Raw genomic sequence first — 56,702 nt, forward strand, 5'->3', positions numbered from 1 at the left:
GAACGCTACATGGGCGAACCGCGCGCGCTGATCATCGCCCCTACCCGCGAGCTGGTGGTGCAGATCGCCAAGGACGCCGCGGCCCTGACCAAGTACACCGGCCTGAACGTGATGAGCTTCGTCGGTGGCATGGACTTCGACAAGCAGCTCAAGGCCCTGGAAGCGCGCCACTGCGATATCCTGGTGGCCACCCCGGGCCGCCTGCTGGACTTCAATCAGCGCGGCGAGGTGCACCTGGACATGGTCGAGGTGATGGTGCTGGACGAAGCCGACCGCATGCTCGACATGGGCTTCATCCCCCAGGTTCGCCAGATCATTCGCCAGACGCCGCCGAAGAGCGAGCGCCAGACCCTGCTGTTCTCCGCCACCTTCACCGACGACGTGATGAACCTGGCCAAGCAGTGGACCACCAACCCGGCCATCGTCGAGATCGAACCGGAAAACGTCGCCAGCGAAACGGTCGAGCAGCATGTGTATGCCGTGGCCGGCAGCGACAAGTACAAGCTGCTGTACAACCTGGTGACCCAGAACAAGTGGGAACGGGTAATGGTGTTCGCCAACCGCAAGGACGAAGTGCGGCGTATCGAAGAAAAGCTGGTGCGTGACGGCATCAATGCCGCCCAGCTGTCGGGCGACGTGCCGCAACACAAGCGCATCCGTACCCTGGAGAGCTTCCGTGAAGGGCGCATCACCGTGCTGGTGGCGACCGACGTGGCGGGGCGTGGTATTCACATCGATGGTATCAGCCATGTGATCAACTTCACCCTGCCGGAAGACCCGGACGACTACGTGCACCGCATTGGCCGAACTGGCCGTGCGGGGAGCAGTGGTGTGTCGATCAGCTTTGCCGGTGAGGATGATTCCTACCAGTTGCCGGCGATCGAAGAACTGCTGGGGCGCAAGATCAAGTGTGAAATGCCGCCGGATGAGCTGTTGAAGCCGGTGCCGCGCAAGCACCACTGATTACCCGAAATGCTAACGCCGTCCCTGTAGGAGCGGCCTTGTGTCGCGAAAGGGCCGCGCAGCGGCCCCAAAGATTTCATCTTTAATGCAGCTATTGCCGGGGCCGCTTTGCGGCCCTTTCGCGACACAAGGCCGCTCCTACAGGGAATCGGTGCAACCTTGACTACCAGCGCCCCGCCGCATCCTGGTCACTCTGCTTCCCTTCCACCCACCGCGGCCCTTCCTCGGTATTCTCCTTCTTCCAGAACGGCGCCCGGGTCTTCAGGTAGTCCATGATGAAGTTGCAGGCGTCGAACGCTGCCTGCCGATGGGCACTGGCCACACCGACGAACACGATCGGCTCACCCGGCTCCAGCGCACCGATGCGGTGCAGCACTTCCACCTTCAGCAGTGGCCAGCGCTGCTCGGCCTCGACCACGATCTTGGCCAAGGCCTTCTCGGTCATGCCGGGATAGTGTTCAAGGAACATCCCCGCCACTTCACGGCCATCGTTGAAATCCCGCACATAGCCGACAAAACCGACCACCGCGCCCACGCCGACGTTGGCCGCATGCATGGCATTGACCTCGGCCCCCGGGTCGAACGCGCCTTGCTGCACTCGCACTGCCATGTTCAGCCTCCGGTCACCGGCGGGAAAAACGCCACTTCATCACCCTCTGCCAGCGGCTCGTCGAGTTTGCACAGTTCTTCGTTACGCGCGCACATCAGGTTCTGCTCGGCCAGCACCGCATATTGCCCGCCCTTGGCCACCAGGACCTGGCGGACATCGTCCAGCACCTTGAACGCGCCCTCTACATGCTCGGCATCCACGCCCAGCAGCTCGCGGTAACGGGCAAAATAACTCACCTTGACCTTCATCACGCTTGCACCTTGTAGTGGCCGCTCTTGCCGCCGAGCTTTTCCAGCAGGCGCACCTGCTCGATGACCATGCCCTTGTCCACGGCCTTGCACATGTCATAGATCGTCAGCGCAGCAACGCTGGCGGCGGTCAGCGCCTCCATCTCGACACCGGTCTGCCCGGCCAGCTTGCAGCGGGCAACGATACGCACGGCGTCCTGCCCTTCGGCACTGAGTTCGACCTTGACGCTGGTCAGCATCAGCGGGTGGCACAGCGGGATCAAATCGCTGGTCTTCTTCGCCGCCTGGATCCCGGCAATGCGCGCCACGGCGAACACGTCGCCTTTGGGGTGTTCACCGTCGACGATCATCTGCAACGTCTGCGGCAACATGCGCACCCGCGCCTCGGCGGTGGCCTCGCGCTCGGTCACGGCCTTTTCAGTGACGTCGACCATGTTGGCCCGCCCCTGGGAATCAAGATGTGTCAGCACTGCTCTGCTCCTGTGAAGGGAACAGCCAGTGTAAACCCGTGGGTCAGGTTTGAGCAGAGGGTTTGACCGCGAAGAGGCCGGGCGGCGAACCGCCCGGCGGCAAGGGTTACAGATGCGACTCGGCGTACTCGGCCAGCACCGAGCGTGGCACACCCTGCAGGGTGATGTGCACGCCGTGGGGGAAGTCCTTGAAACGCTCGGTCAGGTAGGTCAGGCCCGAGCTGGTCGCGGACAGGTAGGGGGTGTCGATCTGCGCCAGGTTGCCCAGGCAGACCACCTTGGAACCGGAGCCGGCACGGGTAATGATGGTTTTCATCTGGTGCGGCGTCAGGTTCTGGCACTCGTCGATCAGGATCAGGCTTTGCTGGAAGCTGCGGCCACGGATGTAGTTCAGCGACTTGAACTGCAACGGCACGCGTTCGAGGATGTACTCGACGCTGCCATGGGTACTTTCGTCATCCATGTGCAAGGCTTCGAGGTTGTCGGTGATGGCGCCCAGCCACGGCTCCATTTTCTCCGCTTCGGTACCCGGCAGGAAGCCGATCTCCTGGTCCAGCCCCTGCACGCTGCGGGTGGCGATGATGCGCCGGTAGCGCTTGCTGACCATGGTCTGCTCGATGGCCGCAGCCAGGGCCAGGATGGTCTTGCCAGAGCCTGCGGCGCCGGTCAGGTTGACCAGGTGGATGTCCGGGTCGAGCAAGGCGAACAGCGCCAGGCTTTGGTGGATGTCGCGTGGTTTCAGGCCCCAGGCTTCCTGGTGCAGCAGCGGTTCCTGGTGCAAGTCGAGCAGCAGCAGTTCGTCGTTGCGGATGCCCTTGATCCAGCCGACGAAGCCCTGCTCATCGATGATGAACTCGTTGATATGCACGGCTGGCAAGTTGTCGATCATCTGCACCCGATGCCAGGTACGGCCACGCTCCTGGCGGGTATCGACCTTGCTGACGCGGTCCCAGAACGAGCCGGTGACCGAGTGGTAACCCTTGGACAGCAAGGACACGTCATCGACCAACTGGTCGGTGCTGTAGTCCTCGGCCGCAATGCCACAGGCGCGCGCCTTCAGGCGCATGTTGATGTCTTTGGTGACCAGCACCACGTCCAAGTCGGTGCGCCGGCTGCGTACGTCGAGCAGGGTGTTGATGATGATGTTGTCGTTGAGGTTTTCCGGCAGCAACTTGCTGGGCTCGTTGCGCGGGCTCATCAGGATCGACAGGAAGCCCTTGGGCCCGCTTTTGTTGCGTTGGATCGGCACGCCCTGCTCGACATCGCTGGGCGAAGCGTCACCAAGGGTCTGGTCGATCAGGCGGATGGCCTGCCGGCATTCGGCGGCGATGGTCTGTTTACCGGTCTTGAGCTTGTCGAGTTCCTCCAGCACCGTCATCGGAATGGCGACATGGTGCTCCTCGAAGTTCAGTAACGCGTTGGGGTCGTGAATCAGGACGTTGGTATCGAGCACATAGAGGATTGGCTTGCTGGAGGAAGGGTTGCGTCCTTGGTCATCCATACTCGGTCACCTTATGTCGAAGCCATACGGCGCGGTCTGTTGCGCCGCAAAGTGACTGCCGCTGTTCCCGTATCCGCGTTGTTACGGGCGGGAAGCGAACCTGGCAAGGTGGGCCTGGATGACGCCACCTGTGCTGCAGGAATCGGCTGTCTGGTTTCTTCATACCGCAAAAACCATGACCAAAAAAAGCATTTTTACGTGTTTTTGAACTTTATTTTTCTGATTGACGAAGCCCTCTTGGCGGCAGGGCCAGAGGGGTCTACGCTCAGAAGTCATACCCTCTATTCGCTATATCCATATTCTCGGCAACTCTCCCAGCCAATCCCGCTCTGGGCGGTATTGCGCAGCACCCATTCCACCGCCGGCTGCGCCTTGGGCAGGCTGTCATGGAACTGGATCACGCCCTTGCGCCACAGCAGCATCAGGGTCAGTACACGCTGCGCCGACGCCTCTGCGCTCAGTGCGCCGTCATCCTGGGCATCGATATCCCATAACGATACCCGCAGCTGTTGGCTGGCCATGAACGCCTCGCCGTCGGCCCGGCGCTGGCCATAAGGCGGGCGGAACAGCGGCACATACTGTTCCGGCAAGTCGGCCTGCACCCGCGCCTGGCTGCGCCGCAGCGAATCCTGCCAGTCGGTCCACTGCGCATGGGAGCGGTACTCCCAACCCTGGATGCCCACGCACTGGCCGCCATAGAGCCGGCGCAAGGCGTTCGCAGCCCCGCCATCCCGGCGTTGCTGCAGACGGTTGCCGAGCACGAAGAACGTGCCTTCGAGCTTCTGCCGGCGCAAGTAATCGGTGAGTAAATCGGTACTGCCACTCTCAGGCCCGGGCCCGCCGACGAAGGTCAGCAGGAACATACGGTCGTTCAATTCGTCGCCATTGCGCTCGCGCGAAGACAACCGTTCGATTTCGCTACTGGTCTGCGGCAACAACGCCGCCTTGCGCAGCTGCTCGTCCAGATAGCGCACATGAAACTGATGGCTTGGCTCGACCCAGCCGGTATAGAACGTGCCGACATCAGCAGCGAACGTGGCTGCCTGCGTGCGCAACTCCGCCATCGACGTAACCGGGTAGCAGAACGACGCGTCCTGCTCGCAACTGCGCTGCGCCTGTTGATAACCAGCCCACAACCGCTGCCACATACGTGCCCGCACCTGGCGCACCTTCTGCAGGTTGATCTGCCGCAGCCCCAGCCTCGCCGCCAGCGCCGAGTCATCCAGCAACTCGCTTTCGTGCAGCACCTGGGCGAACGAAAGAATTTCCGCCCGCGAGGCCACGTCGAACAGCGCCGGGCTGTTCAGTTGCTCGGGCCACAGGCTGCGGTCCAGGCTGACCTGGGGTGAAGGGGCGGCTTGCACGGCCAGGCTCAGCAGAGCGGCCAGCAAGGCAAAGGCAGTGCGCACGGTCGAAGGCTCCGCAACGGCAAAACGCGAACTATAGCGCCTGCATCGGCCATGGTCTGTGACTATCGTCGCCATAGTTTGGACTTGCACCGCCCAGCCCGTAGAATCCTCGGCCAACGATGCCAGGAGCCGACCCGATGCTGACGGTGATTTCCCCCGCCAAGACCCTCGACTACGACACCCCGCCAGTAACCGAGCGTTTCACCCTGCCCCAGTACCTGGATGACTCCCAGGCGCTGATCCAGCAGCTGCGCGAACTGTCGCCAGCGCAGATCAGCGAACTGATGCACCTGTCCGACAAGCTCGCGGGCCTGAATGCCGCTCGTTTCGGCAGCTGGACCCCAGACTTCACCCCCGCCAATGCCAAACAGGCGCTGCTGGCGTTCAAGGGTGACGTGTACACCGGCCTCGACGCCGAAAGCCTGGCTGAAGACGACTTCAGTTACGCACAAGACCACCTGCGCATGCTTTCTGGCCTGTACGGCCTGCTGCGCCCGCTGGACCTGATGCAGCCCTACCGCCTGGAAATGGGCACCAAGCTGGCCAACGCACGCGGCAAGGACCTGTACGCCTTCTGGGGCACACGCATCAGCGAATGGCTGAACGAGGCCCTGGCCGAACAGGGTGATGACGTGCTGCTGAACCTGGCCAGCAATGAGTACTTCAGCGCGGTGAAACGCAGCGCGCTGAAGGCCCGGGTGATCAATGTCGATTTCAAGGACCTGAAGAACGGCCAGTACAAGATCATCAGCTTCTACGCCAAGAAAGCCCGCGGCATGATGAGCCGCTTCGTCATCCAGCAGCGCATCAGCGACCCAGAGCAGCTCAAGCAGTTCGATGTGCAGGGCTATTACTACAGTGCCGAGCAGTCCAAGCCGGACCATCTGGTGTTCCTGCGCGATCACCCTGCCGATTAAGCCTGCAAAGCCCTCTTCGCGGGCGTGTCCGCGAAGGGGCCATCAGCCAAGCCCCATCCCCTCCGCCCTGCAACAGGGCACGATGCAAATCGCCATCACGCCATAAATCAGGCGCCAACAAATCGACACGCCTACCTTTATCGCCAAACGCCATAAGACCGTTCATACCTTTTTTGACGAATTTTGAAAAATATTTTCCGATACTGGCATAAAAACATCTCGTAACAGTTACACCCTTGATACACGGGGGTGAAACACCCGCGTGCTATCAAATTGAAACTGCCTACAACTGAATAAATATTTAGAAATCTTTCATCCGAGCGAAACCGGCTCAGGAACTTCTGCTAGGAGCAATCGCTCATAGTGCCGTAACGATTTTCCTGCCTGTGGGCTGTGAGAGATGACTTACAGATGACAATGGCAGGTATCCACTACCGTGCCCTTACAACTTCGACAGGTACTACGGGAACACCCCAAGACCGTGTCCATGCTGGAGATACGCGCCCCTTAAAAATCGTCCTAGTGGTTGATTTCAAAGGATTTATCCACTTGAAAAAACAAGCACAGCAACGCGCCAAGTAGCGCATTGCAATAAAGACGGCTGCATTTCAGGGCACGTTTTTTAATTGATGGCTTTTTACTGCCAACTTTGAGCGCATAACTTTTTGCGCTCCGGATTTATTTTGCCTGCGCTCGGCGAAGTGTGCATTCGCCATGGATCCGTGCGCCCGAAAACTGTTGTTAATCAACCCAGCCCGGCACTCTGCGGAGGCGCCGGCGTGATAAACACATGAGGTGATAGCGATGCGTATCAGCATCTTTGGTTTGGGTTATGTGGGTGCAGTCTGTGCAGGCTGCCTGACGGCGCGTGGCCATGAAGTGATCGGTGTGGACGTGTCCAGCACCAAGATCGACCTGATCAACCAGGGCAAGTCGCCCATCGTCGAACCTGGCCTGGAAGCACTGCTGCAACAGGGCATCGCCAATGGCCGCCTGCGTGGCACCACCGACTTCGCCGAAGCCATCCGTGCCAGCGATGTGTCGATGATCTGCGTGGGTACGCCCAGCAAGAAAAACGGCGACCTGGGCCTTGAGTACATCGAATCGGTGTGCCGTGAAATCGGCTACGTGCTGCGTGACACCACCCGCCGTCACACCATCGTGGTGCGCAGCACCGTGCTGCCGGGCACCGTCAAGAATGTGGTCATCCCGATCCTCGAAGACTGCTCGGGCAAAAAGGCCGGCGTCGACTTCGGTGTCGCGGTCAACCCGGAATTCCTGCGTGAAAGCACCGCCATCAAGGACTACGACCAGCCACCGATGACGGTTATCGGCGAACTGGACAGCGCCAGCGGCGACATCCTCCAGGCCCTGTACGAAGAGCTTGACGCCCCGGTCATCCGCAAGCCGATCGAGGTGGCCGAGATGATCAAGTACACCTGCAACGTGTGGCACGCCACCAAGGTCACCTTCGCCAACGAAATCGGCAACATTGCCAAGGCGGTAGGCGTTGATGGCCGTGAAGTGATGGACGTGGTCTGCCAGGACACGGTGCTGAACCTGTCCCAGTACTACATGCGCCCAGGTTTCGCCTTCGGCGGCTCGTGCCTGCCCAAGGACGTGCGTGCCCTCACCTACCGTGCCGCCAGTCTCGATGTGCGCGCACCGCTGCTCGACTCGCTGATGCGCAGCAACGAATCGCAGGTGCAGAACGCTTTCGAGCTGATCGAAGCCCACGACAAGCGCAAGGTCGCCCTGCTGGGCCTGAGCTTCAAAGCCGGCACCGACGACCTGCGCGAAAGCCCACTGGTCGAGCTGGCCGAGCGCCTGATCGGCAAGGGCTACCAGTTGGACATCTACGACGAGAACGTCCAGTACGCCCGCGTCCACGGCGCCAACAAGGACTACATCGAATCGAAGATCCCGCATGTGTCGTCGCTGCTCAATGCCAACTTCCAGCAGGTGATCGACAACGCCGACATCATCGTCCTCGGCAACCGTGACGAGCAGTTCCGCGCGCTGGCCCAGCAAGCGCCAGCTGGCAAGCAAGTAATCGACTTGGTCGGTTTCATGAGCAAACCAACCTGCACCACCAGCCGTACCGAAGGCATCTGCTGGTAAGTGCCTGACCGGGCAGCGCAAGCCCTCCCCACTTGCGCTGCCCACCCTCCCCCGAATTTTCGACGGATGCTGAACATGCAAAGGCTCCAGACCGTGCTGTTGCAGTGCGCCGGGTGGCTGCTCTACATGAGCCTGCTCATGCTGATCGCCCTGGCCCTGCCAGCCGATATCTTCGACTCGCAATCGAAGCACTTCATCTTCCTGGTCGGCGCAGTCGGCATCTGGCGCTATTCCATGGGCGCCACCCATTTCATCCGCGGCATGATCTTCCTCTACGGCGTGTACCCGTACCTGCGCCGCAAGGTGCAGAAAATGGGCACTGCTGCCGACCCGTCGCACGTTTACCTGATGGTGACCAGCTTCCGCATCGAAGCGCTGACCACCGCCCAGGTGTACAGCTCGGTGATCCGCGAGGCGATCAACTGCGGCTTCCCCACCACCGTGGTCTGCTCACTGGTGGAAATGTCCGATGAGCTGCTGGTGAAAAGCCTGTGGGCCAAATACAACCCACCAGCCCATGTGAAGCTGGACATCGTGCGCATCGCCGGCACCGGCAAGCGCGATGGCCTGGCCTACGGCTTCCGCGCCATCTCACGCATGCTGCCGGACGAGAACGCCGTGGTGGCGGTGATCGACGGGGACACCGTGCTGGCCGATGGCGTGGTACGCAAGACCGTACCGTGGTTCAAGCTGTTCCCCAACGTCGGTGGCCTGACCACCAACGAATTCTGCGAGGTGCGCGGCGGCTACATCATGAGCGAGTGGCACAAGCTGCGCTTCGCCCAGCGCCACATCAACATGTGCTCGATGGCACTGAGCAAGCGCGTGCTGACCATGACCGGCCGCATGTCGATGTTCCGCGCCAGCGTGGTGACCAACCCCGAATTCATCGCCGATGTTGAAAGCGACTCGCTGATGCACTGGCGCCTGGGCCGCTTCAAGTTCCTCACCGGTGACGACAAGTCCAGCTGGTTCAGCCTGATGCGCCTGGGCTACGACACGTTCTACGTGCCGGACGCGGCCATCAACACGGTCGAGCACCCGCCGGAAAAAAGCTTCTTCAAAGCCAGCCGCAAGCTGATGTACCGCTGGTACGGCAACAACCTGCGGCAGAACTCCCGCGCACTGGGCCTGGGCCTGGGCCGCCTGGGGTTGTTCACCAGCATCGTGCTGTTCGACCAGCGCGTGTCGATGTGGACCAGCCTGCTGGGCCTGACCGTGGCGGTGATCGCCAGCCTCAAGTTCGGCCTGGCCTTCCTGCTGGTGTACCTGCTGTGGATCGGCATTACCCGCCTGATCCTCACCATCATGCTGCTGTGCTCCGGCCACAACGTAGGCCCGGCCTACCCGCTGATTCTCTATTACAACCAGATCATCGGCGCACTGATGAAGATCTACGTGTTCTTCCGCCTCGACAAACAGTCGTGGACGCGTCAGCCCACTGCCCTCAAGCGTGACCTCGCCAGCTTTCAACAATGGTTCAACACCTGGTCCTCGCGGACCATGACCTTCTCGGCTGCCAGCATCTTCGTTGCTGTGCTGTTCATGGTCGTGTGAGCCCAACCCGGATCGGATCTAACAGGAACAAACCACCATGAATACCGCCGTGAACGTCAATGTCGTGCATGAGTCCGAAGCCCAGCGCCAACACGCCCGGGTACGCATTCCCGCCAAGCTGCGCTTCCTGGACGCCCAGCGCCAGACCCACGAAGTGAAGGTCGACGACCTTTCCGCCGGTGGCCTGAGCTTCCACACCAAGCAGCAGCTGACGGTAGGCGATGTACTGCGCGGGCGCCTGCAGTTCGTGGTCGACAACCTGGGCCTGTCGATCGACATCGAGTTCCAGGTGCGCTCGTACAACCCGGACAATGGCCGTACCGGCGCGCAGTTCCAGAACCTTGAACCACGCGACATCGCCACGCTGCGGCACATCATCACCAGCCACCTGTCCGGTGAGCTGATCAGCATCGGCGACGTGCTCAGTACCCTGCAGCGCGACAACTTCACCAAGGCGCGCAAGCAGAAGGACGGTGGTTCTGGCCTGAGCGCCTTCGGCCGGCTCAAGGCCGTTACCGTCACCCTCGGCGTGTTCGTGGTCGGCGTTGCAGCTTTTGGCTTCGTCGCCAAGTCGCTGTACGGCATGTACTTCGTCAGCCATGCCGAAGCGGGTGTGGTCGCGGTACCGACCACCACCGTCACCATGCCGCGCGACGGCACTGTGAGCAGCCTGGTCGAAAGTGGCGGGCAGATCGCCAAGGGCGCGCCACTGGCCAGCTTCACCACCAGCATGCTGGACATGCTCAAGGGCAACCTTGAAGACGCACAGCTGGAGCCGGCGAAGATCGAGGAGCTGTTCGGCAAGCAGCTGTCCGGCACCCTCACCAGCCCCTGCGATTGTGTGGTCGCCCGCCAGTTGGTGGACGATGGCCAGTACGCAGCCAAAGGCCAGGCGATCTTCCAGCTGATCCCGCGCACCACCACGCCGATGGTCGAGGCCCGCTTCAGCTACCGCCAGTTCGACGAGGTCAAGCCGGGTACCCGGGTCAACTTCCAGGTCGCCGGCGAAGACGAAGTGCGCACCGGCCAGATCGTCAGCAGCACCAGCCTCAACAGCGAAGACCTGTCCTCCGACATCCGCGTGCAGATCAAGCCTGACACTGGAATGCCCGCCGAACTGGCCGGCCGCCCGGCTTCGGTCAACAGCGACCGTGGCCCGTCTATGAACTGGCTGATCGACAAAGCAGTGGCCCGTGGGCTGTAAGAGGAACTTGCGATGACTAGCATGCCGCCGTTGCGAGGGCTTTGCCCTCGATCGCGACACAAGGCCGCTCCTACAGGGTCCGAGTCGTTCTCCCATCTGTCGCCTGGCACTCAACCTGTAGGAGCGGCCTTGCGTCGCGATCGAGCGCGCAGCGCTCGCCCATTCGCATGGTGCACACTCGCCCTGGCCATTACCCTGGCCGGCTGTGCCGGCCTGCCCGACCAGCGCCTGGCCAACGAGGCCATGAAGCGCGGTGACACGGCATTGGCCGAGCGCAACTACAAGGCCCTGGCCGACCTGGGCTACAGCGAAGCACAAGTAGGCCTGGCAGACATCAAGGTGGCCACCCGCGACCCATCGCAAATCAAGGAAGCCGAGGCCACCTACCGCGCAGCGGCGGCCACTTCGCCCCGTGCCCAGGCGCGCCTTGGCCGCCTGCTGGTGGCCAAGCCCGACAGCACCCAGGCCGAACGCGAAGAAGCCGAAACCCTGCTCAAGCAGGCTGCGAAGCAGGGCGAAAGCAATACCCTGATTCCGCTGGCAATGCTCTACCTCAGCTACCCGCAGAGCTTCCCCAAGGTCAATGCGCAGCAGCAGATCGACCAATGGCGCGCCGCCGGCAACCCGGAAGCGGGCCTGGCCCAAGTGCTGCTGTACCGCACCCAGGGCACCTACGACCAGCACCTGGGCGACGTGGAGAAGATCTGCAAGGCCGCCCTGAACAGCACCGACATCTGCTACGTCGAACTGGCCACCGTGTACCAGAAGCGTGGCCAGGCCGACCAGCAAGCCGCCCTGCTCGCCCAGTTGAAGTCCGCCTACGCCCGTGGCGCGGTGCCGGCCACTCGGGTCGACAGCGTTGTCCGGGTGCTGGCCGACCGCAGCCTTGGCCAGACCGACGAGAAAACCGCCAAGGACCTGCTTGAGCAGGTGGCCCCCGCCAACCCGGCATCCTGGGTCAGCCTGGCGCAACTGCTGTACGACTTCCCCGAACTGGGCGATACCGACCAGCTAATGGCTTACATCGACAAGGGCCGCGAGGCCGAACAACCACGCGCCGAACTGTTGCTGGGCCGCCTGTACTACGAAGGCAAAACCCTGCCAGCCGACGCGAAAAAAGCCGAGCAGCACCTGCAAGCCGCCGCCGACGCTGGCGAAATCAGCGCCCATTACTACCTGGGCCAGCTGTACCGCCGTGGCTACCTGGGCAATGTCGAGCCGCAGAAAGCCGTCGATCACCTGCTGGCCGCCGCCCGTGGTGGGCAGAACAGCGCCGACTATGCCCTGGCCCAGCTGTTCAGCGAAGGCCACGGCATCCGCCCGCAACCGGGCAACGCCTGGGTGTTCGCCCAGCTGTCGCAGGCCAACCCGACGCCGCAATCGAGCGAACTGCTGCAGCAACTCGACCAGCAACTCACGCCTGACCAGCGCAGCCAGGCCCAGCAACTGTTGGGCCAGGAAAAGCGCGCACGCGGCAGCATGGCGCAGGGCGCGAACAGCACCCTGGCCCTCGAAGCCCTGCAAGACGACGAAAAAGAAGTAGACGGTGAGGACTCGCTATGACGCTCAATCCCTTCGTGAAAGCCGGCATCGGCCTGAGCTTCGCCCTGCTGTGGTCCTGCCCGACCCTGGCGGAAATGACCGCTGAAAAGAATTTTGGCCTGGACGTGAAAATCACCGGCCAGTCGGAAGACGACCGCGACCTGGGCACCCGCCCTGGTGGAGACGTCAACGGCCTGGGCCTGGACCTGCGCCCTTGGGTGTACGGCGAGCGCGGTAACTGGAGTGCCTATGCCATGGGCCAGGCCGTCGCCGCCACCGACACCATCGAAACCGACACCCTGCGCCAGAACGACGACGGCACCAGCACCGAAACCGGCGACGACAGCCGCCAACCGGACAAAAGCTACCTGGCCATGCGCGAGTTCTGGGTCGGCTACAGCGGCCTCACCGCCTACCCCGGCGAGCAACTGCGCTTCGGCCGCCAGCGCCTGCGCAGCGACGATGGCATGTGGCGCGACACCAACATCGAAGCATTGAACTGGACCTTCGACACCACCCTGCTCAAGGCCGACCTGGGCGTGGCCCAGCGCTTCAGCGAGTACCGCACCGACCTCACCGAACTGGCCCCGGAAGACAAGGACCGCACCCACATCTACGGCAACGTCGCCACGCAGTGGACGCCTGGCCATTGGGTTGGCGTGCGGGCACACCATACGCACGACAGCGGCAGCCTGAAAAACCCCGGCGAAACCGTCGACGCGCTGGACAAGACCCGCACTGGCGAGTTGACCTGGCTGGGCCTGGAAGCCAACAGCGACGCCTACAACTGGCGCAACGACCACACCGTCAACTACTGGGGTAGCGTCACCTGGCTGACCGGTGACCGCGACACCCTCAGCAGCCAGGCCGTCGGCAACGATCAGATTGCCACCGGCAAGCAGAGCGGCGACGTCAATGCATGGGCCACCGACCTTGGCATTCGCCTGCGCCTGGACCCGCAATGGCAAGTCGGTGCGGCCTACGCCCGTGGCAGCGGCGGTGGTGGCGACGACGGCTCGAACAACTTCGAGCAGACCGGCCTTGAGAGCAACCGCTCCAACTTCACCGGCACCCGCTCGCGCGTGCACCGCTTCGGCGAAGCTTTCCGTGGCGAGCTGGGCAACTTGCAGGCAGCCACCCTGTTCGCCTCCTGGCAGCTGCGCGACGACTACGACGCCAGCCTGATCTACCACAAATTCTGGCGGGTCGACGGTAACCAGAACATCGGCTCCAGCGGCATCAACGCGGTGGTCAACGACAACGGCGTGAACCGCCCGCTGGTCGACGGCGAAAAAGACCTTGGCCAGGAAATGGACGTGGTCGTGACCAAGTACTTCAAGCAAGGCCTGCTGCCGGCATCGATGAGCCAGGCCATCGACGAGCCGTCCGCCCTGGTGCGCCTGCGTGCCGGTGTATTCAAGCCGGGCGATGCCTACGGCAAGGAAGCGGACTCGTACATGCACCGCGCCTTCGTCGATGTGATCTGGCGCTTCTGAGGCCGGTAGGGGACTGACCGTTATGAACCTTCACCCGCACTTACGTCACAGCCTGTTGGCCAGCGCCTTGCTGCTGGCCAGCGGCCTGGCCGCTGCCGCAGAACCCCAGGTGATCGCCAAGGAGCTGCAGCAGGCCAAGACCTACACAGTGGCCAGCGCACCGATCGAACCGCTGCAGATGGACCCGCCAAAGCTGCCCGACTTGACCGGTTTCACCGCCGAGGCGGTGCAGAAAAAGATCGACCGTAGCCACAAAGGCAAGGTCAGCCTGCGCCGCATGTTCCAGGAGGACACCCTCAAGGAGTTCGTCGGCGGCGACAACAAGGCAGCCGAGTGGGTGCAGCGCCAGCACGGCATTCCGCAGGCGATCTTCGTCGATGACGGCCATGTCGACCTGGTCGAGCTGAGCAAGAAGGTGCCCAAACAGTACCTCAGCGAAGTCGAGCCCGGTGTGTACCTGGCGCGCCTGCCGATCGTGGTCGGGCAAAAGGGCATCCTCGAGATCGACGGCAAGGTCAAGCAGCTGCGCCTGTCCCAGGAGGGCGGTTCGTTCCTGGTCAACGACGGCAAGCTGTTCGTCACCGACACCCAGGTGACCGGCTGGCGGGAAAAGGACAATGGCCCGGCCACCTTCCGCTCGCCCAAGGAATTCCGCCCGTTCCTGCTGTCGTGGGGCGGCACCGAGACCTACATCGTCAACACCAGGATGGCCAGCTTCGGCTACGCCAAGTCCAAGTCGTATGGCGTGAGCATTTCGCAGTACACGCCGAACATGGCCAAGCGCATGGGCCGCCCGGAACCCACCGGCTGGATCATCGGCTCGGAATTCAGCGACATGTGGTACGGCTTCTATTGCTACGAAACCCAGGATTTCGTGGTCAAGGACAGCACCTACCGCGACAACATCGTCTACGGCATCGACCCGCACGACCGCTCGCACCGCCTGATCATCGCCGGCAACACGGTGTACGGCACCAAGAAGAAGCACGGCATCATCGTTTCGCGTGAGGTCAACGACAGCTGGATCATCAACAACAAGAGCTACGACAACAAGCTCTCGGGCGTAGTGATCGACCGTAACAGCGTCAACAACCTGGTGGCCTACAACGAGATTTACCGCAACCACACCGACGGCATCACCCTGTACGAAAGTGGCGACAACCTGATCTGGGGCAACAAGCTGATCAACAACCGCCGCCACGGCATCCGCGTGCGCAACAGCGTGAACATCCGTCTGTACGAAAACGTCGCCATGGCCAACGGCCTGGTCGGCGTGTACGGCCACATCAAGGACCTGTCCGACACCGACCGCGATATTGCCCTCGACCCGTTCGACACCAAGGTGTCGCTGATCGTGGTGGGTGGCGAGCTGGCGGCCAACGGCTCCGGCCCGCTGTCGATCGACTCGCCGCTGTCGGTCGAACTGTACAAGGTATCCATGCTCGCCCCACGCAAGGCCAGCGGCATCAGCCTCAATGGCGTGCTGGGCGAGCGCCAGGACGAAATCCTCGACCTGCTGGTACGCCAGCAGAAGGCTGTGCTGATCGACCCGGTCGAACGCCAGACCGAAATGATCGATTAAGGAAGCCCAGACCATGACTCCACACCTGATGAAATTGCTGGGCCTGTCCGCCGCCCTTCTGGCGATCAGCCAGGGCGTGCGCGCCGAAGACGTCAAGGCCCCGACCTTCAGCGCCGAGCCCTGCTGCCAGCTGTGCCCCGAAGCGCACGATGCCAGCCGCTACACCACCCGCTACCAGCAGAACTTCACCACGCTGGTGCAGGCCAAGGGTGACTGGCTGTTCCGTACCCGCGAAGACCTGCGCACCGAGTTCACCACCACCCCGGCCGGCTACAAGCGCCTGCAACAAGTGCACGACGCGTTCAAGAAGCGTGGCGTGGAACTGGTGGTGGTGTACCAGCCGACCCGTGGCCTGGTGAACCGCAACATGCTCAACCCGGCCGAGAAAGCCGCCTTCGACTACCCAAAGGCCCTGGGCAACTACCAGGCCATGCTCAAGCGCTTCGCCAGCATGGGCTACAACGTGCCCGACCTGTCGCCGCTGACCAACGAGCAACTGGCCGCCGCCGACCAGGGCAAGGACTTCTACTTCCGTGGCGACCAGCACTGGACGCCCTATGGCGCCGAGCGCGCGGCAAAAATCGTGGCCGACACCGTGCACAAGATGCCGGCCTTCGAAGGCATACCGCGCAAGGAATTCGAGACCAAGAAGTCCGGGCGCATGGGCAAGACCGGCACCCTGCATAACGTAGCCGGCCAGCTGTGCGGCACCAGCTACGCGGTGCAGTACATGGACCAGTTCGCCACCGAGCCGAAAGGTTCGAGCGGCGGCGACGACCTGTTCGGTGACGGCGGCAACGCGCAGATCACCCTGGTCGGCACCAGCCACAGTGGCAAGAACTACAACTTCTCGGGCTTCCTCGAGCAGTACATCGGCGCCGACGTGCTCAACGTTGCCTTCCCTGGCGGTGGCCTGGAGGGCTCGATGATCCAGTACCTGGGCAGCGAGGAATTCCAGAAGCACCCGCCGAAGATCCTGGTGTGGGAGTTCTCCCCGCTGTACCGCCTGGACCAGGAAACCATCTGGCGGCAAATCCTTGGCCTGCTCGATGACGGCTGCGACGACCGCCCTGCCCTGATGAGCGCCAGCACCACCCTCAAGCCCGGCAAGAACGAGCTGATGGTCAACGGCAAGGGCGGCGTGATCAAAGACTTGATCAACCGCAACCTGCAGATGGACGTGAAGTTCGAAGACCCGTCGGTGAAGGTGTTGCAAGCCACCCTCTGGTACCTCAACGGCCGCCACGAGGACATCAAGCTGGAAAAACCGGAAACCTCCGACACCGACGGCCGCTTCGTCTTCCAAATGCGTGAAGACGAAGACTGGGCCAGCCAGGGCCTGCTGGCGTTCGAGGTACAGGGGCCGGAAAGCGGCACCCAGAAGGTCGAGGCCAAGCTCTGCAAACGCAACAACTTCGCCGTGCCTGCGCAGACCGCGCAGGCCGGCCAGTGAGGCGATCCATGACCCTATTGAAGCGAATTTCCAGCCCCGCCCTGCTCGCTTTGGCCCTGTTTGGCGGTGCCGCGCACGCTGCGCTGGTACCCCCGCAGGGTTACTACGAGGGGATCGAAAAGCTCAAGACCGGCGACGGCAATTTCCACTGCGAAGCGGCGCCCAAGCCGTACACCGGCGCGTTGCAGTTTCGCAGCAAATACGAAGGCTCTGACAAGGCGCGGGCAACGCTCAATGTTGCCTCGGAAAAGGCCTTCCGCAAGTCGACCGAAGACATCACCACGCTTGAGAAAGGCGTGAGCAAGATGGTTGGCCAGTACATGCGCGATGGCCGCCCGGCGCAGCTCGATTGCACCTTGGCCTGGCTGGGCACTTGGGCGCGCGCCGACGCATTGCTGTCCACCGACTACAACCACACCGGCAAGTCGATGCGCAAATGGGCACTGGGCAGCATGAGCGGCTCGTGGCTGCGCCTGAAGTTCTCCCACTCGCAGCCGCTGGCCGCGCACCAGGCTGAAGCCGAAGTCATCGAAAAATGGTTCGCCCGCCTGGCTGAACAGACCGTGCGCGACTGGAGCGACCTGCCGCTGGAGAAGATCAACAACCACAGCTACTGGGCGGCCTGGTCGGTCATGGCGACCGCTGTCGCCACCGACCGTCGCGACCTGTTCGACTGGGCCGTGAAGGAATACAAGGTGGGCGCCAACCAGGTGGATGACCAGGGCTTTCTGCCCAACGAAATCAAGCGCAAGCAGCGCGCACTGGCCTACCACAACTATGCCCTGCCGCCCCTGGCGATGATTGCCAGCTTTGCCCAGGCCAATGGCGTGGACCTGCGCAAAGAGAACAACTTCGCCCTGCAGCGTCTGGGTGAAGGCGTACTGGCCGGTGCCCGCGACCCGAGCCAGTTCAAGGCCCGCACCGGCGAGAAGCAGGACATGAAGGACCTCAAGGTCGACAGCAAGTATGCCTGGCTCGAACCCTGGTGCGAACTGTACCACTGCGTCGGCGACACCCTGCAGCGCAAGCACGGCATGCAGCCGTTCAACAGCTTCCGGCTGGGCGGCGACCTGACCCGGGTCTACGACCCGAACGCAGAGAGCAAGAAATAGATGTCGCCTGGGTTAGGGCCGCTTTGCGGCCCATCAGGAATGAAGTGACAACGGTTTCCTCCAGCTTTTTGCTGGGGGGTTTGGGGGGCGCTTTGCCCTGGATGCTGTGAACAAATTAGGAGAACCGGGATGGTCTTCTCGTCCAACGTGTTCCTGTTCCTGTTCTTGCCGATCTTCCTCGGCCTGTACTACCTGAGCGGGCAACGTTATCGCAACCTGCTGCTGCTGATCGCCAGCTACATCTTCTATGCCTGGTGGCGGGTGGACTTCCTGGCCCTGTTCGCCGGGGTCACCCTGTGGAATTACTGGATCGGCCTCAAAGTGGGTGCCGCCGGTGTGCGCACCAAGCCCGCCCAGCGCTGGCTGCTGCTTGGCGTGGGTGTCGACCTGGCGATTCTCGGCTACTTCAAGTACGCCAACTTCGGCGTCGACAGCCTCAACGCGATCATGGCCTCGTTCGGCCTTGAGCCGTTCATCCTCACCCACGTGCTGCTGCCGATCGGTATCTCGTTCTACATCTTCGAGTCGATCAGTTACATCATCGACGTCTACCGTGGCGACACCCCGGCTACTCGCAACCTGATCGACTTCGCCGCGTTCGTGGCCATCTTCCCGCACCTGATCGCAGGCCCCGTGCTGCGCTTCAAGGACCTGGTCGAGCAATTCAACAACCGCACCCACACCCTGGACAAGTTTTCCGAAGGCTGCACCCGCTTCATGCAGGGCTTCATCAAGAAAGTGTTCATCGCCGACACCCTGGCCGTGGTCGCCGACCACTGCTTCGCCCTGCAAAACCCGACCACGGGCGATGCCTGGCTGGGCGCGCTGGCGTACACCGCACAGCTGTACTTCGACTTCAGCGGCTACAGCGACATGGCCATCGGCCTGGGCCTGATGATGGGCTTCCGCTTCATGGAGAACTTCAAGCAGCCATACATCAGCCAATCGATCACCGAGTTCTGGCGGCGCTGGCACATCAGCCTGTCGACCTGGCTGCGCGACTACCTGTACATCACCCTGGGCGGTAACCGCAAAGGCACCTTCAACACCTACCGCAACCTGTTCCTGACCATGCTGCTGGGCGGCCTGTGGCACGGTGCCAACTTCACTTACATCATCTGGGGCGCCTGGCACGGCATGTGGCTGGCCATCGAACGCGCGCTGGGCATCGACACCAACCCGCAGCGCTTCAACCCGGTCAAATGGGCCTTCACCTTCCTGCTGGTGGTGGTCGGCTGGGTGATCTTCCGCGCCGAGAACCTGCACGTGGCCGGCCGCATGTACGGCGCCATGTTCAGCTTCGGCGACTGGCAGCTGTCGGAACTCAACAGTGCCCAGCTGACCGGCCTGCAGGTGGCGACCCTGGTCATCGCCTACCTCACCCTGGCGTTCTTCGGCCTACGCGACTTCTACCGCAATGCCAAACCGACGCCCAAGGCAACCCCGGTGCAGGTGAACAGCGATGGCTCGATCGGCCTGGACTGGACCCGGGTGATGACCCGCGCCCTGATTCTGCTGCTGTTCGTCGCCTCGATCCTCAAGCTTTCGGCGCAGAGCTACTCGCCGTTCCTGTACTTCCAGTTCTGAGGCCGATGACATGAACCGCACATTACGCATCACTTATTCCCTGTCGTTTCTTGGCTTGCTGGTGGGCATGGGCGTGTGGTCCACCGGTGGTCTGCAAAGCTTTCAGCGCACCGAGCAGATGACACTGCTCAACGGCAAGCTGGCCAAGGCCGCCGAGACCCACTACGACGACGAGTTCCCGATCAAGCGCCTGGGCACGAACCTTTGGGCGGCCATGGACTTCAAGCTGTTCAACGAGGGCCGACCCGGTGTGGTACTGGGCCGCGACCAGTGGTTGTTCAGCGACGAAGAGTTCAAGCCCACCGCCGGTGCCGAACAACTGATGCAGGAAAACCTGGCGCTGATCCGTGGCGTGCGCGACACCTTGCAGCAGCACGGTAGCCAGCTGGTGCTGGCTATCATCCCGGCCAAGGCGCGCCTCTATTCGGAATACCTGGGCAAAGAGCAACCGGCCAGCCTGCACGATGACCTGTACAACCAGTTCCACGCCCAGGTACGCCAGGCCAACGTGTTCGCCCCAGACCTGCAAGCGGCCATGGAACAAGCCAAAGCCCGCGGCCAGGTATTCCTGCGCACCGACACCCACTGGACACCAATGGGCGCCGAAGTCGCCGCCCAGACGCTGGCCGAGGCGGTAAGCCGGCAGAACCTGCTCAACGGTGACCCGCAAACCTTCGTCACCGAAGCTGGCAGCACCGCGCCCTACAAAGGCGACCTGACCAACTTCCTGCCACTGGACCCTTTGTTCAGCAACCTGTTGCCGGCCCCGGACAACCTGCAGCAGCGCACCACCCGCCCGGTCGATGCCGAGGGTGACGCGGGGGACGCACTGTTCGCCGATAAGCAGATTCCGGTTGCGCTGGTGGGTACCAGCTACAGCGCCAACCCGCACTGGAACTTCCTTGGTGCCCTGCAGCAGGCCCTGAACAGCGACGTCGCCAACTACGCAGAAGACGGCCATGGCCCGCTGCTGCCAATGCTCAAGTACCTGCAAAGCGATGCCTTTAAAAACGCCGCACCGCAAGTGGTGGTGTGGGAATTCCCCGAGCGTTATCTGCCCATGAAAAACGACCTCAGCAGTTTCGATCCGCAGTGGATCGCGCAGCTGAAGAACACCCGTAAAACCGAAGAAAACCTGGCCTTGTCGTCCAACCAGACGCGCCACTGATCGATAGAGAGGAAACGCACATGACTACCAAGACTTCCATTGCCAAAGCCCTCACCCTCGCGGCCGGCCTGTCCCTTGCTTCCATGCAGGCCTTCGCCGGCGCGGATGCCGCGCTGTATGGCCCGAGCGCGCCGAAAGGCTCGACCTTCGTGCGCCTGTACAACGCGGCCAGCGCACCGGCCGCCGCCTCGGTCGGCAACACCCAGATCAAGCAGGTTGGCGCCCAGGCCAGCAGCGACTTCAGCTTCCTGCCAGGCGGCGACTACACAGCCCAGGTCGGCGGCAAGAGCGTGCCGGTCAAGCTGGCCTCGGACAAGTACTACACCCTGGTCAACAGCAGCAGCGGCAACCCGCAGTTGATCGAAGAACCACCGTTCAAGAACAAGCAGAAAGCCCTGGTGCGCGTGCAGAACCTGAGCGACCAGCAGCTGACCCTGAAAACCGCCGACGGCAAGACCGAAGTGGTCAAGCCGGTGGCCGCAAACGGCCGGGGCGAACGCGAAATCAACCCGGTCAAGGTCAACCTGGCGCTGTACCAAGGTGACAAGAAAGTGGGTGACGTGAAACCCGTCGCCCTGGAGCGCGGCGAAGCCGCCGTGCTGTATGTAACGGGTTCCGGCAACGCCTTGTCGCCGGTGTGGGTAACTCGCCCCGTGGCTAGCAACTGATCCCCCTGCCTTTAACGACTATTGGAGAAACATGATGATCCCGGTAATTCTTTCTGGTGGTAGCGGTTCGCGTCTGTGGCCTCTGTCGCGCAAGCAGTTCCCAAAACAGTTCCTGGCCCTGACCGGCGAACACACCCTGTTCCAGCAAACCATCGAGCGCCTGGCGTTCGAAGGCATGGACACACCGATCGTGGTCTGCAACAAGGACCACAAGTTCATCGTCCAGGAACAGCTGGCTGCGCTGAAGCTGGAAACCCAAGGCATCCTGATGGAGCCGTTCGGCCGTAACACCGCGCCGGCCGTGGCCATGGCCGCCATGAAACTGGTCAACGAAGGCCGCGACGAGCTGATGCTGGTGCTGCCAGCCGACCACGTGATCGACGACCAGAAGGCCCTGCAGCGCGCCCTGGCCCTGGCCACCATCGCCGCCGAGCGTGGCGAGATGGTGCTGTTCGGCGTGCCGGCGACCAAGCCGGAAACCGGCTACGGCTACATCCGCTCCAGCCAGGATGCCCTGCTGCCCGAAGGCGTGGCACGCGTGGCCCAGTTTGTCGAGAAACCCGATGAGAAACGCGCCGCCGAGTTCGTCCAGGCCGGTGGCTACTTCTGGAACAGCGGCATGTTCCTGTTCCGCGCCAGCCGCTTCCTCGAAGAGCTGAAAAAGCACGACGGCGACATCTACGACACCTGCGTGCTGGCGCTGGAGCGCAGCGAGGAAGACGGCGATGTGCTGAGCATCGACGAAGCCACCTTCGCCTGCTGCCCGGACAACTCCATCGACTACGCGGTGATGGAAAAAACCCAGCGCGCCTGCGTAGTGCCGATGTCGGCCGGCTGGAGCGACGTGGGCTGCTGGTCATCGCTGTGGGAAGTGCACGAGAAGGACGACAACGGCAACGTCACCAAGGGCGACGTGGTGGTGCAGGACAGCCGCAATTGCATGATCCACGGCAACGGCAAGCTGGTGTCGGTGATCGGCCTGGAAAACATCGTGGTGGTCGAAACCAAGGACGCCATGATGATTGCCCACAAGGACAAGGTCCAGGGCGTCAAGCAGATGGTCAAGACCCTCGACGAACAGGGTCGCACTGAAACCCAGAACCACCTGGAAGTGTATCGCCCGTGGGGCTCGTACGACTCGGTGGACATGGGTGGCCGCTTCCAGGTCAAGCACATCACTGTCAAGCCGGGTGCCAGCCTGTCGCTGCAGATGCACCACCACCGCGCCGAGCACTGGATCGTGGTGTCCGGCACCGCCGAGGTCACCTGCGACGAGAACGTGTTCCTGCTGACCGAAAACCAGTCGACCTACATCCCGATCGCATCGGTGCACCGCCTGCGCAACCCAGGCAAGATCCCGCTGGAGATCATCGAAGTGCAGTCCGGCAGTTATTTGGGCGAGGATGACATCGAGCGCTTCGAGGATGTGTATGGGCGGACATCGACGCCGGTGGAGCGAGGTGTTTCGGTCAAGACGATTGCGCAGTAAGTAAACCCCTGGGGCCGCTTTGCGGCCCTTTCTCGACACGAGGGCGAAGCCCTCGCGCTTTTGAGCCCTCCCCCATTTCAGGCTACGATGGTCAGACCCCGCGCAACCAAGGTCTTCAAGCCCAATGATCATCGGTGCCTTCCTCATCCTCACCTGGCTGGTGCTGCTGTTGCGCTACCCGGCCAAGGCCTTGCCGATTTCGCTGGCCGCCGTTTGCGGCCTGGGCCTGGTAGCCCTGTTCGTTGCCTGGCAGGAAAACCGCGAAGCCTCGCAATTGGCCCGCCTGGACCTGCGCCTGAGCTACGCTCCCGAGCAGTGCCCTGCCGACCGCGCCCTGCAGGTACGCATGAAAAACGGCAACAAGGCCCCGCTCACCGAGCTTCGTTGGCGGGTAGCGGCGTATGCGCCGGGCGATACCGTGAACCTGGCCGAGAATACCTACAACGCACCGCGTTACCGTGGACCGGGTGAGTTGCAGCCGGGAGCCGAGTGGAAAGATTGCCTGCCGGTGCCGCCGCTGCGCTCCGGGTACCGGCCACAGACCCTGGAATTTCGTGCCGAGCATCTGCAAGGTACATTCGCCAATTAATCGAAGGCCTCTCCCATGCCCACTGTCCTGATCACAGGTTGTTCCAGCGGCATCGGCCGCGCCTTGGCCGATGCTTTTCGCGATGCCGGCCACCACGTCTGGGCCACTGCCCGCAAGCCTGAAGATGTCGAGCAACTGAGCGCCGCCGGCTACACCGCCCGGCAGTTGGATGTGAACGACGGCGAGGCGCTGGCCCGCTTGGCCGACGAACTGGAAAGCCTCGACATCCTGATCAACAACGCCGGATACGGCGCCATGGGCCCGTTGCTCGATGGCGGCGTGGATGCCCTGCGCCAGCAGTTCGAAACCAACGTCTTCGCCGTAGTCGGCGTTACCCGTGCGCTGTTCCCGCTGCTACGCCGCTCACGGGGCCTGGTGGTGAACATCGGCAGCGTCTCCGGCGTGCTGGTCACGCCATTCGCCGGTGCCTACTGCGCCTCGAAAGCCGCCGTGCATGCGCTGAGCGATGCCTTGCGCCTGGAGCTGGCACCGTTCGGTGTGCAGGTGATGGAAGTGCAGCCGGGGGCGATTGCCACGCAGTTCGCCAGCCATGCCCAGCGCCAGGCCGAGCAGGTGCTGGCGGCGGATTCACCGTGGTGGCCGCTGCGCGAGCATGTGCAGGCACGGGCGCGGGCTTCGCAGGACAGGCCGACTTCGGCGGCAGTGTTTGCCAAGGGGGTGCTGGCGGCCGTCGGCAAGGCGCCGATACCAGGGGTGGTGCGGCTGGGCAACGGCAGTACGGCGTTGCCGTTAATGGCCCGGTTGCTGCCACGGCGGTTGCTGGACTGGGCGTTACGCAAGCGCTTTGGGCTGCTGCGGCCGCTCTGAGTTTTCGGATGCCCTGGGGCTGCTTTGCAGCCCATCGCGACACAAGGCCGCTCCTACAGGCAGTCGCGGTCTCCTGTAGGAGCGGCCTTGTGTCGCGATGGGCCGCACAGCGGCCCCGCTTTCTAGGCTTTGTTCGCTGGCTGCTCATCAAACGCCTGCCAGCCACCGCCCAAAGCCTTGTACAAACCCACCAAGGCCTGCGACACCGCTGCCGAGCTGTCGATCCACTGCTCCTCGCTGGCCAGCAATGCCCCTTGCACTGTCAGCACATTGAGAAAGTCCACTGCCCCTTCCACATACTGGCGCTGGGCGGTTTCCAGGGCGATGCGGTTCTGCCGCACGGCCTCGGCCAAATGGTCGCGGCGCAACTGGCTGGCGTTGTACAGGCGCAGCACATCGTCAATTTCATGCCAGGCCCCCAGCACCACCTTGCGGTAGTTCAGCGCGGCCTCTTGCTGCTGCGCCTCGCGCAGTTCCAGGGTGCCCTTGAGCCGGCCACCCTCGAAGATCGGCAGCGACAGCTGCGGCCCGAAAGCAAACCGACGCGAATCCCAGCCACCAAAATCAGACAGCTGCATGGCCTGGAAACCGACACTGCCCGACAGCCGGATGCTCGGGTAGAAATCTGCCTTGGCCACACCGATGCTGGCGGTGGCGGCATGCAGGCGGGCCTCGGCCTGGCGGATGTCCGGGCGGCGCTCGGCCAGTTCGGACGGCAAGCCAATGGCAAACTTCTGCTGCGGCGCGGGCAGCTCGCCGCCCTGCAGCAATTCGGCCTGCAAACTGCGTGGCGGTTCGGCAGCGAGCAGGCTGAGGGCGTTGATCAGGTCATCACGGCGGGCCTCCAGGCTGGGCAGTCGCGACTCGATCGACGCGACCTGAGCGCTGGCCTGGGCCACATCCAGGCGCGTGGCAACGCCTTCGGCCTGGCGGTCTTCGGACAGCTTCAGGCTGTGCCGGGCAACCTTGAGGTTGTCCTGCGTCACATCCAGGGTGTGCTGCACCGCGCGCAGCTGGATGTAGTTGCCGGCGGTTTCCGACAGCAGGGCAAGCAGCACCCCACGGCGGTCGTTCTCAGCCACTTCGACGCTGGCATCGGCAGCCTCGACCTGGCGCCGCACGCGGCCCCAAAGGTCCAACTCCCAACCTGCCACCAGGTCGCCTTGCCAGAGGTTGTACGCCGCTTTACCCGCTTTGCCGGACGGGTCGCTGAGGCCTTCGGCGCTGTTACGCGCGCGGCTGTAGCCGGCGTTGGCGTCCACCGACGGCATTTCGTCGGCGGCCACGGTGCTGCGCAGGGCACGGCTTTGCAGCAACCGTGCGCTGGCCATCTGCAGGTCGAGGTTGCGTTCGGCGACGCGCTGGATCAAGGCGCTGAGCTGGGCATCGTGAAAGGATTCCCACCAGCGCAACTCCAGCGGTTCGGCCTGCGGCTGGCTGGCCGCTGCCTCACCCTGCAGCGGCGCCCACTGTTGCGGTGCCTGGCTGTCGGGGCGCAGAAAGTCCGGGCCCATGGTGCAGCCGGCCATCAGTACGGCCAGCAATAAAGGACTCAAGCGAAATGCCGATTTCATCGTGCACTTACCTCTTTGCCGTCCAGCTTGTCACCACGGGTGTCGATGGTCGCTTCCACCGACATGCCCACACGTAGGCGGCTGAGCAGCGGCTGCCCGTCATCGAAGACGATTTTCACCGGGATGCGCTGCACCACCTTGGTGAAGTTGCCGGTGGCGTTGTCCGGTTTCACGGCAGCGAAGGTGACGCCGGTGGCGGGAGCGATACTTTCTACATGGCCGTGCAGCTTTTCGCCGGAGAAGGTATCGACGCTGATGCTCACCGGCTGGCCCGGTTGCACGTGGGTCAGCTGGGTTTCCTGGAAATTGCCGACCACATAGGCCTGTTGCAACGGCACCACCGACAGCAGGCGGGCGCCTGGGTTGACGTAGGCGCCGACGCGCAGGGCACGCTCGCCGACCATACCGTCCACCGGTGCAGTGATGCGGGTGTAGGACAGGTCGAGCTGAGCCTTTTCCAGCCCCGCTTCGGCACGTTTGAGCTGGCCATCGGCGCTGGCCACCTGAGCGGTGAGAATGTCCACTTGCTTGCGCGCCGCCACCAGCGCCGCCTGGGCATTGGCCAGGCGAGCACGGGCCTGGTCGACACCGCTGCGCGCCTGTTGGGCGTTCTGCACGGTACCGGCGCCCTGCTCGGCCAGGCGGCTGTAACGGTTGACTTCATGGTCGGCGAACGCCGCTTCGGCCTGGGCCGCTTTGACAGCAGCCTCGGCCTGGGCAATCAGCGCCGCCTGGCGCTCCAGGGTGGCACGGGCATCGGCGCTTTGCGCCTGGGCTACCAGCAACTGCGCCTGCGCGGCATCCAGCGCGGCCTGGTAGTCACGGGCATCGATGGTCGCCAGCAACTGGCCTGCGGTGACCTGCTGGTTGTCTTCCACCAGCACGTCCTTGATGAAACCGGCGACTTTGGGCGCGACCACGGTGTAGTCGGCGATCACATAGGCGTCATTGGTGCTCTGGCGGTGGTCACTGCCCAACATCCAGGGGCCGACGATGCCAGCCAGGACGGCCACGGCCAGCACCGAGCCGATGAACAGGGTTTTGCGGTTGTTGGTCATTTCAGCGGTTCTCGAATTCATCCAGGGTTCAGGCCACCGCACGCGGCGGATAGACCCGGGTAGGCACGAAAGGAATCAGGCAGATCAAGGCCACGGCAATGCAGGCCATGACGAGGTACAGGTCGGCCGAGGTCAGGACCAACGCCTGGTCGTGGATGCGCTTGGCCAGGCCTGCAGCGCTGTCGTCGACCAGCGGGGCGTTGCCCAGGCTGTCCACCAGGTGGTTGGAATGGAAGTGCCGGCGCAGGGTGCCAAGGGCGTCCAGCAGGCCACCGGCAATCACGGCGGCCAAGCCCTTCACAGTGTTGAACCAGCTGGAGGCGAACGGGCCTTCCTGCGGGGTCATGCCATTGGTGGACAGCATCAGCAACGGCAGCACGGCCATCGGCTGGCCGAACACCTGCAGCAGGTAGAACGGGTAGAAGTCGCCACGGATCCATTCGCTGGTCAGCAGGCTGCTGCCGACACAGGACACCGCCAGCATCGCCAGGCCGATACCCAGCACCCAGCGGCAGTCCACTGCACGGATGTTGCACAGTGCCGCCGTCAGCGGCAGGGCGATCAGTTGAGGCATGGCCACCAGCATCATCAGCGGGCTGGTCTGTGCCGGGCGGTAGCCTTGGATCTGCGCCAGGTAGGCCGAAGGAATGCTGCCCACGCCCGAGAGCACGATCAGCACACCGGCCAGTGTCACCAGCGCGAAACTCAGGTTGCGCCGCTGCAACATGCGCAACTGGAAGAACGGCAGCGGTTCGGACCACTCGTTGAACATGAACAGCACCAGCAACACCAAGCCACCGCCCAGCAGCCAGCAGATCAGCGGCGAATCGAACCAGCCCCAGCGGTCGCCCAGCGACAGGCCCAGTACGATGCAACTGATGGCGGGGAGGCCGAGCAGCACGCCACGCCAGTCGAACTGCTTGAAACGTTCCAGGCGCAGCGGGTCCTGCGGCAGGCCCCAGCCGACGCAGACGATGGCCAGCAGCGAGGGCAGAATGATCTGCCAGAACGCCCATTGCCAACCGACATACTCGGTCCACAGCCCCGCCAACGGCGTGCCAAGGTTGGGGCCGAAGGTGGCAGTCAGGGCATAGCAGGCCAGGCCGTAGACCTTGATGCCCGGTGGCAGGAAGCGCAGGGCCACACTCATCAGCATCGGTGGCAAGGCCCCCGAAGCAAAGCCCTGCAGCACGCGCAGCAGCATCAGGCTGTGCAGGTTGGGGGCGAACGGTTGCAGCAAGCCGAGCACGGCGAACAGGCCGATGGCGCTCATGGTGAAGCGCCGCAGCGAGAAGGTGGTGGCCAGCCACGGCGCAAAGGCCATGGCCGAGACCGAGGCGGCGCTGTACACCGCCAGCAGCCAGGCACCTTCGTCAGCACCGATGCCCATGGCACCGCGGATATCGGCGAGGGAAATCTTGGTAACCGACTCGTTGAGGCCTGCGCACAGCACGGCCAGCAACACACCGAACAGCCCCACTACCACCTGCAGGCCAAACGCCGTCTGCGCAGGCGCGGCCGGCGCGGGGGCGGCGGCCAGCGCCGCAGGGGGCGCGGTCAGGGAACTCATGGGAATACATCTCCAGCAACAATTTCAGGGCTGGAGCAAGTTTAAGAAGGTCGAATGCTGACGAAAACTGACTTGTTGGCAGTTTTATATTGCGTCAGACGCAATCAATGGCGACATCACGGGTCAATGCGCCCACACGCTTTCAACGTCTGGCGCAGCCAACGGTGTGCGGGGTCGTTGTCGAAACGCGGGTGCCACGCCTGCTTCACATTGACTTTCTCCAACGGCACCGGGATCTCGAACGAGCGCAATGGCAGCTTCAGCCGCTGCACACTGTTGAGGATGTTGGCGGGTATCGGCAGGATCAAGTCCGAATCCGGCAGTGAGAACATCGCCGAATGAAAGCTGGTGGTGATCAGGGCCACCCGCCGCTCTACCTTGTGGTTGGCCAACGCCACATCGATCGGCCCATTGGCCCGGCCGCGCCGCGATACGCTGATCTGCGGGTAGGCGGCAAAACGCTCTGGGGTGATCGGGGCGTCGAAAATCGGGTGCCCCACACGCGCCAGGCCCACGAAGTAGGTGCTGAACAGGCTCTGCACCTTGATTTCCGGGCCAAGTTCAACGGCCGAGCTGATGATCAAATCGATATGCCCGTTGCGCAGCACCGCATCATCGTCACCGCTGCCCTCCGGGACGAAGCGCAACACCGTTCGCGGCGCCTGGGCCAGCATCATGCTCAGCAATTGGGCGCCGTACAGGGCGATGAACAGGTCATTGGTGCGTATGTTGAAGGCACGGTCCAGGTTCACCAGGTCGACATCATCACGGCTACGGAACACCTGCCCGGCTTGCTCTACCAACCCATGCACCTGCTCGCGCAGGGCCAGCGCCCGCGGCGTGGGCACAAGGCCACGGCCGGCACGCACCAGGATCGGGTCACCCATGGCTTCGCGAATGCGCCCCAGTGTCCGGCTCATGGCCGCCGGGCTCAGGTTCATTCGCTGAGCTGCGCCGACCACGCTGCCCTCGTCGAGCAGGACATCGAGGGCGACGAGCAGGTTCATGTCCGGGAGTTGCATGGCCGTTTTCCGTTACAGCTGTGGGAATGGCGATGGTAACAGGTTGCTCGATTGCACCAGACGCAATGCGCTCGTGCGTTGTGGGGCATTTATTCACTGACCGTGTTCGGCCTTAAATAGAGCATTGGCAGGATCGGCCTCTTCGCGGGCGTGCCCGCGAAAGGGCCGATCCTGCAGATACACCCGCCAGCCACTGCCAAGGATCCTACATGCCCAGCTCCGTCCTGATCGCCATCGACGCCTCCCCGGCTTCCAGTGCCCTGCTGGCCCTCGCCCGCCGCTACTGCCGCCCTGGCCATCACGAATTGCACGTGCTGCTGGCCATCGATTCCACCTTCGCCGTGCATGAGCAACCAGCGCCCTATACCACCGAAGAGCTGGAGGAATACCCCGCCGCCTGCGAGGAACAGCAGCATGCCGACCACGCCGTGACCGAGGCCGTGCGCGAACTGCAGCAAGCCGGCTTTGCCAGCCGAGGTTGCATGGTGGCTGGGCAGCCGGTCGATGTGATCGTGACTAAGGCGCACGAACTCAATTGCGAGCTGATCATCATGGGCCACCGTCACCTGTCGCGGCTGGGACGGTTGCTCGACCCTTCCATCAGCGCGAAGGTGATTGACCAGGTGAAGGTGCCAGTGTTGGTGGGGGCGGCGGGGTAGAAATCACAGAAGATTGGACGCTTGGCTCTGAGCTTCATTTGGGCATGCAGGTGCTCGCCATGATTTTTACAGCGCCTTTGAGATCGAGCGCCGCGCGGGCGGCGCTCGATGTTCCTGACTACAAATCTCTCAAGGCGAACTCGGCTTCACCACCACCGTACAAGTCGTCCCCGCCGCCAGCAAAAACCCTTCCGGCACTTCATCGATGTGAATACGCACCGGCACCCGCTGCGCCAGCCGCACCCAGTTGAACGTAGGGTTCACATCGGCAATCAGCTCGCGGCTTTGCGGGTTGTCGCGGTCGTAGATGCCACGGGCGATGCTCTCCACATGCCCCTTGATGCGCTCGCCGCTCATCATCTGCAGCTCGGCCTGGTCACCCACCTTCACGTGCGGCAGCTTGGTCTCCTCGAAGAAGCCGTACACCCAGAACGAGTTCTCATCGACCACCGCCATCACCGCCTCACCGGTACGCGCATAGTCGCCCTTGTGGATGTTCAGGTTGGTCACATAGCCATCCACCGTGGCCACGATGTGCGTGCGCTTGAGGTTCAGTTCGGCTGCGGCCAGTTCAGCAAGGGCTTGCTGGTAATCGGCTTGGGCAGCGTTGGCAATGTTGCTGGCATCGTCGCGGTTTTCCTTGGAGATCACCAGGTTGTCCATGTCGGCCCGGCGCTTGGCGTTGACCTTGCGCATTTCCCAGGTGGCCTTGCGCGAGGCGACCAGCGCCTTGGCCTGGTCGACCGCCAACTGGTAGTGCTCGGGGTCGATCTGGATCAGCAGGTCGCCCTTCTTCACCCGCTGGTTGTCCTTGACCGGTACGTCCACCACGTAGCCGGGCACGTCGGCGGCGACGTTGATGATGTCGGCACGCACGCGGCCGTCGCGGGTCCATGGGGTGGTCATGTAGTGCAACCACAACTGGCGACCGATGGCCACGGCAGCGACCAGCACCAGCAGGGTGGCGATCAGGCTGAAGAACTTTTTCATCGAAGGTTTCTCACCAGTAGACAGTAAGCGCCATGGCGCCGAACAGGCAGACGAACAGGCTCAGGCGCAGCAGCGCCGGGTGCCAGAAGAAACGGTAGCCATCATGGCTGGCGATGAACCGGTCCAGGCCCCAGGCCAGGCCCAGGGCGAACAGGAACATCAAGGTCATGGTGGGCATGTACACGCCATGGAAGGCGATTTCACGGGGCATGGTGCAATCCTTTCGCCGGTGCCAGTGGCGACTGTGGGTCCAGCAGGGAAGAACGGATGAAGTGCAGGTAGCTTTGCGCACGGCGCAGCACCGAGGTGTCGAAGTGCCGGGCGAACGGCTCGTCGGTGGCCTGCACGCGGGCGATGGCATGGTCCACGGCCACCAATGCACGCTCGTGGTTGCTGGCGCTTGGCTGCAGGAACAACCGCGCCAGGGCACGGCCCATGACGCGAATCGCCTGGCGCCACGGCTGCGACTCTGCGTAGGCCGGGTGCTCCGGCGCACGGGCCTGCTCCTTGCGCAACTCGATCACGGCGTGGCCGATTTCCAGCACGGTGAACATCCAGCCCATCAACTGGCTCTGCACCTGCGGCTTGCCCGCCGCCAGGCCATAGGCCTGGTGCAACAGGTCGCGGGTGCGGCTTTCGAACGCCGTGCCGATGCCGCGCAGGCGACCACTGATGGCGAACAGCACCTGCTCGCGCAGCTCTTGTTCCAGGCGGCTCCACAACCAGCGGCTGTTGGGCGGCAGGATGATCGCCCCGGCGGCGGCACAGACGAACATGCCGATCACCATGCCGATGTAGTCGTTGATGAAGGTGTAGGGGTCATACACGGTGAGGTTGTTCGGCACCGAGCCAATCGCGAAAAACACCAGCAAGCCGATGCCGTAGCCGGCATAGGCCGGGCGCGACGACAGAAACGCGCCCAACACGAACACGGGTGCCAGCACCATGCACAGCAGCGGGAAACCGTCGATCCAGGGGAACACGAAGAACGTTTCGAAGAACCCGACAAAAGCACCGATGGCCGTGCCGCAGGCCATCTGGAACGACATGCGCTTGGGGTTCGGCGACGCCGCCGAAAGGCCCACGGTGACGGTGGCGATCAGGGTCATCATGGCGCCGCTGGGCCAGTCACTGAGTAGCCAGTAGCTACCCAGCAGCAACAGCACCGCCGAGGCACGCACACCGGCGGCCAGCGACACCAGCCAGCTGGTCTGCGCCACGTAGGGCTCGTCCCACTGCTCGCGCTGGTGCGTGTGCGCGGCCAGCGAGGCATGGGTTTCGGCGTAGCTGAACATCTCGTCGACGAAGCGATACAGCAGTTCGAACGCGGTGTGAAAGTCGAGCAAGTCGGATTCACTGGGGTCGGTCGCCAGGTATTCGGCCCGCAAGCCGCGCACCTGGGCCTGCAGGCCTTCCTTGTAGGCGGCCAGCTCCAGGGTCAGGCGCAGTGCATCGGCGTCGGTCAACGCCCGCCCCACGTAGGGCTGCAGCAGCTCCACCAAGGTATTCAGGCCCGGCTCGATGGCACTGACAATCTGTAGCGGGCCACGGGCACGCAGCCGCTCCAGCAAGCGGTGCAGGGCGTTGAAGCGCGTGGTGATGGCCATGAACTCACTGTTCATCCGCACCAGCCGACCACTGCGCCGGCGCATGTGCGGGTCTTCGAAGGCGGTGACGTTGCGCAAGCTTTCAAGGCCTACGGCCTCTGCCACGAAACGCACGTTGCTGCTCTCGAAACGGTCCTTTTGGCTATCGCCACGCAGGGCCTCGACCACCACCCCGGCGAACACGCCAAAGCGCTGGTACAGGGCGTTACGCATCGCGGCGCTGGCCGACTGCGGCAGGATTGCGGCACTGACGAAGGTCGACACCAGAATCCCCAAGGCAATCTCCAGCACCCGCCATACGGCTGCCATGAACGCCTGGTCAGGGTGCTGCAGTACCGGCAGGCCGATCATCGCGGCGGTGTAACCGGCCAGCACGAAGCCATAGGCGCGGAAGGTGCGGTAGCGCATGGCACCGGCCGAGCACAGGCCCACCCACAGCGCCAGGCTGGGCAGGAACAGCTCGGTGTTCTGCGGGAAGATGGCGATCAGTGCCACCATCATCGCCGAGCCGGCCAGGGTGCCGAGCACCCGGTAGAAGCTTTTGGCGAACACATGCCCGCTTTGCGGCTGCATGACGATGAACACGGTGATCATGGCCGTGCGTGGTTGCGGCAGCTCAAGGCGCATGGCCAGCCACAACGTGATGAACGCGGCGGCCAGCACCTTGAAGATGTACACCCAGGTCACGCCGTCGGTGCGCGCCCAGGCAAAGAAGCCCCGGCGCCATTCCAGGCTTTGCAGCCAGCGCACGGGCAAACTGGAAGTGCTCATTCGGCGTTATCCGGCTTCTTGTCGAAAATGGCCAGGGTAGCCGGGGTTTTCGGCGCAGCCTGGCGTTCCTCCTTCGGCACATCCTGGCCGGCCTGCAGGCCGCCGCCCAGGGCGGTGACCAGCTCGGCATGGGCGACCAGGCGGGCGGCCTGCACCTGTTGCTGCACCTGCTGCTGGCGGAACAGCAATGTCTGCGCATTGAGCACGTTCAGGTAGTCGGTAAGGCCGCGCTGGAAGGCGACCATGGCGATGTCGTAGGTTTTCTGGGCTGCGGCGACGGACTCGGCCGCGAAGTGCGACTGCTCTTTCATCGACTCGCGGCGGATCAACTGGTCGGAAATGTTCTTCAGCGCACCAATCACGGTCTGGTTGTAGCGCGCCACCGCTACGTCGTACCCCGCCGAGGCCACGCCCAGCTCCGAACGCAGGCGGCCACCGTCGAAGATCGGCAAGCTGATCGCCGGGCCGACGTTGTAGTTGAACTTGCGCCCGGTCAGGAACTCCAGCGGGCCACCACCGGTAGCCATGAAGCCCAGGCTGCCGACCAGGTCGACGTTGGGGAAGAAGCCGGCATGGGCAACATCGATGCCACGCGCTTGAGCGGCCACCTGCCAGCGGCTGGCGACCACATCGGGGCGCTGGCCGACCAGTTCGGCAGGCAGGTTCGAGGGCAGCTTCAGCGGCGCGGCCAGGGCCAGGGTCGGGCGCTGCAACTGTGCGCCCTCCCCCGGGCCTTTGCCAGCCAACGCCGCCAGCTGGTTGCGGGTCAGGGCAATTTCTTCGTCGAGGCTGTCGAGCTGACGGTGGGTTTCCGGCAGCGGCGCTTCGGCCTGACTGACTTCGAAGTGAGTGCCGATGCCGGCATCCAGGCGACGCTTGGCCAGCGCCAGGATCTGCTCCTGCTGCTCCAGTTCGGCCTTGACGATATCGCGCTGGGCAAAGTGCAGGCTCAGTTGGATGTAGGCGCGCACCACGTTGTTCTGCAGCTCCAGTTGCGCCTGGCGGGCTTCGGCCACGCTCATGTGCGCCTGGTCCACGGCCTGCTCACTGGCGTTGCGCTCGCGCCCCCACAGGTCGAGGGCGTAGCTGAAGCCAATGGCAGCGTTGTTGTCCCAGGTGTTGGCGCCCGACAGCGCGCCAGGGCCGTAGAACTGGTCTTCAGGCCAGTTGTGGCGCTTGAGCGTGGCCTGGCCGTTGGCCTGGAGCTTTTCCGCCGACTCGACCACGCCAGCCATGGCCTTGGCTTCGCGCACCCGCGCCGCGGCCATGGCCAGGCTTGGGCTGCCGGCCACGGCCAGGGCAATCCAGCGGTCCAGCTGCGGGTCGCCATAGGCGTGCCACCACTGCTGATCAGGCCAATGGGCGTCGGTCGCGGCTTCGCGTATGGCCGCGTCGGTGGTCAAGGTATTGGCTTGCAGCGTCTTGCTTTGCGGGGCGATGCCCCAGGTTCCGATACAGCCACTCAAGGTGAGGGCAAGGGCACAGGCACTGAACGCATTGAGCGTTCTGATGATGCGACGCGGCACAGCTGCGATTTCCCGAGGAAGAGGTGAAGGGGCCGGGCAATTCTAGGGGGCGACAGCACTGGCGATAAGCGCAGATTCCTGCGAATCTTTGTTACCAAAACAGCGATAATCCGCCTTTGGTCGAAGGTAACTTTTCAGCTTTTTTGCGTTACTTCGTGACACAATTTTGTCCTCTACATCGAGAGTGACCCATGGACACCCTGCAAAACATGCGTGCTTTCAGTTGCGTAGCCCAGCTTGGCAGCTTTACCGCTGCTGCCGCGCAACTGGATACGACCACCGCGAACGTGTCGCGGGCGGTCTCCAACCTGGAAGCCCATCTGCAAACAAGGCTGCTCAACCGTACCACCCGCCGCATTGCGCTGACCGAGGCCGGCAAGCGTTACCTGATGCGTTGCGAACAGATTCTTACCTATGTGGAAGAAGCCGAAGCCGAAGCCAGCGATGCCCACGCCCGCCCGGCCGGGCAGTTGAAGGTGCACTCGATGACCGGGGTGGGCCAGCACTTCGTGGTCGATGCCATCGCCCGCTACCGCGAGTCGCACCCGGACGTCACCTTCGACCTGACCATGGCCAACCGCGTGCCCGACCTGCTCGACGAGGGTTATGACGTGTCCATCGTGCTGGCCACCGAACTGCCCGATTCGGGGTTCGTGTCACAGCGCCTTGGCATCACCTACAGCATCGTCTGCGCCTCGCCCGGCTACATCGCCCGCCACGGCACTGCGCACAAGCCCGCCGACCTGCTCAAGCATGCCTGCCTGCGCATGGTCAGCCCGGTGATCCCGCTGGAAAAGTGGCTGTTCGACGGCCCGGAAGGCCAGGAGATGGTCAACATCACCAGCTCGCCGTTCATGGTCAACACCGCCGATGCCATGAAGACCGCGATCCGCAGCGGCATGGGCGTAGGCGTGCTGCCGATCTATTCGGCCATCGACGGCCTGCGTGACGGTAGCCTGGTGCGAGTGTTGCCCGAGTACCGCCTGCAGGAACTGAACCTGTACGCCATCTACCCATCGCGGCAGTACCTGGATGCCAAGATCAAGACCTGGGTCGAGTACCTGCGCAACTCGCTGCCAGAGATTCTCGCGGCCCATGAGGCGGACCTGAAAACCCATCAAGTGCTCATCGCCAACTAAAAAGCTGCTGCATGGCGGGGGTGGACAATGGTAGGTTGCTAACCAATGTCCACCCCCGCCTTGCAGAGAAGTTGCCCGATGAAAAAGACTGTCCTGGCCTTCAGCCGTATCACCCCGGCCATGGCCGAGCGCCTGCAGCAAGACTTCAACGTGATTCTGCCCAACCCCAAGCTCGGCGACATCAACGCCCAGTTCAACGAAGCCCTGCCCGAGGCCCACGGCCTGATCGGCGTTGGCCGCAAGCTGGGCCGTGCACAGCTTGAAGGCGCGGCCAAGCTGGAGGTGGTGTCCAGTGTTTCGGTCGGCTATGACAACTACGACTTGGACTACTTCAACGAACGCGGCATCGCCCTGACCAACACCCCCGACGTGCTCACCGAAAGCACCGCCGACCTGGGCTTCTCGCTGATCATGGGCTGTGCCCGCCGCACCGCCGAACTGGATGCCTGGACCAAGGCCGGCAACTGGCAGGCCACCGTAGGCCCGGCCCATTTCGGCAGCGATGTGCATGGCAAGACGCTGGGTATCGTCGGCATGGGCAACATCGGCGCTGCCATTGCCCGCCGTGGCCGGTTCGGTTTCAACATGTCGGTCATCTACGCTGGCAACAGCCGCAAGACCGCGCTGGAGCAAGAACTTGGGGCGCAGTTGCGCAGCCTGGAGCAGTTGCTGGCCGAAGCTGACTTCGTGGTCATTGTGGTGCCGTTGTCCGACGCCAGCCGCAAGCTGATTGGCGCCCGCGAGCTGAAACTGATGAAGCCGAGTGCCTTCCTGATCAACATCGCTCGCGGGCCGGTGGTGGATGAAGCGGCGCTGATCGAAGCCCTGCAGAACGGTACCCTTCGTGGGGCTGGTCTGGATGTGTACGAGAAGGAACCGCTGAGCGATTCGCCGCTGTTCAAGCTGCCCAATGCGCTGACCTTGCCGCACATTGGTTCGGCCACTGCCGAAACCCGTGAGGCCATGGCCAATCGGGCGATGGACAACCTGCGCGCGGCGCTGCTGGGCGAGCGGCCGCGGGACCTGGTGAACCCGCAGGTGTGGAAAGGCTGATAGCGCTCTATTGCCTGCACCGGCCCTTTCGCGGGTAAACCCGCTCCCACAGGTCCAGAACGCTGTGGGAGCGGGTTTACCCGCGAAAGGTCCGGTGCAGGCAACGCATGTCCTATTTGGCCACCACAACACCGCCAGCCACCCGGACCCGAGGCTTGCGAAACACCAGCACATTCCCCGCCATCACCGCCACCAGCCCCAACAAGGCCGGTGCCGTCCACTGATACCCCTCGGCCACCGCCGACACATTCAACGCCACCAACGGAAACAGCACCGTGCAGTAGGCCGCGCGCTCTGGCCCCATGCGGCCGACCAGAGTCAGGTAGGCGGTGAAACCGATCACCGAACCCGGAATTACCAGATACATCAGCGAACCGATGTAGCGGGTGTTCCACTCCATGTTGAAAGGAATGCCGCTGACCAGGCAATAAACCATCAGCATGGCCGCCCCGTAGACCATGCCCCAGGCATTGGTGGTCATGGGCTTGAGCCCGGCCTTCTGCTGCATGCTCGACAGCATGTTGCCCGCCGAGAAGCACAGCGTGCCGAGCAGCGCCAGGCCAAGGCCGTACAGGGTTTCACGGCTGGCCGCATGATGGGACAGCTCGGGCCAGAACAGCAGCCCCAGCCCAAGCAGGCCCAGGGCACCACCGCCCAGTACATTGGCGGCGATTTTCTGGCCGAAGAAGACCCGCGCATTAAGTGCGTTCCACAGGGTTGCAGTGGAGAACACCACGGCGATCAGACCACTGGCGATCCACTGGCTGGCAGTGAGAAAGCACATGAAATTGACGCAGAACAGGCAAAAGCCCTGTGCCAGGCAGATCAGGTGGCCACGGCGGTTCATCGGTTGCAGGCGGCGGGTGAGCAATAGGATGGCGAACAGAATCAGGCCAGCCAGGGCGAAGCGATAGACGATCGAGACCGGGATGGCGACCACGCCCAGCTGGAGCTTCAAGGCGATCCAGGTAGTGCCCCAGATCAGGACGGTGAGCAGGTAGAGTGACAGGTTCATGGCGGCAGTTCCTTGGGCCTTTCAGGATCGGTGCCCGGCGCTTCGCGGGTAAACCCGCTCCCACAGGGATCACCAGTGTTCGCTAGATGGGCCTTTACCGGCTTGCACAAACTTGCGCTTTTCTTGCGCCAGTAGATGTCACGCTGTGCAGGGCGCAGTAGGATGACTGGCAAGAGGAACCCGCCATGACGCCACTCACCCAGTTGCAAGTGTTCAACGCCATGCATGCCTCGCCCCACGCCCGGCTGGAGCTGAGCGCGCACCTGGGCGACGGGCTGGCGGCGGCGTTGTGGAGCAACCGTGACGATGCTCGTGATTACCAGGCACCGACCCATCACACCCTGTCGTGCTACATCGCCGACGGCACCGGCACCTTCCGCCGCCAACGCCCGGCCGACAAGGGCGCACCCGGCAAGCTGTGCGTGATGCCGGCCGGGCAGGAATCGAACTGGGTGGTCAATGGCGCGATCCGGCTGGCACACCTGTATGTCAGCGAGGCGCAGTTCGCACTGGGCTGCGTGCGCCTGCTCGACCGTGAGCCACGGGAGCTGCAACTGCAGGAGGCGACCTTTCTGGACGATCCACAGCAGGCGGCACGCTTTCGCCAACTCATCCAACTGGACTGGGACGAGCCCGGCGAACGCCTGCTGGCCAGCAGCCTGGCACACGAAATCGTCGACCATGCGCTGCTCAACCAGGTCGGGCTGCGCCAAGGCCTGCGCCTGAAAGGCGGGCTGGCGCCGAACCTGCGCCGGCAGTTGGTCGAGTACATCGAAGCGCACCTGGACCAGCCGATTACCCTGGGTGAACTGGCCTTGCGCTGCAACTTGTCCGAATACCACTTCGCGCGCATGTTCCGCGCCAGTTTCGGGTTACCGCCGCATCAGTACTTGCTGGCCAGGCGGCTGCAGCGGGCTTGCGAGTTGTTGCGACTGGGGGAAATGCCGCTGGGCGAAATTGCCCTGTTGTGCGGGTTTGCCAGTGCCAGCCATTTCAGTAACCGCTTCCGGCAGGCCCTTGGCGCAACGCCTGGGGAATATCGCTCGGCCATTCGCGGCTAAAGCCGCTCCACAGAGTAACGCGATCCCTGTAGGAGCGGCTTTAGCCGCGAAGAGGCCGGCACAGGCTGTACTTAAAACTCAAAGGTACTCGACAAACTCACCTGCCGCGCATCTCCAATCGCCACAAAGTACTGGTTCACCGCCGAGCTGTAGTAAACCTTGTCGAACAGGTTCTTCACGTTGAGCTGCAGGCGCACATTGTGTTCATCGAGCTTGGTCTCGTAGCTGGCGAATGCATCCGCCACGGTGTAGGACGGCAGGTCGAAGGTGTTGGTCGAGTTACCCGACCGCTCGCCCACGTAGCGCGCACCCGCACCTACCCTCAGCTTGTCGCCACCGAACAGGCTGCCGAAGTCGTACACAGCCGACAACGAACCAGTGTGCTTGGCTACGTTCTGCAGGCGGTTGCCTTGCAGGTCCGGGTCCTTGGTAACCTTGGCATCCGTGTAGGCATAGCTGCCAATCAAGCTCCAGCGATCAGTCAGCTGGCCGGTCAGGTCAAGTTCCACGCCTCGTGAATTGACTTCACCCGCGTTGCTGTAGACCGTCTCGCTGGTGCTGGCGTCGAAGTTCGAAACCAGGACGTTGCGTTTGGTGATATCGAACAGCGCCAGGGTGCCCGTGATGCGGCCCGGCATATCGAGCTTGGCCCCCAGCTCCCACGACTTGCCCTCTTCCGGGGCTACCGACGAGTCGAGCACGATATTGCCGGTCAGTGGCGCAATGGTGGAGTTTGGCTTGAACGATTCGCTGTAGCTGCCATAGAACGACAGCTGGTCGTCGACCTTGTAGACAATGCCGGCGTGAGGCACCCAGGCCTGGCCACTGATGTCGGTATTGACGTGGAACGGGCGGCCGCGACCGGCGTACTGGTCGTACTGCTGGAAGCGCGCGCCGGCCACCAGGATCCAGTGCTCGTCCAAGTGCAAGGCGTCCTGCACGAACAGCGCATCGGTGCGCAGCTTGTCGGTCTGGTCGCTGTCACTGGCGCGCGCCGTGCTGCCTTCCACTTCCTGACCGTAGACTGGGTCCACATAGCTGAACGTGGACTTGGCCATCTGGCGAATCAGATCACCCCGGAAAATCTTGCGGTCTTCGTGGTCGATGCCGAACAGCAAGTCGTGCTGCATGCCGGCCAAATTCACGTTGCCTGCCAGGCTGACGGTCGCGAACTGGTCACGGCTCATGGCGTTGTGGGTGCCGTCGATGCTGCGTGTCAGCGTGCCTTTTGCTTCGTTGACGGCCGTCACCCGCACCTGGCTGGCATCGTAGGTTTCACGGTTGAAGCTGTAGCCGAAGTGCAGCTTCCAGTCATTGGCCAACTGATGGTCGACTTCCAGGCGATACAAGTCGGAGCGCCCTTCCATGTCGTTGAAGGGCTCGTCCAGACGACGCGTGGCGGGGATGTTCAGCGGGTGGCCGTTGTTGCCGAACGCGGTACCCCGATCGAACGGGTAGAGAAACTCGCGGTGCTCGTAAGCCACCACCACCTGGGTATCTTCGCCCAGCCAGGCCAGCGACGGCGCCACCAGCGATTCGCGGTGCACGCCGTAGTTACGCCAGTAGTCTTCGTCCTCGTGGTCGACGACCAAGCGGTAGGCGAAGTTGCTGTCGCCCAGCGCGCCAGTGCTGTCGAGCCCGCCGCCACTGCCGTTCTTGCCACTGCCGTAGGTCGAGCCACGCACGGTCAGGGCGTTGTACTGCTGCAGTTGCGGGCGCTTGCTGACCACGTTGATCACCCCACCCGGGTCCTGGATGCCGTACAGCAGCGAAGCCGGGCCCTTGAGCACTTCGACCCGCTCGGTGCTGGCGTTGAGGCTGCGGCCCTGCACGATGGGCATGCCATCGCGCATGATCGAGCCATCGCGGTTGTCGCCGAAACCACGCTTCATCACCGTGTCGGACGTGCCACCGAAGTTATTGCCCTGGGTAATGCCGCTGACATTGGCCAGGGCGTCATCGAGGTTACGCGGCGCCTGATCACGGATGACCTGCGCCGGTACCACGTTGATCGCCTGGGGGATGTCCTGGTTAGGGCCCTGCCCGCGCATGATCGAGGCGCTAGCCGGGGGCTGATAGCTGTAGTCATCCAGTTGCGAGGTCACCGTTGTGGCCTGCAGGTTGAGGGCACCGGAGGTGTCGGCAGCTTCGAGGGTGAAGGTGCGTGCATCGACGCGGCGCCAGGCCAGCCCGGAAGTACCCAGCAGCTGTTGCAGGGCCTGTTCGGCGCTGTACCGGCCATTTAGCGCAGGCGCCTGCACGCCTGGTAGCTCAAGGGTGTAGACCACGCTCTGGCCGGTGGTACGACTGAAAGCGTTGAGTGCCTGGGCCAAGGGCTGGGCTGGCTGGGCGAAGGCGTAGGCCTGCTGTTGCTCGGCGGCGCAGGCCAGGGGGGCGACAGCGATGGCAGGCAGCGTAGCAAGGCCTAGCCAGAGAGGGACGCAACGCGGGGAGAACTTCATGGACGCTGACCTGTGAGAGGGATATTACTGCGAATGAATCGCACTTCCACTCATTACACGGATGCCACGTCCTGTTACCTCACCCGCTATCTGAAAAATATTTTCCTGTGCCGACCGCTTCGCCGACAACTACCGAATCAGGGTCAAACGCCCCAACACCGTCTGCCGCGAAAAGCCCATCACATTGCCCAACGAATCCAGCGCCAGCAACGGCTCGGCCACCGGGAAACTGCCGCTGACCTTGCGCTGCCCCAGTTCGCCATCCAGCAGCAGGATGCGCCCTGGGTAATAGCGCCCAAGGTCCTCGAGCACCTGCGCCAGCGGCACCTGGTAGTAGTTCAGCCAGCCTTCCCGCCAGGCCAGGCGGTTATCACTGTCCACCGCCAACGTGTCGCCCGCGCGCCCTGCGCGATAGGCCACCTGCTGGTTGGCAGTCAGTTCACGCACCAACTCGCCCGGAACAGGGCTAACCCCCACGCGCCCACTGCGCACCGTGACCAGCGCCCCCTCACCCTGCTCGCGCACCTCGAACTGGGTACCGAGGACTCGCACCTCTCCACCGGCAGCTTCGACCATGAACGGCTCGCCGGTATGGGTCACCTGGAAGAAGGCTGCGCCATGCAGCAGCCGCACACGGCGCTCGCCCTGGTTGAAATCGACCGCAATGGCGCTACCTGCATCAAGCGTGACCTGCGACTGGTCAGCCAAGGTCACCTGGCGCACCTGCCCGTTACTGCTGTAGTCCGCTTGCAGGTCCTGCAACCAGTAACCCGGGTGCCAACCACCTGCAATACCTAGGGCCAGTACCATGCAGGCTGCCATCGCCAGTGCTGCCACCCGCCGCCACCGGCCACGGGGCGCTGGCCTGGCCATGGCATCGAGGTAGCGGTGCAGGGCTTGCTGTTCTTCGTCGGCCAACCGCTGCGCCGGGGCGGCACTTTTCTGCCACAGCGCCTGCGCCTGTCGGTAGGCTGCACGGTGCCCTGGGTCGGCCAGCAACCAGCGCTTGAACGCCGCCCCTTCGGCTTGTGCGGGCTGCTCGTTGATGCGGCTGAGCCATTGCAGGGCGGCCTGGGATTGCGCCTCGGTGATGGGGGGCATGCTGCTCATCGACGGGCGCTCCCTGGCCGGCGTGGGGTGGGCGCGGGTTCGGCAATACTCGCCTTGCACGCTTCAAGGGCGCGCATCATATGCTTTTCCACAGCACTCTGGGACAGTTGCATGGCTTTGGCGATCTCGCCGTACTTGCAGCCGTGAATGCGGTTGAGCAAAAAGATCTGCCGGGTGCGCTCGGGCAAGGCACGCAAGGCGGCTTCGATTCGCTGCAAGTCGTGGTCGATCTCCACCGCCTGCTCCGGGGCATGGCCCATGGCCGCTTCATCCACCTGCAGAGCAACTTCGGCCACGCGTTCGCGGCTACCCTCGCTGCGCAGGTGGTCGATGGCCAGGTTACCGGCGCACCGCAGCAAGTAGGTGTCCAACGCTTCGACCTTGACCTCGGGGCGGCGCCAGAAGCGTAGAAAAAGCTCCTGGACCAGGTCCGAAGCGGTAGCTCGGCAGCCGACCCTGCGGCTGACCAGCGCCTCCATGCGCGCGCGCTGGGCCTGGAACACCTGGACGAAACGAGCACGCGCACCTGCGCTGTCGGCGTCAGGCTCTATGCTATCGCTCTGCTCGCTCACAGCGTCACACGGCAAACACGGCAAGCAACGGGCCCAGCACCCCACTGGCGGCGGCCAGGCCCAACAGCAGGCGCGGCTGGTATGGCAGGCCAAACACCCACAGCGTCACCCCGGCCATCGTCACCGCCGTCCACTCCACCAGGCCATGAGCCCAGCCACGCAGGTGCACGCTGAGCGCCAACGACAGCATCAGCAGCAGCCAACCCACGACACGCAACAGGCGCAGCTGCCCTGGGCGCGGCTTGCGCCCAAGCAGGTCGCTAAAGTGCTTTTCCATGGCAAGGCAGAGGGCGACGAAGCCTGCGAATGCGATCAGTGCGTTACCCAGCATCAGCTCGCCTCCGCCGTTTCAGTGCTCGGCTTTTTTGCCGCACGCGCGGCGCGCTTGGCTACGGGCTTGGGGCTGCGCAGCATCTTGCTGGCCAGCCAGGCCAGGAACAGGCCAGTGCCCAGCGCAGTCAGGTCGAAGCCGGCCATGGCCCAGTCACCTTCCGGCAGTGAATGGTTCAAACCCCGATCGGTCGTCAGGCCATTGAGCAGCGGCAACAAGGTAAAGGCCAGCGCGCCCAACGCCAGTTGCTCGCCCCAGGCCCTGCGCCCACTGCGCAAAACGGCGTGCACCAGCGACAGCCCCCAGGCGATGAAGAATGCATTGACCTCCCAGTCCGACCTGCCTTCGACACCCATGGGCATCAGCCGGTTGGCCCAGAAAAAGCCCGCCACTGCCAGTAACAGGCCGCTCATGCTGGCAATATTGAGCACCTCGACCAGGCGTAGCTCGCCTGGCATGTGTGCGCTTTTGGCGTGCTTGAGCTGGCGCTTGCCCAACCACATCACCAGCCCGGTGCCGATCACCGCAGTACCGGCCACGCCAAAGAAGAAGTACAACCAGCGCAGCCAGGGCCCGGCGAAGTTACCCATGTGCAACCCGGCGAAACTGAACGCGGTCATCATTGCCCCGCTCTCCGGCTTGCCCTGGCTCAGCAGCGCACCACTGGCGCCATCGAAAGTCCAATTGGCGCTGCGCCGATAAGCCACGTGGTCGGCGGCCGATTGCGTGAAGGTGACGCGGGCATTGCTGTCGCCTGGGTTCTGCACCTGGATGTTGCCAATGCGCGCCCCCGGCTGCAGTGCCTGCACCTTGGCGTACAAACTCGGCAGCGCTACCAGAGGTGTAGCCACCTGGGCAGCCTTGGGCGCATCGTTACGGCCGAACAGGTCATTGAAGTATTTGTCGGTGTCATTGCCGTAACTGGCCATGATGCCTGCCGGCATCACCATGTACATGAACAGCACCAGGCTGCTGTAGCTGATCATCAGGTGAAACGGCAGCACCAATACGCCAATAGCATTGTGCCCATCCAGCCAGGAGCGCTGGCCCTTGCCAGGGCGGAAGGTGAAGAACTCCTTGAAGATCTTCTTGTGGGTGATGATGCCGGTGACCAGCCCCAACAGCATGATGAAAGCGCAGAACGTCGACAGCCAACGGCCAAACGGATGAGGCATCTGCAGCTGGAAATGGAAGCGGTAGAAGAACTCACCACCGCGGCTGTCGCGTGCCTCCACCGGCTGGCCGGTCTGGGTATCGAGGGTTTTGCTGACAAAGCCACGCGGCCCGCCATTGGGGTCGCGGTAGCCCACGCTCAGGGCCGCTTCACGCGCATTGGGCATACGGATGAACCAGGTACCCGAATGCCCGGCATTGTCCTGCAGGTAACGTTGCGCCACCCCCAGGCTGTTGACCGGGTCCAGGGCGTGGCTGCGCACTTCGGGCTGCGACCAGTGAGTGATTTCTTCCTTGAAATACGACAGCGTGCCGGTGAGGAAGATGGCGAACAACAGCCAGCCGAAGATCAAGCCGGTCCAGGTGTGCAGCCAGGCCATGGCCTGGCGGAAGCCTTCTTTCATGGGTTCTGCATCCAGTAGGCAACGCCGCTGATCATGCCCAGCAACAGGCTTGGCGCCAGCACGCCCAACCACGCACGCCAAGCGCTGCGGCAGGCAAAGCACCAGATGAACGCCAGCAGGTAGAAGACGAACGACAGCAGCAGGCCGGTGAGCGTGGCATCCACCTTTGGCATTGGTGCCAGCAAGGCAATGCAGACGCTCGCCAGGGACGCCAGCAAGTAGCCGCCCAGCAGCGCGGCGAGGCTGCGAGAGGTCACGGCCAGGCGATAGCTGAGCGGGAGGCCGGCGGTTTTGCGCGTCATGGCGAAGGTCCGGGCGTTTTCGGGGCTGCAATAATAATGATTTCAATTCTCATAAGCAAAGCCCCAAGACGAGTGACGATTGCCGAGTAGCGCGACCGTCCATATAATGCGAACAATTCTTACTACCAGTTGCGCGATCGAGCGCCGGAGTATCACGGTGCCCAGCGCGCTCTCTTCCACGGTCGAAGGCCTTTACCACGCCCATCACAACTGGCTCACCAGCTGGTTGCGCCGCCGCCTGGGCTGCCCGCAGAGTGCCGCCGACCTGGCCCAGGACACCTACCTGCGCCTGCTGCAGGCCCGCGAAACACCGCAACTGATCGAACCTCGCGCATTTCTCGCCACCGTGGCCAAGCGTGTGTTGTGCAACCACTTCCGCCGCCAGGAGCTGGAGCGCGCCTACTTGCAGGCCCTGGCCCAAATACCGGAAGAAGTGGCACCCAGTGAGGAGCAGAGGGCGATCATCTTCGAGACCCTGCTGGAACTCGACCGCCTGCTGGACGGCCTGCCTCCATTGGTCAAACGTGCCTTCCTGTTGGCCCAGGTCGACGGCCTTGGCCAAGGCGAAATCGCCCGTGAGCTGGGCATTTCCCTGGCCACGGTAAAACGCTACCTGAGCAAGGCAGCCATGCGCTGTTACTTTGCCCTGTGAACGCCTCGTTCTCTGCGCAGGTTGCGGAGCAGGCCGTGCACTGGCTGATCGAATCTCAGGGCGATGACTTCGGCCAGGTACAGCAACTGGCGCTTGAGCATTGGCTCCAGGCCAACCAGGAGCACCAGCGAGCCTGGGCCCATATCCAGCAGGTCAACCAGCGGCTGCGCGGTGTGTCGTCGCCCGTGGTGCATGCAACGCTGCAAGCCCCGCCTTCGCCGGCCAGGCGCCGGGCACTCAAGGCGTTGCTGTTGGTCGGTGTGGCGAGTGCCACCGGGCTTGGCCTGCAACAGCACAATCCGCTGCCTGGGTTGATGGCCGACTACCGTAGCCCGCTCGGCCAGCGTCGGCGCATGCAGCTGGTTGATGGCAGCGTGCTGCAACTCAATACCCGCAGTGCCGCAGACGCGCGCTTCGACAGCCAGCAGCGACAGCTGCGTCTGTTCGAAGGTGAACTGGCATTGCAAGTGGCCAGCGATGCACGGCCATTGCTGTTGCGCACCGCTGAAGGGGCGATGCGCCTGGACAGCGGGCGCTTCAACGTGCGCCAGTTCGACGGTTACAGCCTGGTATCGGTATTCCAGGGGGCTGCCAGCGCGGCTGGGCAGCCACTGCGGGCCGGGCAACAGGCCCGCTTCACCGGCGCCTGGCGATCGGTGACGCCGCTCGACCCTAATGTCGGGGCCTGGGTAGACGGCATGCTGGTGGCGTCGCAGATGCGCCTGGCGGACTTTCTTGCCGAACTTGGGCGCTATCGCCATGGGCAGTTGGGGTGTAGCGAACAGGTTGCCGACTTGCGTATTTCTGGATCGTATCCGCTGGATGACAGTGAACGCATCCTGCAGATGCTGGAGGTGGCGCTACCGGTGCGGGTGCGACGGTTCACCCGGTACTGGGTGACGGTCGAGCCGAAGATCGGGTAGAGCCGTACGTACATTTTTTCAATCAAGTGAGCCATTTTTCCAACCTCGCGTGACAGACATGGCAGAACCCCTCTTTCAGGACCCGACCCATGCCGTTGCGCCACAGCCCGTTCGTCCACGCCCTGCTGCTCACCACTACCCTCGGCCTGGCCACGCCTGCCGCCTATGCCGAAACCCGCAGCTACCATATCGCCGCCGGCTCGCTTGAAGACGCCCTCAACCAGTTTGGCCGCGAAAGCGGGGCGCTGATCTCGTTCGGCTCGCAACTGACCCAAGGCATCCACACTCAAGGCCTGGACGGCCAGTACGACGTGCGACAGGGCCTCGATGCACTGCTGCGCGGCAGCGGCCTGCAGGTGCGGCAGGAAACCGACAACGCCTTCAGCCTGCAGCCCATCGATACCCCCGCTGCGGGTGCGCCGGTCGAGCTCGGTGCTTCCACCGTGGTCGGCGACTGGCTGGCCGAGGCCCGGCAGGACAACGTGTTCGAGCACCCCGGTGCCCGCGACGTAGTGCGTCGCGAGGAATTCGAGCGCAACGGCGCCACCACCGCCCGCGAAGTGCTCAACCGTATCCCCGGTGTCAACGCCCCCGACAACAACGGCACCGGTAGCCACGACCTGGCGCTGAACTTCGGCATCCGTGGCCTCAACCCACGCCTGGCATCGCGCTCCACCGTGCTGATGGACGGCATCCCGGTGCCCTTCGCCCCGTACGGCCAGCCGCAGCTGTCGCTGGCACCGCTGAGCATGGGCAACATGGACGCCGTGGATGTGGTGCGCGGTGACGGCGCGGTGCGCTACGGCCCGCAGAACGTTGGCGGCATCGTCAACTTCGTCACTCGGGCGATCCCTGAACAGGCCACGTTCAAGGCCGCCATGCAGAACCAGATCAGCCCGTCTTCCAGCCACGATGGCTTCAAGAACAGCGCCAACCTGCTGGTCGGCGGCACCAATGCCAACGGCCTGGGCGGCGCCCTGCTGTACTCCGGCACCCGTGGCGGTGATTGGCGCGAACACAGCGACACGCAAATCGACGACCTGATCCTCAAGGGCAAGCTGCAACTGGACGAAGCCAACAGCCTGCACGCCATGGCCCAGTACTACGAGGGTGAAGCCGACATGCCCGGCGGCCTGAGCACTGCCGATTTCGCAGCCGACCCGTACCAGTCGACGCGCCTGAAGGACAAGTTCTGGGGCCGCCGCACCCTGTTCAACTTCGGCTACGACTACAAGCAGGACGACCGCCAGTTCAGCGTCAACAGCTTCTTCACCAAGACCCTGCGCAGCGGTTACCTGGACCAGGGCAGCTTCGTCTCGCTGTCGCCACGCGAGTACTGGGTACGCGGCATCGAAACCCGCTTCTCGCAGGGCCTGGCCCTTGGCGACAGCTGGCACGAGCTGGGCATCGGCTACCGTTACGTCAACGAAGCCGGCCACGAGCTGCGCTTCCGCGAGCCGGTCAATGGCAGCCTGCCGACCACCGCCAGCCGCAATGACCGCGACACCCGTGGCAGCACCGAAGCCCACGCCATCTACCTGGATGACCGCATCGACATCGGCCGCTGGACCATCACCCCCGGTGTGCGCTACGAGATGATCGACTCCGAGCAAAGCAACAAGCTCAACGGCCAGCGCTACCAAGGCAGCTACAACACCGCGCTGCCGGCGCTGAACGTGATGTACCACCTGACCGACAGCTGGAACCTGTACGCCAACACCGAGGGCTCGTTCGGCAGCGTGCAGTACAGCCAGATGCCCAACCGGGTCAGCAGCGGCGAAGTGAAACCGGAAAAGGCGCGTACCTGGGAAGTGGGTACCCGTTATGACAATGGTGACCTGCAGGCCGAGATTGGCGCGTTCCTGATCAATTTCGACAACCAGTACGAAAGCAACCAGACCAACGACTCGGTGATCGCCCGCGGCGAAACTCGCCACCAGGGCATCGAGACCAGCGTGCGCTACGCGCTCGACGGCCTGAGCCCCGCCCTGGCCGGTTTCGATGTGCATGCCAGCTATGCGTTCGTCGACGCCACTATCCGCGAGGACGGGCCGAACAAAGGCAACCAGGTGCCGTTCTCGTCACGCCACAAGGGCAACCTGGGCGTGGGCTACACCGATGGCCCTTGGCAGCTGAACCTGGACGGCAGCTTCCAGAGCAGCCAGTACGCAGACAACGCCAACACCAGCACCGAAAGCGCCGACGGCAGCACCGGGCGCATTCCGGGCTACATGCTGGTCAGCACCCGCGCCGGGTACGACTTTGGCCCGCAGCTGTCGAACCTGAAAGTGGCGGTTGGGGTGAAGAATCTGTTCAACCGCGAGTACTACACGCGCTCTTACGATGACAACAACAAAGGGAAGTACGTGGGTGAGCCGCGTACCTTGTATGTGCAGACGTCGGTGGAATTCTGATCGACTGCAAATGGGGGGCCGCTTTGCCGCCCCATTTGCAACAAGACATTTATTTTCAAAAAGGGCTTGAATTCGTTTCGTGGTTGCCTGACCTTAGAGTCAAGAGGCGCAGAAATTCCAAGGGTCTCAAGGGCCTAGGCGCGCCTCCATGCGAGCAAGCTGAATAAGGATTGAATCATGCAAATCCAGGTCAACAGCAGCAACCATTTCGAAGGCAACGCCCGGCTTGATCAGTGGGTCCGCAGCACACTGCAGAACTCGCTGGAACGTTACGAAGAAGACCTCACCCGTATCGAGGTTCACCTGCGCGACGAGAACGGCGCCAAGCCCGGACCGCATGACAAACGCTGCCAGATGGAGGCTCGCCCCAAAGGCCACCAACCGATTTCGGTGACCCACACCGCCACTTCGCTGGACCAGGCAGTGGACGGTGCAGCCACCAAGCTCAGCCACGCGCTGGAACACTTCTACGGCAAGCTGCGCAGCAAGCGCGGCGCCCTGGAACTGAGTGACCCAGACGCCTGATTGGCAATGCAAAACGCCCGGCCTAGAGCCGGGCGTTTTTATTTGCAGCGATCAACGGCACTGAACCAACCCGCCGTTTTGCCAGTCAACTTCTGCACTCATTCGCTGCAGAAGCCTGAACATGAACAACCCATTCGAACTCATCAGTGCCGCATTTGCCCCCGAATACCGGGTCAACCTGAGCATCGAAAACCTCGATGGCAGCATCATGCTGACCCTGTCCGACGACGCAGGCGTGGTCGCCAAGCGCCTCATCACCCAGGCCCAGCGCAACGACCCGGTGCGCCTGCAGCGGGTAATCGACAGCATCCGCCTGGGCCTGGCCATCGAACTCAGCCAGAACCCCATGCAGGTGCTGGCCGCATTGACCCGCGATGCCCGCCACCACCCACGCCATGTCGTGGCCAACTGAGGGCTACTTGCCCTCCTCCACTTCCTTGCCGTTGGCATCCAGCACCTTGGTCGAGGGGTAGCGGTACGAGGCGTAGCGCACCACCAGAATCGAGAAGGCCAGCAACAAGATGCCGCCGCACAGGTACAACAGCCCTTCGTCCGGCGCCTTGTGGTGCGAGACATCGCCGATCAGCAGACGGGTCAGCGCGGTAATCGCCACGTACAACAGGAAGCGGATCGGCATGTGGTTGGTCTTGAAGTAGATACCGACCATCGCCCCCAGCTCCAGGTAGATGAACAGCAGCAGGATGTCATCGACACTGACCCCACCCTTGCCAAGCATGTCCAGGAAGGTCACCACTGCCGCATAGGCGGTAATCGCGCCAATGCCGAACAGCGCCAGGTAATGGAAGGCCTCGACGCACAGGTTGCCCAGCGAGTCCGCCGAGCCGTGCAGGCCCTTGCGCAGCTTTTCTGCCCACTTGATGTTCACGATGTTCCATTCCCCGATACGTCTTTAAGGATGATGCGTCACCGATGTGACGCTTGTGCCATGCAGTTAAAGGGCCAGGCCCTTGGCTTGGAAGGCGACCGATTGCCGCAAGGCACCTGTGTACTAGGCTTTTGCCGTGAGAATCTGGTTGCGTGGTGATGGCAAATGCCATTACTGTATATAGATACAGTAACCAGCAACACAACCAGCAAAAAGGCATAGAGGTGATGAATGGCCGTCGAAGTGGTGTACCGCAGCAGCCGCGACCCGGAGCGCTTGTTCATGGATAAGGCCGAAGCAGACCGTCACGACAAGATGCTCGAACTGGCCGAGCGCCTGGCCGAAGTGCTGCACAAGGCAGTGCCGTCGCTGAGCGAGCAACAGGTCGAGGAAGCCGGTATCTACATGGCCAAGAACCGCGATGTGTTCGCTCGGGCCTTCAAAAGCCAGCCGGATGCCCTGGCCGAGTTGCTAGAGGGTGGCGCTGCCGAGTGATAGCGACGTTGCTGCTTCGCGGGTAAACCCGCGAAGAGGCCAGTAGAGCCAACATCAACAGTCAGCCGTAGAGCAACCGCTCCGCCAACATCTGCGCCACCCGCGCCGGCGAACGTTTTTCCGCCTGCGCATGGCCAAACACTTCGGTCAGCCGTGACGGTATCCGCGCCAGGTGCGCGGTGATGGTGCCCAGGTCCTCGCCACGATGGGTCAGCGCCACGTAGATCAGCCCACCGGCATTGATAACGTAGTCAGGCGCATACAGTATCCCCCGCGACTCCAGCTGGTCTGCCACCTGCAAGGTGGTCAGCTGGTTGTTGGCCGCCCCCGCCACTGCCGCGCAACGCAGTTGCATCACGCTCTGCCCGTTCAGCACCGGCCCCACACCGCAGGGGGCGAAGATGTCGCAAGGGGTACTGATCAGTGCATCGTTGGTCACAGGCTTGGCATCGAACTGTTCCATCGCCAGCCGCACCCGCCCGGGGTCCAGGTCGCTGACCAGCAGTTCCGCGCCCACCGCATGCAGTTGCTCGGCCAGTGCATAACCGACATTACCCAACCCCTGCACCGCCACCCGCAGGCCCCTGAGGTCATCGCTGCCCAGGCGGAACGAGGTCGTGGCGCGGATGCCAGCGAACACCCCCATCGCCGCATGCGGCGAAGGGTCGCCCGAGGCAGTGGTGCTGGTCACATGGGGAGTACTCTGGGCGATGCAGTCCATGTCCAGGGTCGAGGTGCCGCTGTCCACGGCGATGATGAAGCGCCCATGCAAGGTATCGATGAAGCGGCCAAAGGCCTCGAACAGCGCGGCACGGTTTTCCACGTGCGGGTTGCGCATGATCACCGCCTTGCCGCCACCTAGCGGCAAGCCGGCCAATGCCGCCTTGTAGCTCATACCTTGGGCCAGGCGAATGGCGTCGGTCATGGCACTTTCGTCATCGGCGTAAGGCAGGTAGCGGCAACCGCCCATGGCCGGGCCCAGGTGCTCACTGTGGATCGCCACCACCGCCTTAAGGCCCGTAGGTGGGTCGTTGAACAAATGCAGTGACTGGGTCCGGGTACTTTGCATCAGTGCGAACATCGACAGGCTCCCCCACGAGGTGCTCCTTCCAGTATAGGCACGGCCCCGGCATTGACGCCGCCGCCGGACCACTGGACGAAACCACGCGTCACAGCTAATACTCAAACGTGTGTGGAGATGCCCCATGAAGCCACGTCAAGCCTGCCTGGCCTGCCTGGAACGCGAGCCTGTCGCCCTGCTGGAAGCCGCATTGTGGATTGCCGCCGAGCACGATCGTAGTGTCGAGCCCGCGGCCAGCCTTGCCACCCTGAACGAGCTGCAGCGCGAGATAAGCGCCAACCTGCCGATGCTGCCAGTGTGCGAACTGGCCCAGCCACTGCTGCGCCAACTGATTGCGCTGGGCTTTCAGCAGGATGAATACCACCCGTTACGCCCGCATGCGGCGATGATGGACAAAGTACTGCAGCGCCGCCGCGGCCAACCGCTGACCCTGGCCATTCTTTCCCTGGAGCTGGCCCGGCGCTTGTCCATACCGCTGGAGGGCGTGGGCTTTCCTGGCCATTTCTTGCTGCGCGTGCCGGGTGCCGACCACCTGCTCGACCCCTGTGGCGGTCGGCGCTTGTACCCGAGTGACTGCCGCGAACTGCTGGCACGCCAGTTTGGCCCGCATGTGGCGCTGACGGCAGAGCACATGCGCAGCGCTACGCCGCTGCAGATGCTGCAACGCCTGTCGCGCAACCTGCGTCAACTGCACATCAGCAACGATGACCACCTGGCCGCGTTGATCGACGCCGAGCGGGTCATGCAGTTGGGCCCGGTGCAAGTCAGCGATTACGTGACCCGCGCTTCGCTCTACCAACAACTGGATTGCCCGCAGGCCGAGCGCTTCGACCTGGAGCATGCGTTGCTGCTGACGGAAGACCCGGTCCAGCGCCTGAAGCTGTCCGAGCGAATCGGCAAGCTTCCGGCGGCAAACCGTTCACTTCACTGAGCCGGGCTGTCCGGCTGCTGGGCGGGGTGGGCCTTGGCGAACGCCGGGTGCGCGGCCGCCAGTGCGGCAACCCGCAGGATGCGCGGGAAGCTGTCGAGGTCGATGTTGAAGCGCTCGGCCGCATACAACTGCGGGATCAGGTACACATCCGCCAACCCAGGCGTATCGCCAAAGCAGAAGCCGTGATCGCCAATCAGTCGCTCCACTGCTGCCAGCCCCTGGCTTATCCAGTAACCGATCCACTGATTGACCTGCCCTTCGTCCTGACCCGCCTGGCGCAGCCGGTTGAGCACGCTGACGTTGTGCAACGGGTGAATGTCGCAGCCGATGATTGCCGCCACACCACGCACCTTTGCCCTTTCCACGGCCGTGGTCGGTAGCAACGCAGGTTGTGGATAAACCTCTTCCAGGTACTCGATGATGGCTGGCGACTGCACCAGCAACTCACCGCCGTCAGTGCGCAAGGCTGGCACGCGGCCCTGCGGGTTGACGGCGGTATAGTCCGCACCGCGCTGCTCCCCCTGCAGCAGGTTGACTGGCAGGGACTGGTAAGCCAGCCCCTTCAATGCCAAGGCAATGCGCACCCGGTAGGACGAGGTGGAACGGTAATAGGTGTACAGCTCCATGCCCCTGCCTCCTTAGTTGGCCGCGATGACCGTGCCACGGCATTCGCCGAAGCCGATGCTGGCTACGCCGTCACGCGTGCAGCGGGCACGCAGGATAATTTCGTCGCCGTCTTCGAGGAACTTGCGCACCTCGCCGCTGGCCAGCTCAATCGGCAGCTTGCCGCCTTCGGTGATCTCCAGCAGGCTGCCGAACGAACCCGGCGTAGCACCCGACAGCGTGCCCGAACCGAACAGGTCGCCCGGCTGCAGCTGGCAGCCGTTGACGCTGTGGTGCGCCACCAACTGCGCCACGGTCCAGTACATGCTGCGGGTGTTGCTCAGGGTCAGGCGGTGCGGGGCAACACCTTGCTCGCGCATGCGCTCGGTCAGCAGCAACACTTCGAGTTCAATATCGAATGCACCGGCGGCCTGGTCACGCTTGTCCAGCAGGTACGACAGCGGCTGCGGGTCGCCTTCCGGGCGTGCAGGCTGGGCGCAGCGGAACGGCTCCAGCGCTTCGGCGGTAACCACCCAGGGCGATATGCTGGTGATGAAACTCTTGGACAGGAACGGCCCCAATGGCTGGTATTCCCATGCCTGGATATCGCGCGCCGACCAGTCGTTGAGCAGGCACAGGCCCGCTACGTGTTCGGCGGCATCGCCAACCGGGATCGCCTGGCCCATGTCATTGCCCTGGCCAATCCAGATGCCCAGTTCCAGTTCGTAGTCCAGGCGTGCGCATGGGCCGAAACTTGGCTCGGTGTGCCCAGCCGGGAGGGTCTGGCCTTTTGGCCGGCGTACATCGGTGCCGGACGGGCGAATGGTCGAGGCACGGCCGTGATAACCGATCGGCACATATTTGTAGTTGGGCAGCAGCGGGTTGTCGGGGCGGAAAAGCTTGCCCACGTTCTTGGCGTGCTCGATGCCTACGTAGAAGTCGGTGTAGTCCCCGACCTGCGCTGGCACATGCAGTTGGCAGTCGCTGGCTGGATACAGTGCCGGCTGCAGAGCAGCCTGGTGCTCGCTGTGCTCGCCAAGCAGCACCTGCAGACGCTCGCGCAGGGCGACACGGGCGCTGCGGCCCAATGCGAAGTAAGCGTTCAGTGCCCCACCCCGAGTAGCCTCGACGGCGGCCTTGGCTTCCCCCGCGAACAGGCCGGCGGCCAACACCGCTTCCAGGTCGAGGATCGCGTCGCCGATGGCCACGCCACAGCGCCGGGCTTCACCCGGCCGGCTGAAGATGCCCAATGGCAGGTTCTGCAGCGGGAAGTCGCTGTGCCCGTTGGCGTGCTCGACCCAGCTACGGGCATTGGCAGTGTGGTTCATCGGTTATCTCCGGTTCGGGTTGAAGGTGCTTGGCAAGGTTGCCCAGCAACTATCGTAGTCGGCCTGCAATTGCGGGCATTCAAGGGCTTGCAGGCTCGGGCGCAGCACCTGGCTGGTCTCGAACATGAAGGCCATGGTGTTGTCGATCTTGTGCGGCGCCAGGTCGGCGGCAATGGCTTTTTCGCAGGTTTCGGCGTCGGGGCCGTGGGCGCTCATCACGCCGTGCAGCGAGGCACCGCCAGGCAGGAAGCCCTCGGCCTTGGCGTCGTAGGCACCATTGATCAAGCCCATGAACTCGTTCATCAGGTTGCGGTGGAACCATGGCGGGCGGAAGGTGTTCTCGGCCACCATCCAGCGTGGCGGGAAGATCACGAAGTCCATGTTGGCCAGGCCATGCACGCTGGTCGGCGAGGTCAGCACGGTGAAGATCGAAGGGTCCGGGTGGTCGAAACTGACGGTGCCGATGGTATTGAAGCGGCGCAGGTCGTATTTGTACGGCACGTTGCTGCCGTGCCAGGCCACCACGTCCAGCGGCGAGTGCTGCAGCTCGCAAGCCCAGTGTTCGCCCAGGAATTTCTGCACCAGTTGCACCGGCGCTTCGGCCTCTTCGTAGTGCGCCACCGGGGTGAGGAAATCGCGTGGGTTGGCCAGGCCATTGCTGCCGATCGGGCCCAGGTCTGGAATACGCAGCGGCGCGCCGTGGTTTTCGGCGATGTAGCCACGGGCCTGGCCGTCGAGCAGTTCCACACGGAACTTCATGCCACGCGGGATCACCGCAATTTCAAGCGGCTCGACTTCCATTACGCCCAGTTCAGTGGCAATGCGCAGGCGGCCCTGTTCCGGTACCAGCAAAAGTTCACCGTCGGCGTTGAAGAACACCCGCTCCATGGAACGGTTGGCGCGGTAGATGTAGATGCTCACGCCAGCCGGTTTTTCCGCTGCGGCGTTGGC

At 63.3% G+C, this 56,702-nt stretch carries 52 protein-coding genes (2 of these 52 running past the window's edge); 27 read left to right on the top strand and 25 right to left on the bottom strand.

Annotation, left to right across the window (positions count from 1 at the left end; translation table 11 throughout):
• Positions 1–963 carry the 3' portion of an ATP-dependent RNA helicase RhlB gene (gene rhlB, locus ACNQP3_RS24215; RefSeq protein ID WP_012274093.1) on the top strand. It extends 507 nt beyond the left edge of the window, so only the last 963 of its 1,470 coding nucleotides appear in the window; its start codon lies beyond the left edge, outside the window; it ends in the stop codon at positions 961–963.
• Positions 964–1,126: 163 nt separating this feature from the next.
• Here rhlB and moaE read toward each other — a convergent pair whose 3' ends face one another.
• The 5 genes from moaE to ACNQP3_RS24240 form a co-directional block, all read right to left on the bottom strand.
• Positions 1,127–1,573 (bottom strand): molybdopterin synthase catalytic subunit MoaE, encoded by a 447-nt coding sequence (moaE, locus tag ACNQP3_RS24220; RefSeq protein WP_012274094.1) that lies wholly within the window; start codon positions 1,571–1,573, stop codon positions 1,127–1,129.
• A 2-nt stretch (positions 1,574–1,575) separates the two neighbouring features.
• The gene (gene moaD / locus ACNQP3_RS24225; RefSeq protein WP_264316532.1) at positions 1,576–1,821 is read right to left on the bottom strand and encodes a molybdopterin converting factor subunit 1; all 246 of its coding nucleotides are present in this window, start codon (positions 1,819–1,821) and stop codon (positions 1,576–1,578) included.
• Positions 1,821–2,291, bottom strand: a complete 471-nt coding sequence (gene moaC, locus ACNQP3_RS24230) for a cyclic pyranopterin monophosphate synthase MoaC (protein WP_016489004.1) — start codon at positions 2,289–2,291, stop codon at positions 1,821–1,823. Before moaC ends, moaD begins: the two co-directional genes overlap by 1 nt.
• A gap of 106 nt (positions 2,292–2,397) precedes the next feature.
• On the bottom strand, positions 2,398–3,792 hold the full coding sequence (locus ACNQP3_RS24235; RefSeq protein WP_012274097.1) for a PhoH family protein: 1,395 nt from the start codon (positions 3,790–3,792) through the stop codon (positions 2,398–2,400).
• A gap of 281 nt (positions 3,793–4,073) precedes the next feature.
• Positions 4,074–5,201 (bottom strand): polysaccharide deacetylase family protein, encoded by a 1,128-nt coding sequence (locus ACNQP3_RS24240; RefSeq protein ID WP_060493260.1) that lies wholly within the window; start codon positions 5,199–5,201, stop codon positions 4,074–4,076.
• Positions 5,202–5,338: 137 nt separating this feature from the next.
• On the opposite strand from ACNQP3_RS24240, the gene yaaA reads away from it, so the two are divergent.
• The 15 genes from yaaA (at position 5,339) to ACNQP3_RS24315 (ending at position 24,514) form a co-directional block, all read left to right on the top strand.
• Entirely contained in the window at positions 5,339–6,118 is a 780-nt protein-coding gene (yaaA, locus tag ACNQP3_RS24245) for a peroxide stress protein YaaA (RefSeq protein ID WP_012274099.1), read from the top strand.
• A gap of 804 nt (positions 6,119–6,922) precedes the next feature.
• Positions 6,923–8,239: a nucleotide sugar dehydrogenase gene (locus ACNQP3_RS24250; RefSeq protein ID WP_012274100.1), complete on the top strand. Its 1,317-nt coding sequence runs from the start codon at positions 6,923–6,925 to the stop codon at positions 8,237–8,239.
• A gap of 75 nt (positions 8,240–8,314) precedes the next feature.
• Entirely contained in the window at positions 8,315–9,796 is a 1,482-nt protein-coding gene (locus tag ACNQP3_RS24255; RefSeq protein ID WP_041166586.1) for a glycosyltransferase family 2 protein, read from the top strand.
• Positions 9,797–9,833: 37 nt separating this feature from the next.
• Positions 9,834–11,000: an alginate biosynthesis protein Alg44 gene (locus ACNQP3_RS24260; protein ID WP_012274102.1), complete on the top strand. Its 1,167-nt coding sequence runs from the start codon at positions 9,834–9,836 to the stop codon at positions 10,998–11,000.
• A 12-nt stretch (positions 11,001–11,012) separates the two neighbouring features.
• Positions 11,013–12,563, top strand: a complete 1,551-nt coding sequence (gene algK / locus ACNQP3_RS24265; RefSeq protein WP_264316533.1) for an alginate biosynthesis TPR repeat lipoprotein AlgK — start codon at positions 11,013–11,015, stop codon at positions 12,561–12,563.
• Positions 12,560–14,038, top strand: a complete 1,479-nt coding sequence (locus ACNQP3_RS24270; protein WP_264316534.1) for an alginate export family protein — start codon at positions 12,560–12,562, stop codon at positions 14,036–14,038. The genes algK and ACNQP3_RS24270 overlap by 4 nt, the downstream gene beginning before the upstream one ends.
• Positions 14,039–14,060: 22 nt before the next feature.
• Positions 14,061–15,620 carry a mannuronan 5-epimerase AlgG gene (gene algG / locus ACNQP3_RS24275; RefSeq protein ID WP_012274105.1) on the top strand — a complete coding sequence of 520 codons (1,560 nt, stop codon included), beginning with the start codon at positions 14,061–14,063 and terminating at the stop codon, positions 15,618–15,620.
• Positions 15,621–15,633: 13 nt separating this feature from the next.
• Complete coding sequence (locus tag ACNQP3_RS24280; protein WP_012274106.1) at positions 15,634–17,073, top strand: alginate O-acetyltransferase; 1,440 nt, start codon at positions 15,634–15,636, stop codon at positions 17,071–17,073.
• Between the two features lie 8 nt (positions 17,074–17,081).
• On the top strand, positions 17,082–18,185 hold the full coding sequence (locus ACNQP3_RS24285; RefSeq protein WP_264316535.1) for a mannuronate-specific alginate lyase: 1,104 nt from the start codon (positions 17,082–17,084) through the stop codon (positions 18,183–18,185).
• Between the two features lie 129 nt (positions 18,186–18,314).
• Complete coding sequence (locus tag ACNQP3_RS24290) at positions 18,315–19,772, top strand: MBOAT family O-acyltransferase (RefSeq protein ID WP_012274108.1); 1,458 nt, start codon at positions 18,315–18,317, stop codon at positions 19,770–19,772.
• A 10-nt stretch (positions 19,773–19,782) separates the two neighbouring features.
• Positions 19,783–20,940 (top strand): alginate O-acetyltransferase, encoded by a 1,158-nt coding sequence (locus tag ACNQP3_RS24295; RefSeq protein ID WP_012274109.1) that lies wholly within the window; start codon positions 19,783–19,785, stop codon positions 20,938–20,940.
• A gap of 20 nt (positions 20,941–20,960) precedes the next feature.
• Positions 20,961–21,608, top strand: a complete 648-nt coding sequence (locus tag ACNQP3_RS24300) for an alginate O-acetyltransferase AlgF (RefSeq protein ID WP_012274110.1) — start codon at positions 20,961–20,963, stop codon at positions 21,606–21,608.
• A 34-nt stretch (positions 21,609–21,642) separates the two neighbouring features.
• A complete protein-coding gene (locus ACNQP3_RS24305) occupies positions 21,643–23,097 on the top strand; it encodes a mannose-1-phosphate guanylyltransferase/mannose-6-phosphate isomerase (protein ID WP_041166587.1) in 1,455 nt (484 codons plus the stop codon).
• A 124-nt stretch (positions 23,098–23,221) separates the two neighbouring features.
• The gene (locus tag ACNQP3_RS24310; RefSeq protein WP_012274112.1) at positions 23,222–23,686 is read left to right on the top strand and encodes a hypothetical protein; all 465 of its coding nucleotides are present in this window, start codon (positions 23,222–23,224) and stop codon (positions 23,684–23,686) included.
• A gap of 15 nt (positions 23,687–23,701) precedes the next feature.
• Positions 23,702–24,514, top strand: coding sequence for an SDR family oxidoreductase (locus tag ACNQP3_RS24315; protein WP_264316536.1), 813 nt, complete (start codon positions 23,702–23,704; stop codon positions 24,512–24,514).
• A gap of 122 nt (positions 24,515–24,636) precedes the next feature.
• Here ACNQP3_RS24315 and ACNQP3_RS24320 read toward each other — a convergent pair whose 3' ends face one another.
• The 4 genes from ACNQP3_RS24320 to ACNQP3_RS24335 all read right to left on the bottom strand — a co-directional run bounded on the left by ACNQP3_RS24320 (position 24,637) and on the right by ACNQP3_RS24335 (position 29,738).
• The gene (locus ACNQP3_RS24320; RefSeq protein ID WP_060493264.1) at positions 24,637–26,088 is read right to left on the bottom strand and encodes an efflux transporter outer membrane subunit; all 1,452 of its coding nucleotides are present in this window, start codon (positions 26,086–26,088) and stop codon (positions 24,637–24,639) included.
• A complete protein-coding gene (locus tag ACNQP3_RS24325; protein WP_012274115.1) occupies positions 26,085–27,146 on the bottom strand; it encodes an HlyD family secretion protein in 1,062 nt (353 codons plus the stop codon). The genes ACNQP3_RS24320 and ACNQP3_RS24325 overlap by 4 nt, the downstream gene beginning before the upstream one ends.
• Before the next feature lie 28 nt (positions 27,147–27,174).
• Positions 27,175–28,716 (bottom strand): MFS transporter, encoded by a 1,542-nt coding sequence (locus ACNQP3_RS24330; RefSeq protein WP_060514841.1) that lies wholly within the window; start codon positions 28,714–28,716, stop codon positions 27,175–27,177.
• Between the two features lie 116 nt (positions 28,717–28,832).
• Complete coding sequence (locus ACNQP3_RS24335) at positions 28,833–29,738, bottom strand: LysR family transcriptional regulator (protein WP_012274117.1); 906 nt, start codon at positions 29,736–29,738, stop codon at positions 28,833–28,835.
• Positions 29,739–29,947: 209 nt separating this feature from the next.
• Here ACNQP3_RS24335 and ACNQP3_RS24340 point away from each other — a divergent pair, with 209 nt between their 5' ends.
• The gene (locus ACNQP3_RS24340) at positions 29,948–30,397 is read left to right on the top strand and encodes a universal stress protein (protein ID WP_069942695.1); all 450 of its coding nucleotides are present in this window, start codon (positions 29,948–29,950) and stop codon (positions 30,395–30,397) included.
• A 129-nt stretch (positions 30,398–30,526) separates the two neighbouring features.
• On the opposite strand, the gene ACNQP3_RS24345 is transcribed toward ACNQP3_RS24340, so the two are convergent.
• From ACNQP3_RS24345 to ACNQP3_RS24360, 4 genes are read right to left on the bottom strand one after another with little or no spacing between them, the layout of a single operon-like run.
• Complete coding sequence (locus tag ACNQP3_RS24345) at positions 30,527–31,387, bottom strand: HlyD family secretion protein (RefSeq protein ID WP_012274119.1); 861 nt, start codon at positions 31,385–31,387, stop codon at positions 30,527–30,529.
• A gap of 10 nt (positions 31,388–31,397) precedes the next feature.
• A complete protein-coding gene (locus tag ACNQP3_RS24350) occupies positions 31,398–31,598 on the bottom strand; it encodes a DUF1656 domain-containing protein (protein ID WP_009685040.1) in 201 nt (66 codons plus the stop codon).
• Positions 31,588–33,765, bottom strand: coding sequence for an FUSC family protein (locus tag ACNQP3_RS24355; protein WP_264316537.1), 2,178 nt, complete (start codon positions 33,763–33,765; stop codon positions 31,588–31,590). Before ACNQP3_RS24355 ends, ACNQP3_RS24350 begins: the two co-directional genes overlap by 11 nt.
• Positions 33,762–35,291, bottom strand: coding sequence for an efflux transporter outer membrane subunit (locus ACNQP3_RS24360; protein ID WP_012274121.1), 1,530 nt, complete (start codon positions 35,289–35,291; stop codon positions 33,762–33,764). Before ACNQP3_RS24360 ends, ACNQP3_RS24355 begins: the two co-directional genes overlap by 4 nt.
• 191 nt (positions 35,292–35,482) lie before the next feature.
• Between ACNQP3_RS24360 and ACNQP3_RS24365 the strand changes: the two genes are divergently transcribed.
• A complete protein-coding gene (locus ACNQP3_RS24365; RefSeq protein ID WP_012274122.1) occupies positions 35,483–36,430 on the top strand; it encodes a LysR family transcriptional regulator in 948 nt (315 codons plus the stop codon).
• Between the two features lie 78 nt (positions 36,431–36,508).
• The gene (locus ACNQP3_RS24370) at positions 36,509–37,483 is read left to right on the top strand and encodes a 2-hydroxyacid dehydrogenase (RefSeq protein ID WP_264316538.1); all 975 of its coding nucleotides are present in this window, start codon (positions 36,509–36,511) and stop codon (positions 37,481–37,483) included.
• 112 nt (positions 37,484–37,595) lie between these two features.
• On the opposite strand, the gene ACNQP3_RS24375 is transcribed toward ACNQP3_RS24370, so the two are convergent.
• Complete coding sequence (locus tag ACNQP3_RS24375; RefSeq protein WP_060493267.1) at positions 37,596–38,498, bottom strand: DMT family transporter; 903 nt, start codon at positions 38,496–38,498, stop codon at positions 37,596–37,598.
• Positions 38,499–38,683: 185 nt separating this feature from the next.
• On the opposite strand from ACNQP3_RS24375, the gene ACNQP3_RS24380 reads away from it, so the two are divergent.
• Entirely contained in the window at positions 38,684–39,559 is an 876-nt protein-coding gene (locus ACNQP3_RS24380) for a helix-turn-helix domain-containing protein (protein ID WP_012274125.1), read from the top strand.
• Between the two features lie 71 nt (positions 39,560–39,630).
• Here ACNQP3_RS24380 and ACNQP3_RS24385 read toward each other — a convergent pair whose 3' ends face one another.
• From ACNQP3_RS24385 to ACNQP3_RS24410, 6 genes are all read right to left on the bottom strand, one after another.
• Positions 39,631–42,021: a TonB-dependent siderophore receptor gene (locus tag ACNQP3_RS24385; RefSeq protein ID WP_264316539.1), complete on the bottom strand. Its 2,391-nt coding sequence runs from the start codon at positions 42,019–42,021 to the stop codon at positions 39,631–39,633.
• Between the two features lie 129 nt (positions 42,022–42,150).
• Entirely contained in the window at positions 42,151–43,131 is a 981-nt protein-coding gene (locus tag ACNQP3_RS24390; RefSeq protein WP_264316540.1) for a FecR family protein, read from the bottom strand.
• Entirely contained in the window at positions 43,128–43,703 is a 576-nt protein-coding gene (locus ACNQP3_RS24395) for an RNA polymerase sigma factor (RefSeq protein ID WP_012274128.1), read from the bottom strand. The genes ACNQP3_RS24390 and ACNQP3_RS24395 overlap by 4 nt, the downstream gene beginning before the upstream one ends.
• 4 nt (positions 43,704–43,707) lie before the next feature.
• On the bottom strand, positions 43,708–44,034 hold the full coding sequence (locus ACNQP3_RS24400; RefSeq protein ID WP_012274129.1) for a DUF3325 domain-containing protein: 327 nt from the start codon (positions 44,032–44,034) through the stop codon (positions 43,708–43,710).
• A complete protein-coding gene (locus ACNQP3_RS24405) occupies positions 44,034–45,611 on the bottom strand; it encodes a PepSY-associated TM helix domain-containing protein (RefSeq protein ID WP_060493270.1) in 1,578 nt (525 codons plus the stop codon). Before ACNQP3_RS24405 ends, ACNQP3_RS24400 begins: the two co-directional genes overlap by 1 nt.
• Positions 45,608–45,913: a DUF3649 domain-containing protein gene (locus tag ACNQP3_RS24410; protein WP_012274131.1), complete on the bottom strand. Its 306-nt coding sequence runs from the start codon at positions 45,911–45,913 to the stop codon at positions 45,608–45,610. Before ACNQP3_RS24410 ends, ACNQP3_RS24405 begins: the two co-directional genes overlap by 4 nt.
• Positions 45,914–46,019: 106 nt before the next feature.
• Here ACNQP3_RS24410 and ACNQP3_RS24415 point away from each other — a divergent pair, with 106 nt between their 5' ends.
• The 5 genes from ACNQP3_RS24415 to ACNQP3_RS24435 all read left to right on the top strand — a co-directional run bounded on the left by ACNQP3_RS24415 (position 46,020) and on the right by ACNQP3_RS24435 (position 50,839).
• Positions 46,020–46,565 carry a sigma-70 family RNA polymerase sigma factor gene (locus tag ACNQP3_RS24415; RefSeq protein ID WP_256213757.1) on the top strand — a complete coding sequence of 182 codons (546 nt, stop codon included), beginning with the start codon at positions 46,020–46,022 and terminating at the stop codon, positions 46,563–46,565.
• Positions 46,562–47,488 carry a FecR domain-containing protein gene (locus tag ACNQP3_RS24420; protein WP_264316541.1) on the top strand — a complete coding sequence of 309 codons (927 nt, stop codon included), beginning with the start codon at positions 46,562–46,564 and terminating at the stop codon, positions 47,486–47,488. The genes ACNQP3_RS24415 and ACNQP3_RS24420 overlap by 4 nt, the downstream gene beginning before the upstream one ends.
• A gap of 89 nt (positions 47,489–47,577) precedes the next feature.
• Positions 47,578–49,902 carry a TonB-dependent Fe(3+) dicitrate receptor FecA gene (fecA, locus tag ACNQP3_RS24425; RefSeq protein WP_264316542.1) on the top strand — a complete coding sequence of 775 codons (2,325 nt, stop codon included), beginning with the start codon at positions 47,578–47,580 and terminating at the stop codon, positions 49,900–49,902.
• A 177-nt stretch (positions 49,903–50,079) separates the two neighbouring features.
• Entirely contained in the window at positions 50,080–50,427 is a 348-nt protein-coding gene (locus tag ACNQP3_RS24430) for an HPF/RaiA family ribosome-associated protein (protein ID WP_012274135.1), read from the top strand.
• Positions 50,428–50,548: 121 nt separating this feature from the next.
• Positions 50,549–50,839: a DUF3509 domain-containing protein gene (locus tag ACNQP3_RS24435; RefSeq protein ID WP_012274136.1), complete on the top strand. Its 291-nt coding sequence runs from the start codon at positions 50,549–50,551 to the stop codon at positions 50,837–50,839.
• Positions 50,840–50,842: 3 nt separating this feature from the next.
• Here ACNQP3_RS24435 and ACNQP3_RS24440 read toward each other — a convergent pair whose 3' ends face one another.
• A complete protein-coding gene (locus tag ACNQP3_RS24440; RefSeq protein ID WP_012274137.1) occupies positions 50,843–51,313 on the bottom strand; it encodes a phosphate-starvation-inducible protein PsiE in 471 nt (156 codons plus the stop codon).
• A 231-nt stretch (positions 51,314–51,544) separates the two neighbouring features.
• Here ACNQP3_RS24440 and ACNQP3_RS24445 point away from each other — a divergent pair, with 231 nt between their 5' ends.
• The gene (locus ACNQP3_RS24445; RefSeq protein WP_012274138.1) at positions 51,545–51,808 is read left to right on the top strand and encodes a YebG family protein; all 264 of its coding nucleotides are present in this window, start codon (positions 51,545–51,547) and stop codon (positions 51,806–51,808) included.
• A 61-nt stretch (positions 51,809–51,869) separates the two neighbouring features.
• Here the strand turns inward: ACNQP3_RS24445 and ACNQP3_RS24450 are convergent, their stop codons facing one another.
• Positions 51,870–52,889 (bottom strand): Leu/Phe/Val dehydrogenase, encoded by a 1,020-nt coding sequence (locus tag ACNQP3_RS24450; RefSeq protein ID WP_012274139.1) that lies wholly within the window; start codon positions 52,887–52,889, stop codon positions 51,870–51,872.
• Positions 52,890–53,013: 124 nt separating this feature from the next.
• Between ACNQP3_RS24450 and ACNQP3_RS24455 the strand changes: the two genes are divergently transcribed.
• Positions 53,014–53,820, top strand: a complete 807-nt coding sequence (locus ACNQP3_RS24455; protein ID WP_012274140.1) for a SirB1 family protein — start codon at positions 53,014–53,016, stop codon at positions 53,818–53,820.
• On the opposite strand, the gene maiA is transcribed toward ACNQP3_RS24455, so the two are convergent.
• The 3 genes in view from maiA to hmgA are tightly spaced (at most 12 nt apart) and all read right to left on the bottom strand, a layout consistent with a single transcriptional unit that may run on beyond the window.
• A complete protein-coding gene (gene maiA, locus ACNQP3_RS24460) occupies positions 53,814–54,446 on the bottom strand; it encodes a maleylacetoacetate isomerase (RefSeq protein WP_264316543.1) in 633 nt (210 codons plus the stop codon). The genes ACNQP3_RS24455 and maiA overlap by 7 nt on opposite strands.
• A gap of 12 nt (positions 54,447–54,458) precedes the next feature.
• Positions 54,459–55,751: a fumarylacetoacetase gene (gene fahA / locus ACNQP3_RS24465; RefSeq protein ID WP_012274142.1), complete on the bottom strand. Its 1,293-nt coding sequence runs from the start codon at positions 55,749–55,751 to the stop codon at positions 54,459–54,461.
• Between the two features lie 3 nt (positions 55,752–55,754).
• A protein-coding gene (gene hmgA / locus ACNQP3_RS24470; protein WP_012274143.1) for a homogentisate 1,2-dioxygenase crosses the window boundary here: on the bottom strand, positions 55,755–56,702 show its 3' portion. The gene runs 354 nt beyond the window's last position; only the last 948 of its 1,302 coding nucleotides appear in the window; its start codon lies beyond the right edge, outside the window; its stop codon occupies positions 55,755–55,757.

Origin of the sequence: Pseudomonas sp. LFS074, from assembly GCF_047978165.1 — a bacterium.
Classification (GTDB): Bacteria; Pseudomonadota; Gammaproteobacteria; order Pseudomonadales; family Pseudomonadaceae; genus Aquipseudomonas; species Aquipseudomonas putida_P.

Excerpts from the sequence above, each read along its gene's own strand:
- moaE (WP_012274094.1), bottom strand. The coding sequence starts at position 1,573 with ATGGCAGTGCGAGTGCAGCAAGGCGCGTTCGACCCGGGGGCCGAGGTC.
- moaD (WP_264316532.1), bottom strand. The coding sequence starts at position 1,821 with ATGAAGGTCAAGGTGAGTTATTTTGCCCGTTACCGCGAGCTGCTGGGC.
- ACNQP3_RS24235 (WP_012274097.1), bottom strand. The coding sequence starts at position 3,792 with ATGGATGACCAAGGACGCAACCCTTCCTCCAGCAAGCCAATCCTCTAT.
- yaaA (WP_012274099.1), top strand. The coding sequence starts at position 5,339 with ATGCTGACGGTGATTTCCCCCGCCAAGACCCTCGACTACGACACCCCG.
- ACNQP3_RS24250 (WP_012274100.1), top strand. The coding sequence starts at position 6,923 with ATGCGTATCAGCATCTTTGGTTTGGGTTATGTGGGTGCAGTCTGTGCA.
- ACNQP3_RS24255 (WP_041166586.1), top strand. The coding sequence starts at position 8,315 with ATGCAAAGGCTCCAGACCGTGCTGTTGCAGTGCGCCGGGTGGCTGCTC.
- ACNQP3_RS24260 (WP_012274102.1), top strand. The coding sequence starts at position 9,834 with ATGAATACCGCCGTGAACGTCAATGTCGTGCATGAGTCCGAAGCCCAG.
- algK (WP_264316533.1), top strand. The coding sequence starts at position 11,013 with ATGACTAGCATGCCGCCGTTGCGAGGGCTTTGCCCTCGATCGCGACAC.
- ACNQP3_RS24270 (WP_264316534.1), top strand. The coding sequence starts at position 12,560 with ATGACGCTCAATCCCTTCGTGAAAGCCGGCATCGGCCTGAGCTTCGCC.
- algG (WP_012274105.1), top strand. The coding sequence starts at position 14,061 with ATGAACCTTCACCCGCACTTACGTCACAGCCTGTTGGCCAGCGCCTTG.
- ACNQP3_RS24280 (WP_012274106.1), top strand. The coding sequence starts at position 15,634 with ATGACTCCACACCTGATGAAATTGCTGGGCCTGTCCGCCGCCCTTCTG.
- ACNQP3_RS24285 (WP_264316535.1), top strand. The coding sequence starts at position 17,082 with ATGACCCTATTGAAGCGAATTTCCAGCCCCGCCCTGCTCGCTTTGGCC.
- ACNQP3_RS24290 (WP_012274108.1), top strand. The coding sequence starts at position 18,315 with ATGGTCTTCTCGTCCAACGTGTTCCTGTTCCTGTTCTTGCCGATCTTC.
- ACNQP3_RS24295 (WP_012274109.1), top strand. The coding sequence starts at position 19,783 with ATGAACCGCACATTACGCATCACTTATTCCCTGTCGTTTCTTGGCTTG.
- ACNQP3_RS24300 (WP_012274110.1), top strand. The coding sequence starts at position 20,961 with ATGACTACCAAGACTTCCATTGCCAAAGCCCTCACCCTCGCGGCCGGC.
- ACNQP3_RS24305 (WP_041166587.1), top strand. The coding sequence starts at position 21,643 with ATGATCCCGGTAATTCTTTCTGGTGGTAGCGGTTCGCGTCTGTGGCCT.
- ACNQP3_RS24310 (WP_012274112.1), top strand. The coding sequence starts at position 23,222 with ATGATCATCGGTGCCTTCCTCATCCTCACCTGGCTGGTGCTGCTGTTG.
- ACNQP3_RS24315 (WP_264316536.1), top strand. The coding sequence starts at position 23,702 with ATGCCCACTGTCCTGATCACAGGTTGTTCCAGCGGCATCGGCCGCGCC.
- ACNQP3_RS24320 (WP_060493264.1), bottom strand. The coding sequence starts at position 26,088 with ATGAAATCGGCATTTCGCTTGAGTCCTTTATTGCTGGCCGTACTGATG.
- ACNQP3_RS24325 (WP_012274115.1), bottom strand. The coding sequence starts at position 27,146 with ATGACCAACAACCGCAAAACCCTGTTCATCGGCTCGGTGCTGGCCGTG.
- ACNQP3_RS24330 (WP_060514841.1), bottom strand. The coding sequence starts at position 28,716 with ATGAGTTCCCTGACCGCGCCCCCTGCGGCGCTGGCCGCCGCCCCCGCG.
- ACNQP3_RS24335 (WP_012274117.1), bottom strand. The coding sequence starts at position 29,738 with ATGCAACTCCCGGACATGAACCTGCTCGTCGCCCTCGATGTCCTGCTC.
- ACNQP3_RS24340 (WP_069942695.1), top strand. The coding sequence starts at position 29,948 with ATGCCCAGCTCCGTCCTGATCGCCATCGACGCCTCCCCGGCTTCCAGT.
- ACNQP3_RS24345 (WP_012274119.1), bottom strand. The coding sequence starts at position 31,387 with ATGAAAAAGTTCTTCAGCCTGATCGCCACCCTGCTGGTGCTGGTCGCT.
- ACNQP3_RS24350 (WP_009685040.1), bottom strand. The coding sequence starts at position 31,598 with ATGCCCCGTGAAATCGCCTTCCATGGCGTGTACATGCCCACCATGACC.
- ACNQP3_RS24355 (WP_264316537.1), bottom strand. The coding sequence starts at position 33,765 with ATGAGCACTTCCAGTTTGCCCGTGCGCTGGCTGCAAAGCCTGGAATGG.
- ACNQP3_RS24365 (WP_012274122.1), top strand. The coding sequence starts at position 35,483 with ATGGACACCCTGCAAAACATGCGTGCTTTCAGTTGCGTAGCCCAGCTT.
- ACNQP3_RS24370 (WP_264316538.1), top strand. The coding sequence starts at position 36,509 with ATGAAAAAGACTGTCCTGGCCTTCAGCCGTATCACCCCGGCCATGGCC.
- ACNQP3_RS24375 (WP_060493267.1), bottom strand. The coding sequence starts at position 38,498 with ATGAACCTGTCACTCTACCTGCTCACCGTCCTGATCTGGGGCACTACC.
- ACNQP3_RS24380 (WP_012274125.1), top strand. The coding sequence starts at position 38,684 with ATGACGCCACTCACCCAGTTGCAAGTGTTCAACGCCATGCATGCCTCG.
- ACNQP3_RS24385 (WP_264316539.1), bottom strand. The coding sequence starts at position 42,021 with ATGAAGTTCTCCCCGCGTTGCGTCCCTCTCTGGCTAGGCCTTGCTACG.
- ACNQP3_RS24390 (WP_264316540.1), bottom strand. The coding sequence starts at position 43,131 with ATGAGCAGCATGCCCCCCATCACCGAGGCGCAATCCCAGGCCGCCCTG.
- ACNQP3_RS24400 (WP_012274129.1), bottom strand. The coding sequence starts at position 44,034 with ATGCTGGGTAACGCACTGATCGCATTCGCAGGCTTCGTCGCCCTCTGC.
- ACNQP3_RS24405 (WP_060493270.1), bottom strand. The coding sequence starts at position 45,611 with ATGAAAGAAGGCTTCCGCCAGGCCATGGCCTGGCTGCACACCTGGACC.
- ACNQP3_RS24410 (WP_012274131.1), bottom strand. The coding sequence starts at position 45,913 with ATGACGCGCAAAACCGCCGGCCTCCCGCTCAGCTATCGCCTGGCCGTG.
- ACNQP3_RS24415 (WP_256213757.1), top strand. The coding sequence starts at position 46,020 with ATGCGAACAATTCTTACTACCAGTTGCGCGATCGAGCGCCGGAGTATC.
- fecA (WP_264316542.1), top strand. The coding sequence starts at position 47,578 with ATGCCGTTGCGCCACAGCCCGTTCGTCCACGCCCTGCTGCTCACCACT.
- ACNQP3_RS24430 (WP_012274135.1), top strand. The coding sequence starts at position 50,080 with ATGCAAATCCAGGTCAACAGCAGCAACCATTTCGAAGGCAACGCCCGG.
- ACNQP3_RS24435 (WP_012274136.1), top strand. The coding sequence starts at position 50,549 with ATGAACAACCCATTCGAACTCATCAGTGCCGCATTTGCCCCCGAATAC.
- ACNQP3_RS24445 (WP_012274138.1), top strand. The coding sequence starts at position 51,545 with ATGGCCGTCGAAGTGGTGTACCGCAGCAGCCGCGACCCGGAGCGCTTG.
- ACNQP3_RS24450 (WP_012274139.1), bottom strand. The coding sequence starts at position 52,889 with ATGTTCGCACTGATGCAAAGTACCCGGACCCAGTCACTGCATTTGTTC.
- ACNQP3_RS24455 (WP_012274140.1), top strand. The coding sequence starts at position 53,014 with ATGAAGCCACGTCAAGCCTGCCTGGCCTGCCTGGAACGCGAGCCTGTC.
- maiA (WP_264316543.1), bottom strand. The coding sequence starts at position 54,446 with ATGGAGCTGTACACCTATTACCGTTCCACCTCGTCCTACCGGGTGCGC.
- fahA (WP_012274142.1), bottom strand. The coding sequence starts at position 55,751 with ATGAACCACACTGCCAATGCCCGTAGCTGGGTCGAGCACGCCAACGGG.